57 protein-coding genes and 1 tRNA gene (1 of these 58 running past the window's edge) are annotated in these 56,708 nt (G+C 58.4%); 20 read left to right on the forward strand and 38 right to left on the reverse strand.

The genetic code is table 11. From position 1 onward, the window contains the following. Positions 1-142: 142 nt before the first annotated feature. Together GY33_RS0116575 and GY33_RS0116580 are read left to right on the forward strand one after the other, a co-directional pair. A tRNA-Ala gene (locus GY33_RS0116575) sits at positions 143-218 on the forward strand. Positions 219-363: 145 nt separating this feature from the next. Continuing rightward, positions 364-1,173 carry a tRNA1(Val) (adenine(37)-N6)-methyltransferase gene (locus GY33_RS0116580; protein ID WP_031388399.1) on the forward strand — a complete coding sequence of 270 codons (810 nt, stop codon included), beginning with the start codon at positions 364-366 and terminating at the stop codon, positions 1,171-1,173. A 30-nt stretch (positions 1,174-1,203) separates the two neighbouring features. Here GY33_RS0116580 and GY33_RS0116585 read toward each other — a convergent pair whose 3' ends face one another. Next, positions 1,204-1,881, reverse strand: a complete 678-nt coding sequence (locus tag GY33_RS0116585; protein WP_031388400.1) for a CBS and ACT domain-containing protein — start codon at positions 1,879-1,881, stop codon at positions 1,204-1,206. A gap of 375 nt (positions 1,882-2,256) precedes the next feature. On the opposite strand from GY33_RS0116585, the gene larC reads away from it, so the two are divergent. Next, positions 2,257-3,516 carry a nickel pincer cofactor biosynthesis protein LarC gene (larC, locus tag GY33_RS0116595; RefSeq protein WP_084185280.1) on the forward strand — a complete coding sequence of 420 codons (1,260 nt, stop codon included), beginning with the start codon at positions 2,257-2,259 and terminating at the stop codon, positions 3,514-3,516. A 2-nt stretch (positions 3,517-3,518) separates the two neighbouring features. Here larC and thyX read toward each other — a convergent pair whose 3' ends face one another. From thyX to GY33_RS0116625, 6 genes are all read right to left on the reverse strand, one after another. Beyond that, on the reverse strand, positions 3,519-4,268 hold the full coding sequence (gene thyX / locus GY33_RS0116600) for an FAD-dependent thymidylate synthase (protein ID WP_031388403.1): 750 nt from the start codon (positions 4,266-4,268) through the stop codon (positions 3,519-3,521). Positions 4,269-4,277: 9 nt separating this feature from the next. Next, the gene (gene ruvB / locus GY33_RS0116605; RefSeq protein WP_167333143.1) at positions 4,278-5,303 is read right to left on the reverse strand and encodes a Holliday junction branch migration DNA helicase RuvB; all 1,026 of its coding nucleotides are present in this window, start codon (positions 5,301-5,303) and stop codon (positions 4,278-4,280) included. A gap of 100 nt (positions 5,304-5,403) precedes the next feature. Beyond that, positions 5,404-6,009 (reverse strand): Holliday junction branch migration protein RuvA, encoded by a 606-nt coding sequence (ruvA, locus tag GY33_RS0116610; RefSeq protein WP_031388405.1) that lies wholly within the window; start codon positions 6,007-6,009, stop codon positions 5,404-5,406. Positions 6,010-6,144: 135 nt separating this feature from the next. Further along, the gene (ruvC, locus tag GY33_RS0116615) at positions 6,145-6,651 is read right to left on the reverse strand and encodes a crossover junction endodeoxyribonuclease RuvC (RefSeq protein ID WP_031388406.1); all 507 of its coding nucleotides are present in this window, start codon (positions 6,649-6,651) and stop codon (positions 6,145-6,147) included. Positions 6,652-6,705: 54 nt separating this feature from the next. Continuing rightward, positions 6,706-7,449: a YebC/PmpR family DNA-binding transcriptional regulator gene (locus tag GY33_RS0116620; RefSeq protein WP_031388407.1), complete on the reverse strand. Its 744-nt coding sequence runs from the start codon at positions 7,447-7,449 to the stop codon at positions 6,706-6,708. 127 nt (positions 7,450-7,576) lie between these two features. Continuing rightward, a complete protein-coding gene (locus tag GY33_RS0116625; RefSeq protein ID WP_031388408.1) occupies positions 7,577-8,164 on the reverse strand; it encodes an RlmE family RNA methyltransferase in 588 nt (195 codons plus the stop codon). Between the two features lie 63 nt (positions 8,165-8,227). Here GY33_RS0116625 and GY33_RS0116630 point away from each other — a divergent pair, with 63 nt between their 5' ends. Continuing rightward, positions 8,228-9,829, forward strand: coding sequence for a glycosyltransferase family protein (locus GY33_RS0116630; RefSeq protein WP_035272551.1), 1,602 nt, complete (start codon positions 8,228-8,230; stop codon positions 9,827-9,829). Here the strand turns inward: GY33_RS0116630 and GY33_RS0116635 are convergent. Continuing rightward, positions 9,824-10,876: a hemolysin family protein gene (locus GY33_RS0116635; protein ID WP_031388410.1), complete on the reverse strand. Its 1,053-nt coding sequence runs from the start codon at positions 10,874-10,876 to the stop codon at positions 9,824-9,826. The genes GY33_RS0116630 and GY33_RS0116635 overlap by 6 nt on opposite strands. A 177-nt stretch (positions 10,877-11,053) precedes the next feature. On the opposite strand from GY33_RS0116635, the gene GY33_RS0116640 reads away from it, so the two are divergent. Continuing rightward, the gene (locus GY33_RS0116640) at positions 11,054-11,650 is read left to right on the forward strand and encodes a D-glycero-alpha-D-manno-heptose-1,7-bisphosphate 7-phosphatase (protein WP_031388411.1); all 597 of its coding nucleotides are present in this window, start codon (positions 11,054-11,056) and stop codon (positions 11,648-11,650) included. Between the two features lie 19 nt (positions 11,651-11,669). On the opposite strand, the gene dapB is transcribed toward GY33_RS0116640, so the two are convergent. From dapB to galE, 3 genes are read right to left on the reverse strand one after another with little or no spacing between them, the layout of a single operon-like run. Further along, positions 11,670-12,464, reverse strand: coding sequence for a 4-hydroxy-tetrahydrodipicolinate reductase (gene dapB / locus GY33_RS0116645; protein ID WP_031388412.1), 795 nt, complete (start codon positions 12,462-12,464; stop codon positions 11,670-11,672). A gap of 32 nt (positions 12,465-12,496) precedes the next feature. After that, positions 12,497-12,979, reverse strand: a complete 483-nt coding sequence (locus GY33_RS0116650; RefSeq protein ID WP_035272552.1) for a GNAT family N-acetyltransferase — start codon at positions 12,977-12,979, stop codon at positions 12,497-12,499. Positions 12,980-13,031: 52 nt separating this feature from the next. Continuing rightward, positions 13,032-14,009: a UDP-glucose 4-epimerase GalE gene (galE, locus tag GY33_RS0116655; protein WP_031388414.1), complete on the reverse strand. Its 978-nt coding sequence runs from the start codon at positions 14,007-14,009 to the stop codon at positions 13,032-13,034. Between the two features lie 207 nt (positions 14,010-14,216). On the opposite strand from galE, the gene GY33_RS0116660 reads away from it, so the two are divergent. The 3 genes from GY33_RS0116660 to GY33_RS0116670 all read left to right on the forward strand — a co-directional run bounded on the left by GY33_RS0116660 (position 14,217) and on the right by GY33_RS0116670 (position 16,922). Beyond that, entirely contained in the window at positions 14,217-15,038 is an 822-nt protein-coding gene (locus GY33_RS0116660) for a tetratricopeptide repeat protein (RefSeq protein WP_051822766.1), read from the forward strand. Continuing rightward, on the forward strand, positions 15,035-15,964 hold the full coding sequence (locus GY33_RS20050) for a hypothetical protein (protein WP_031388416.1): 930 nt from the start codon (positions 15,035-15,037) through the stop codon (positions 15,962-15,964). The genes GY33_RS0116660 and GY33_RS20050 overlap by 4 nt, the downstream gene beginning before the upstream one ends. A gap of 106 nt (positions 15,965-16,070) precedes the next feature. Then, a complete protein-coding gene (locus GY33_RS0116670) occupies positions 16,071-16,922 on the forward strand; it encodes a glycosyltransferase family 2 protein (protein ID WP_031388417.1) in 852 nt (283 codons plus the stop codon). On the opposite strand, the gene GY33_RS0116675 is transcribed toward GY33_RS0116670, so the two are convergent. Continuing rightward, positions 16,879-17,259, reverse strand: a complete 381-nt coding sequence (locus GY33_RS0116675) for a molybdenum cofactor biosynthesis protein MoaE (protein WP_031388418.1) — start codon at positions 17,257-17,259, stop codon at positions 16,879-16,881. The genes GY33_RS0116670 and GY33_RS0116675 overlap by 44 nt on opposite strands. Positions 17,260-17,494: 235 nt before the next feature. Between GY33_RS0116675 and GY33_RS0116680 the strand changes: the two genes are divergently transcribed. The 5 genes from GY33_RS0116680 (at position 17,495) to GY33_RS0116700 (ending at position 22,794) form a co-directional block, all read left to right on the forward strand. Then, positions 17,495-20,113: a hypothetical protein gene (locus tag GY33_RS0116680; protein WP_031388419.1), complete on the forward strand. Its 2,619-nt coding sequence runs from the start codon at positions 17,495-17,497 to the stop codon at positions 20,111-20,113. A 189-nt stretch (positions 20,114-20,302) separates the two neighbouring features. Beyond that, entirely contained in the window at positions 20,303-21,028 is a 726-nt protein-coding gene (locus tag GY33_RS0116685; protein WP_031388420.1) for a pyridoxine 5'-phosphate synthase, read from the forward strand. A 47-nt stretch (positions 21,029-21,075) separates the two neighbouring features. Then, positions 21,076-21,459: a holo-[acyl-carrier-protein] synthase gene (locus GY33_RS0116690; protein WP_031388421.1), complete on the forward strand. Its 384-nt coding sequence runs from the start codon at positions 21,076-21,078 to the stop codon at positions 21,457-21,459. A 49-nt stretch (positions 21,460-21,508) separates the two neighbouring features. Beyond that, on the forward strand, positions 21,509-22,099 hold the full coding sequence (locus GY33_RS0116695) for a TrmH family RNA methyltransferase (protein ID WP_031388422.1): 591 nt from the start codon (positions 21,509-21,511) through the stop codon (positions 22,097-22,099). After that, positions 22,096-22,794 (forward strand): L-threonylcarbamoyladenylate synthase, encoded by a 699-nt coding sequence (locus tag GY33_RS0116700; protein WP_084185314.1) that lies wholly within the window; start codon positions 22,096-22,098, stop codon positions 22,792-22,794. Before GY33_RS0116695 ends, GY33_RS0116700 begins: the two co-directional genes overlap by 4 nt. Positions 22,795-23,149: 355 nt before the next feature. On the opposite strand, the gene GY33_RS0116705 is transcribed toward GY33_RS0116700, so the two are convergent. Together GY33_RS0116705 and GY33_RS20700 are read right to left on the reverse strand one after the other, a co-directional pair. After that, on the reverse strand, positions 23,150-24,070 hold the full coding sequence (locus GY33_RS0116705) for a glycosyltransferase family 9 protein (RefSeq protein ID WP_035272553.1): 921 nt from the start codon (positions 24,068-24,070) through the stop codon (positions 23,150-23,152). Next, positions 24,067-24,369 (reverse strand): hypothetical protein, encoded by a 303-nt coding sequence (locus tag GY33_RS20700; RefSeq protein WP_084185282.1) that lies wholly within the window; start codon positions 24,367-24,369, stop codon positions 24,067-24,069. Before GY33_RS20700 ends, GY33_RS0116705 begins: the two co-directional genes overlap by 4 nt. A gap of 60 nt (positions 24,370-24,429) precedes the next feature. Here GY33_RS20700 and GY33_RS20705 point away from each other — a divergent pair, with 60 nt between their 5' ends. Both GY33_RS20705 and GY33_RS0116715 read left to right on the forward strand, forming a co-directional pair. Beyond that, complete coding sequence (locus GY33_RS20705; RefSeq protein WP_084185284.1) at positions 24,430-24,705, forward strand: BrnT family toxin; 276 nt, start codon at positions 24,430-24,432, stop codon at positions 24,703-24,705. Further along, on the forward strand, positions 24,689-24,952 hold the full coding sequence (locus GY33_RS0116715) for a BrnA antitoxin family protein (protein WP_031388426.1): 264 nt from the start codon (positions 24,689-24,691) through the stop codon (positions 24,950-24,952). Before GY33_RS20705 ends, GY33_RS0116715 begins: the two co-directional genes overlap by 17 nt. Before the next feature lie 111 nt (positions 24,953-25,063). Here GY33_RS0116715 and GY33_RS0116720 read toward each other — a convergent pair whose 3' ends face one another. The 3 genes from GY33_RS0116720 to GY33_RS0116730 form a co-directional block, all read right to left on the reverse strand. Beyond that, complete coding sequence (locus tag GY33_RS0116720; protein WP_031388427.1) at positions 25,064-27,379, reverse strand: CehA/McbA family metallohydrolase; 2,316 nt, start codon at positions 27,377-27,379, stop codon at positions 25,064-25,066. Between the two features lie 113 nt (positions 27,380-27,492). Further along, positions 27,493-29,376, reverse strand: coding sequence for an aldehyde ferredoxin oxidoreductase family protein (locus tag GY33_RS0116725; RefSeq protein ID WP_035272555.1), 1,884 nt, complete (start codon positions 29,374-29,376; stop codon positions 27,493-27,495). Next, positions 29,373-29,834, reverse strand: coding sequence for a 4Fe-4S dicluster domain-containing protein (locus tag GY33_RS0116730; protein ID WP_235185552.1), 462 nt, complete (start codon positions 29,832-29,834; stop codon positions 29,373-29,375). The genes GY33_RS0116725 and GY33_RS0116730 overlap by 4 nt, the downstream gene beginning before the upstream one ends. A gap of 36 nt (positions 29,835-29,870) precedes the next feature. On the opposite strand from GY33_RS0116730, the gene GY33_RS21135 reads away from it, so the two are divergent. Next, positions 29,871-30,083, forward strand: coding sequence for a hypothetical protein (locus tag GY33_RS21135; RefSeq protein ID WP_152555229.1), 213 nt, complete (start codon positions 29,871-29,873; stop codon positions 30,081-30,083). Between the two features lie 38 nt (positions 30,084-30,121). Here GY33_RS21135 and GY33_RS0116740 read toward each other — a convergent pair whose 3' ends face one another. Genes GY33_RS0116740 through GY33_RS0116750 form a run of 3 tightly spaced genes read right to left on the reverse strand, consistent with a single transcriptional unit; the run spans position 30,122 to position 33,561 of the window. Continuing rightward, entirely contained in the window at positions 30,122-31,066 is a 945-nt protein-coding gene (locus tag GY33_RS0116740) for an ABC transporter substrate-binding protein (protein ID WP_031388430.1), read from the reverse strand. A gap of 38 nt (positions 31,067-31,104) precedes the next feature. Then, positions 31,105-32,760, reverse strand: a complete 1,656-nt coding sequence (gene betA, locus GY33_RS0116745; protein WP_031388431.1) for a choline dehydrogenase — start codon at positions 32,758-32,760, stop codon at positions 31,105-31,107. 33 nt (positions 32,761-32,793) lie between these two features. Next, positions 32,794-33,561, reverse strand: coding sequence for a FadR/GntR family transcriptional regulator (locus GY33_RS0116750; protein WP_051822768.1), 768 nt, complete (start codon positions 33,559-33,561; stop codon positions 32,794-32,796). A 287-nt stretch (positions 33,562-33,848) separates the two neighbouring features. Here GY33_RS0116750 and GY33_RS19400 point away from each other — a divergent pair, with 287 nt between their 5' ends. The 4 genes from GY33_RS19400 (at position 33,849) to GY33_RS0116770 (ending at position 37,048) form a co-directional block, all read left to right on the forward strand. Further along, entirely contained in the window at positions 33,849-34,367 is a 519-nt protein-coding gene (locus tag GY33_RS19400; protein ID WP_152555230.1) for a YeeE/YedE thiosulfate transporter family protein, read from the forward strand. Continuing rightward, on the forward strand, positions 34,364-34,891 hold the full coding sequence (locus GY33_RS0116760; RefSeq protein WP_031388433.1) for a YeeE/YedE thiosulfate transporter family protein: 528 nt from the start codon (positions 34,364-34,366) through the stop codon (positions 34,889-34,891). The genes GY33_RS19400 and GY33_RS0116760 overlap by 4 nt, the downstream gene beginning before the upstream one ends. A 112-nt stretch (positions 34,892-35,003) precedes the next feature. Continuing rightward, the gene (locus GY33_RS0116765) at positions 35,004-36,065 is read left to right on the forward strand and encodes an adenine nucleotide alpha hydrolase family protein (protein WP_031388434.1); all 1,062 of its coding nucleotides are present in this window, start codon (positions 35,004-35,006) and stop codon (positions 36,063-36,065) included. Positions 36,066-36,076: 11 nt separating this feature from the next. Next, the gene (locus tag GY33_RS0116770) at positions 36,077-37,048 is read left to right on the forward strand and encodes a calcium/sodium antiporter (RefSeq protein ID WP_031388435.1); all 972 of its coding nucleotides are present in this window, start codon (positions 36,077-36,079) and stop codon (positions 37,046-37,048) included. A gap of 333 nt (positions 37,049-37,381) precedes the next feature. Here the strand turns inward: GY33_RS0116770 and GY33_RS20055 are convergent, their stop codons facing one another. The 18 genes from GY33_RS20055 to GY33_RS0116865 form a co-directional block, all read right to left on the reverse strand. Beyond that, positions 37,382-39,247: a protein kinase domain-containing protein gene (locus tag GY33_RS20055; protein WP_051822769.1), complete on the reverse strand. Its 1,866-nt coding sequence runs from the start codon at positions 39,245-39,247 to the stop codon at positions 37,382-37,384. Between the two features lie 129 nt (positions 39,248-39,376). Then, positions 39,377-40,495 carry a CpaF family protein gene (locus GY33_RS0116780; RefSeq protein ID WP_031388437.1) on the reverse strand — a complete coding sequence of 373 codons (1,119 nt, stop codon included), beginning with the start codon at positions 40,493-40,495 and terminating at the stop codon, positions 39,377-39,379. Positions 40,496-40,537: 42 nt separating this feature from the next. Continuing rightward, on the reverse strand, positions 40,538-42,178 hold the full coding sequence (locus tag GY33_RS0116785; RefSeq protein ID WP_031388438.1) for a tetratricopeptide repeat protein: 1,641 nt from the start codon (positions 42,176-42,178) through the stop codon (positions 40,538-40,540). Beyond that, positions 42,169-43,950 (reverse strand): FHA domain-containing protein, encoded by a 1,782-nt coding sequence (locus GY33_RS20060; RefSeq protein WP_031388439.1) that lies wholly within the window; start codon positions 43,948-43,950, stop codon positions 42,169-42,171. Before GY33_RS20060 ends, GY33_RS0116785 begins: the two co-directional genes overlap by 10 nt. A 50-nt stretch (positions 43,951-44,000) precedes the next feature. After that, positions 44,001-45,026 carry an FHA domain-containing protein gene (locus tag GY33_RS20065; protein WP_051822770.1) on the reverse strand — a complete coding sequence of 342 codons (1,026 nt, stop codon included), beginning with the start codon at positions 45,024-45,026 and terminating at the stop codon, positions 44,001-44,003. Further along, entirely contained in the window at positions 45,023-46,531 is a 1,509-nt protein-coding gene (locus GY33_RS0116800) for an FHA domain-containing protein (protein WP_031388441.1), read from the reverse strand. Before GY33_RS0116800 ends, GY33_RS20065 begins: the two co-directional genes overlap by 4 nt. Further along, the gene (locus GY33_RS20710; protein ID WP_084185288.1) at positions 46,521-46,928 is read right to left on the reverse strand and encodes a DUF192 domain-containing protein; all 408 of its coding nucleotides are present in this window, start codon (positions 46,926-46,928) and stop codon (positions 46,521-46,523) included. Before GY33_RS20710 ends, GY33_RS0116800 begins: the two co-directional genes overlap by 11 nt. Before the next feature lie 3 nt (positions 46,929-46,931). Continuing rightward, a complete protein-coding gene (locus GY33_RS0116810) occupies positions 46,932-47,819 on the reverse strand; it encodes a type II secretion system F family protein (protein ID WP_051822771.1) in 888 nt (295 codons plus the stop codon). Between the two features lie 313 nt (positions 47,820-48,132). Next, positions 48,133-48,444, reverse strand: coding sequence for a septal ring lytic transglycosylase RlpA family protein (locus tag GY33_RS20715; RefSeq protein ID WP_161788497.1), 312 nt, complete (start codon positions 48,442-48,444; stop codon positions 48,133-48,135). Positions 48,445-48,609: 165 nt separating this feature from the next. Next, complete coding sequence (locus tag GY33_RS20070) at positions 48,610-49,479, reverse strand: type II secretion system F family protein (protein WP_051822773.1); 870 nt, start codon at positions 49,477-49,479, stop codon at positions 48,610-48,612. Between the two features lie 33 nt (positions 49,480-49,512). Further along, on the reverse strand, positions 49,513-51,681 hold the full coding sequence (locus tag GY33_RS20720) for an ATPase, T2SS/T4P/T4SS family (RefSeq protein WP_084185292.1): 2,169 nt from the start codon (positions 51,679-51,681) through the stop codon (positions 49,513-49,515). A gap of 33 nt (positions 51,682-51,714) precedes the next feature. Further along, positions 51,715-53,136, reverse strand: coding sequence for a pilus assembly protein N-terminal domain-containing protein (locus tag GY33_RS0116835; RefSeq protein ID WP_084185294.1), 1,422 nt, complete (start codon positions 53,134-53,136; stop codon positions 51,715-51,717). A gap of 75 nt (positions 53,137-53,211) precedes the next feature. After that, entirely contained in the window at positions 53,212-54,063 is an 852-nt protein-coding gene (gene cpaB, locus GY33_RS0116840) for a Flp pilus assembly protein CpaB (RefSeq protein WP_152555232.1), read from the reverse strand. Between the two features lie 202 nt (positions 54,064-54,265). Further along, positions 54,266-54,718: a hypothetical protein gene (locus GY33_RS0116845; protein WP_031388449.1), complete on the reverse strand. Its 453-nt coding sequence runs from the start codon at positions 54,716-54,718 to the stop codon at positions 54,266-54,268. Positions 54,719-54,755: 37 nt separating this feature from the next. Beyond that, complete coding sequence (locus tag GY33_RS0116850; RefSeq protein ID WP_031388450.1) at positions 54,756-55,670, reverse strand: TadE/TadG family type IV pilus assembly protein; 915 nt, start codon at positions 55,668-55,670, stop codon at positions 54,756-54,758. Beyond that, the gene (locus GY33_RS0116855; protein ID WP_152555233.1) at positions 55,660-56,076 is read right to left on the reverse strand and encodes a hypothetical protein; all 417 of its coding nucleotides are present in this window, start codon (positions 56,074-56,076) and stop codon (positions 55,660-55,662) included. The genes GY33_RS0116850 and GY33_RS0116855 overlap by 11 nt, the downstream gene beginning before the upstream one ends. Positions 56,077-56,155: 79 nt before the next feature. Then, positions 56,156-56,680 carry an A24 family peptidase gene (locus GY33_RS20075; protein ID WP_051822774.1) on the reverse strand — a complete coding sequence of 175 codons (525 nt, stop codon included), beginning with the start codon at positions 56,678-56,680 and terminating at the stop codon, positions 56,156-56,158. Positions 56,681-56,694: 14 nt separating this feature from the next. After that, positions 56,695-56,708, reverse strand: the 3' portion of a protein-coding gene (locus GY33_RS0116865) for a hypothetical protein (protein WP_031388453.1). The gene runs 190 nt beyond the window's last position; only the last 14 of its 204 coding nucleotides appear in the window; its start codon lies beyond the right edge, outside the window — the gene reads right to left on this strand; its stop codon occupies positions 56,695-56,697.

Here is a 56,708-nt window from a genome sequence, read left to right on the forward strand (position 1 = left end):
GCAACCCCGAAAGTTGAGTAAATTATAATGAAACAATGACATATCGAAACGCTAGAAGACAAGGGATTTGTCGCTAGCTGAGTTGAAGAAACTTGACCAATCTCAGGCCAATTGATAGGAGTTCACTCTTCTTTATCGGATAGGGGGCGTGGCTCAGTTGGGAGAGCGCTGCCTTCGCAAGGCAGAGGCCGGGGGTTCGAATCCCCCCGTCTCCACCAGAATTTCAAGGGGCAGAGGAGCTATCTTCTCTGCCCTTTTTTGATGCACGCCCACACAAGCTGTTCCTGACATTTCCGTGTTTCTTGAATACCGATCCGACAAAACCGCCCATTACGATTCCGTAGGCAAAGCAATCAAGGCTCCATGAGCTTCCAAGCCGACACCAATCCGCATCGCCGCTCCTTTCCACGAGGAATGGTCCAGCCGGAGCAAGGCTTTCGTTTTTCCATCGACGCCCTTTTGCTGGCCTGTTTCGCGGCTGGTCGCCAACATCGGAACGTCATTGATCTGGGGACCGGATGCGGCGTGATCAGCCTGGGCCTGCTTCTTATTGGCCAGAAAGATCGTTCCACCGGGGAGTCGTTTCATATCCTCGGGGTGGACAACAACCCGGAGATGGTCGCCTCGGCCCAAGCCAACACCGAAAAACTCGATTTTCCGGCCCACTTCACCCCGGTGTTGGGCAATGTCGCGGCCACGAACGAAATACCGGGATTCCGCCCAGGCGGCTTTGACGCGGCGCTCTGCAATCCTCCGTATCGGCCGACCGGCCATGGACGCATGCCCTCCAACCCGGCAAAGCTATCCGCGATGTTTGAAACCGAAACGCGCACCGAGGCTTTCCTTGAAGCGGCGTCACGGGCTTTGACGACCAAGGGGCGGCTCTACCTGGTCCACCTGCCGGAACACCTCCCACGGCTCTTCAACCATCTCGCGGATGCCAAGCTTGCGCCGAAACGTCTGCGTCTGGTCCATCCCCACCAAGACAAACCGGCTTCCTTGCTTTTGCTGGAAGCCAGAAAAGGAGGCAAGCCCGGTTTGACCGTCGAGCCCCCCTTGATTTTGTATCGGCGTGAATGCTCTCCCGCTGGAGACGTTGTCCATCAAACCACCGACGATGCGTTGGCGTTTTGCCCTTTCTTGCTCTGCAACAGCTCTCGTCCGGCTCAATAGCCGTCAGATGTTCCGTGATCTCGGCACCCTTTATTTTACTGGATGCAAATGCTCTCTCGCCCAGTACAGCAAGTCGAATTGCTTTTTCAATTTTTCCAATAAGGCGTCCAGGACGTTCTTTTCCAGATCTTGAATCCGAACATACACCTGCCGATAACCTTCTTCCTCCTGCTGGCCGTAGGAGGTCAGGATGCTGATGATCCGGGCTTGCTCGTGACGCAAAACTTCAAGCACTTCCTTGAGACTGCCCTCGGTGTTGGGAAGCTTGAAGGCCAGTAGAACGCCGCCGAAATGCGCACCGGTTATGGCGATCAGTACTTTGAAAATGTCACTCTCCGTGATGATCCCGGCAATCTTGCCCTGAGCGTCGACCACGGGCAGGCCGCCGACCCGCTTTTCCATCATGACCAGGGCCGCTCGTTCGATGGTGTCCTCCGGCAAGACGGTGAAGGGCTTTTTGGTCATGATATCTTTGACCTTGATCTCCGAAAGGAGATAGTAGAGCTCGTGGATGTCAAGGGTGGTGGCCTTGGATGGCGAGGCTTCCTTGATATCCCGGTCCGTGACGATGCCAAGCAATTTCTTGTCGGCATCCACCACGGGAAGGCGACGGATGCGCTTTTCCTTCATGATCTTGGAAACCTTCATCATGGAGACGTCCGGTTCCACGGAAATGACCTCCCTGGTCATCCAATCACTGATCAGCATTGATGGTTCCTCCTTGGAAGATGAGACATTGACAGCCGTTGAAAAACTCCAAATTGCTGCGTCGCAGCAAAAAATTCAAACTCTCACGCATCACAAATACGCTTCGACCTTGATTCGATTGCCAGGACGGCAAATCGAAAATGTGGCGAAGCCACAGCCCGTGAGGGCCGGACACAGGACGTGTCCGGTAGCTTTTTATGCTCCTTGTACTTGGGGTTTTTGAACGGACTGCCGACAAAAAAAACAACACTCAGTTATAGCCCGGATCGCCGGGTCGTCGTCGCGACGCGAACCGCTCGACGCGCCCGGCTCATGGCGAAAGACCGACATCAACCACATGAAACGACATATCAGTTCAGCCTGTGAAAGGAAACCATGAAAGCACTGTATTTGGACTGCCCCAGCGGGATCAGCGGCGATATGCTGCTCGCCGGCTTGATTGATCTTGGATTGGACATCGTTGCCCTGGAACGGCTTTTTCACCAGGCCGGAATGGATGTGGACCTGCGCACGGTGCAAGATGTTAGGTGCGGACTTGCCGGGAAACGATTGGAAGTACGGTCGAGTACCGCACAGCCTTTACGCCGTCTTCCGGAAATTCTGGAACTTTTGGACGGTTTGCCCCTGGTTCCGGATGTGGGCCGACGCACCAGGCGGGCCTTCGAGCGGCTGGCCGAGGTGGAAGCCAAGGTTCACGGCGTCGACCCGTCGGACATCCACTTTCATGAAGTCGGCGCCGTGGACACCGTGGTGGACGTGGTCGGGGCTTTCTGGGGGCTCCACGAGTTGGGAATAAACACCGTGCATGCCGGACCGCTGCCCTGGTTTCGAGGCCAGGTGCGCTGTGCCCACGGTCTCCTGCCTTTGCCCGCCCCGGCGGTGGTGGAACTGCTCCACGGCAAACCCGTTTTCAGCACGGACCACGCAGTGGAATTGATCACCCCCACCGGGGCCCTGCTCGTGGACCAATTGGCGGACGAATTTCGTCCCGGACCTCAGGGCACGTTGCTGCAATGCGGCATCGGGCTCGGCACCATGGACTTGCCCGCCCAGCCCAACGCTTTGCGCTGCCTGCTCTACTCCCCTTCCCTTTCAGGCAATGAGAAAGGATTGCCGAACGCGGGATTGGAGCGCACGGAAGAGATCGTCCAGTTCTCCACGAACATCGACCATCTGACCGGAGAGGAATTGGGGGGCTGTTTCGAGGCGTTGTTCCAGGCCGGGGCGCTGGATGTTCTGTTTCTTCCGGGAATGATGAAGAAAAACCGTCCGGGCGGTCAGCTTCAGGTGCTCTGCCGACCAGAACACGCAGCCGCCGTGCAGCAGGCCGTTTTTCGGCAGACACTAACCCTGGGCGTACGTCGCCAACGCATGGAACGAGTCGTCCTGCCCCGACGGGAGACCGTGGCCGAGACGTCCCTGGGCGAGTTGCCGATTAAACAAGCGGAAATAGAAGGCCGGCGATACGAACGTCCGGAATTCGAGGCTCTCCAGGAACTGGCCCAGCGGACGGGACGATCCGTGGCCCAGTTGCGCTACCTGCTGGAGCCGTGCAACGCCCCGGATCAGCAATGCGCGAAAAAAACTCTTGAAGTAAAAGACGGCCGGAATGAAGGCGACGAACGAGGGGAGTAAGATTATTTTCCGGATTGCGACGGCTTCGGCTGCAACGGATAGCGGCCGCAGGTAAAGCGCTCCCCTTCGGGACAGTACCCCAGGCCGACGCAACGTGCCCCGGCGTGCTGGAACACGACCGGCAACTGCTCTTGGCAAATAACCAGCATTTCCTTGGCCATGGCCCGAATTTCCCACTGAGCGCGCTCGCAGCAGCGCAGGGCGAAGAAGTGCAGCAGGCTGCGGCAGTTCATGGTCAGGATGATCTTGCTCTCCGCGGCCTGGGGCAGAACGAACCGGGCATCCTCGTTGGCCTTGGCCCCCTTGCGACCATGGGCCTGGAGCAGTTCCCGCAAGCGCCCGTAGGTCTGGGCGGTCCGGGCCATGAATTCCTCGAACAGTTCCCTGGCTTCCGGAATCTTGGCGATCTGGGGCGGCAGCACGTACTCAAACCCGCTCTCGTTCACGTAGCGCTGGCTTTGCTGGGAATAGGAGGCCAGCCGATGACGCACCAGTTGATGCGTCAAGGCCCGGGAAACCCCTTCCACGGCAAAGGTGAAGCTGACGTGCTCCACCGGGCTGTGATGGCCGGACTCCATCACGTCCGCGACGAAACGGGCCTGCTCCGCCGGGTCCACCTCCCCTCCCACCAGCCTCGGCCAGAGATCGCCCACGTATCCAGGGCTGTAACACTGCCGAAACGCGGCGTAGATCACGGACAAAGCGTCGGGAGTCATGGCCAGAAGGCGAACATTGAGTCGGGCTTGAGACATGAATTTCCTTTATTCAAAATCCAGCGTTCCCTGCTCCCGAGCGGCGAAGGCTTGAGGGACGCGTTCCTTGAGGTGGGCGAAGGCTTGGGCCGTGGCTACGCGGCCGCGGGCCGTGCGTTTGATGAACCCGCATTGGATCAGGTACGGCTCGTAGATGTCCTCGATGGTCCGAACCTCTTCGGAGCAGGCCACGGCCAGGGTCTTGACCCCCACCGGACCGCCCTGGAACTGCTTGATCAGAGCGCTGAGAATGCGCCGGTCCATCTGATCCAGGCCGTGGGCGTCCACGTCCATCCGGCCCAGGGCCTCCTGGGCCAGTCGAGCGTCGATTTGTATGCCGCCCTGCACCGAGGCGAAATCCCAAACCCGGCGCAACAGGCGGTTCGCGATCCGCGGCGTGCCTCGGGCGCGACGGCCGATCTCCAATGCGCCGTCGTCGGTGATCGTCGCGGACAGCAGGGCCGCGGCCCGCCGGATGATGGTCGCCAACTCCGCCTCGTTGTAAAAATTCAGCCGGGAAATCACGCCGAAGCGATCCCGCAGCGGAGAGGTCAGCAGGCCGAGGCGGGTCGTGGCCCCGACCAGGGTGAAGGGTTCCAGATCGATCTTCACGGTACGCGCGCCCGGCCCCTGACCGATGATCAGATCCAGCTTGAAATCCTCCATGGCCGGATAGAGAATCTCCTCCACGCTGGCCGGCATCCGGTGAATTTCATCGATGAACAGCAGATCCTGACGCCCCAGGTTGGTTACGATGGCGGCCAAGTCTCCACTGCGCTCCAGAACCGGACCGGATGTGGTCACGAGATTCACGCCCAGCTCGTTGGCCATGATCTGGGCCAGGGTGGTCTTACCCAGCCCTGGAGGACCGTAAAACAAGGTATGGTCCAAGGCTTGGCCGCGATCACGGGCCGCTTGCAGAAAAACCCGCAGATTGGCCCGCAGATCATCCTGACCAATAAAGTCATCCAGTCGCTTTGGACGGATGGTCTCTTCCACGGGCAATGTTTGGGACAACGCTTGAGCCTGGGTCATAGAGCTTCTTTGCGCGCCTGCCGCGCCTCTCCATAGTCGCCCCGAAACCATCGCAAACCGGTCCGGGAGCCGTCACCGTTGTGTCGGGTTGATCTCGAATTCATTTTTTGGACGCCATTCCCTTCAGCACAACCCGAATCACCTCGCCGGGAGCCAAGTCTGGTTCGTCCCGCAAGGCCGCGTCCACCAGCGGCGCGATCTCGGCCTCGGAGTACCCGAGGTTGACCAGCCCGGCCAAGATGTCGCCCCGGACCCAGGATGGGCCGGAGGCCGCTTCGGCTTGGCGCGGGGCCGCGGGCAGGATCTTCAGTTTGTCTTGCAGCTCCAAAAGGATGCGCTGGGCGGTTTTCTGGCCGATCCCCGGCACCTTGGCCAGAGAGTAGCCGTCCTGCTTGGCCACGGTTTCCCGCAAGGAGGACAGATCGAAGTGGGAAAGAATCGCCAGGGCGGTTTTCGGACCCAGCTTGGAAATGCTCAGCATGACCTCAAAGGCGGCCCGCTCTTCCCAGGTCGCGAAGCCGTACAGTTCCAAGGCGTCCTCACGGACCAGCGTATAGACGAAATAGGCGGCCTCGTCTCCGGGGGCGGGGAGATTCTGTATTTCCCGCACCGGCAAAACCAGGGCGTACCCCACCCCTCCGGAGGTGACCAAAATGCAGCCCTTGGGAGTTTTTTGCAGAATCCGGCCTTGCAGGTATCCGATCACGCGTACCTCGAACGGGTGAGAAGAGGGGAAGCTCGGCGAGGAAATCGCCAAAAAAGGCAGCAACCTTGTTTTTGTTCAACGACCAAGCGAGCATGCTCCGGATACCCGCCTTCGCTGGGATGACGGGTTTGGCGTTCAGCCATGATTCCGGCTCCCATCGGCCAGACGCAAAAAGCGTTGCTGGTTGACGTGACAGATAGCCACGGCCAGGGCGTCGCTGGCGTCCACGGCCCAGTCCGGTTTGGACACTCCTAAAAGCCGCGCCACCATGAAGGCCACCTGGGATTTTTCCGCCCGGCCCACGCCCACGATGCTCTTCTTGATCATGGTCGGCTCGTAGCTGAACACCGGAACCCGTCCCTGGGCGCAGGCGGCGATGGCCACGCCCCGTGCCTGACCGAGCTTCAGCGCGGAAGAGGGGTTGCGGGCCTGAAACACGTTTTCAATGGCGCTGTCGGCGGGCCGGTGCTGGGAAATGATTTCCACGAGTCGAAAAAAAATCTGGCCAAGTCGGACGTCCATTTCGGCATCCGTGGTGGTTCGGATGGTCCCGGCGTCGATCAGGGACAGGCGGCCGGAAACCTCGTTGATCAGCCCGTATCCGGTGATTCGCGAACCGGGGTCGATCCCCAGGACGATCAACCCTTTCTCCCTGACCCAGGTACGAGCATTGGCACGGGAGCCGCCCCCGGACGATTACTCATCCTGCATCAATTCTTCCGGAAAGTCGCAGTTGACGTACACGTTCTGGACGTCGTCATAGTCTTCCAGGGCATCCATCAACCGGACAATCTTGCGCCCTGTCTCCACGTCCACCGGAACCAGATTCTGGGGAACCATGGTCACTTCCTCGCTGAGCGGGGTCAGTCCGGCCGCGGCGAAAGCCTCCTGCACGGCCAGGAAATGCTCCTGAGACGTGCTGACCTCCCAGACGTCGCCCTCTTCGCGGATATCCTCCACCCCGGCTTCCAAGCCGATCTCCAGGAGTTGCTCGTCGGTATGGTCGGCCCGGTTGAAAGTGAATAGGCCCTTCTTGTCGAACATCCAGCCCACGCAGCCGGATTCGCCCAGGTTCCCGCCGTTCTTGGAAAAGATATGTCGAACGTCCGCCACGGTCCGGTTGCGGTTGTCCGTGGCCGCGTCCACGAGAATGGCCACCCCGCCCGGCCCGTAGCCCTCATAGGTAATCTCGTCCAGGGCCTCGCCGCCCAGTTCGCCGGTCCCTTTTTTCATGGCCGTGTCGATCTTGTCCTTGGGCAGATTCACGGCCTTGGCCGCGGCGATGGCCGTGCGCAACCGGGCGTTGATGTCCGGGTCTCCGCCGCCCTGCCTGGCCGCGAGCATGATTTCCTTGGTCACCTTGGTGAAGACCTTGCCCCGTTTTTTGTCCTGAACGGATTTACGGGCCTGGATGTTTTTCCACTTGCTGTGTCCTGCCATAGAGTATCCTTGATTACCGATTGAGTTGTGATGGTATTTCGAAAAATTTCTTGATCTGTCGGAAGGATGGACAAATTTTGAGCACGAAACGGCACCAAACCGACCGTAGTTTCGTTTCGCTGTCTACCTATTTCTTCCCGGTGGCGATGTAGAACATTTCCTTGCTTTCCGCCCGGGAACTTTTGGGTTTGAAGCCTTGCACCCGCGAAAAGACGGTCCGCATTTCATCCAACAATTGCTTGGCTTCCTGGGCTTCGAAGAACTTGACCACAAACGAGCCGCCCTTTATCAGGCAGGCTTTGCACAGTGCAAGGGCCTGGCTGGCTAGGTCCAGGGAGCGGGCCTGGTCCGCGAACTTGACGCCCGTGGTGCGGGGGGCCATGTCGCTGAGCACTACGTCGAACGGGGCTGTTTCCAGGATCAGGCGATAGCCGTCCCCGGACTCGTCGAAAACGTCGCCCTGCATGAACAGCGCTTGTTCGGGGAGCTCGATGGTCAACGGATTCAGATCCAGGGCCAGCAAACGGCCCGAGGGGCCGACTTTCCCGGCGGCGTACAGCGACCACGACCCCGGCGACGCGCCCAGATCCAGCACCTTGAGACCGGGACGCAGCAGCTTGAACCGCTTGTCCGCTTCCTTGAGCTTGTACACTGAACGGGCTGGATAGTTGTCCTGCTTGGCCCGTTGAAAATAATGATCCCGATACGTTTTCATCCTGCCCACCTCTGTTTCCGCCGGGCAGTTTACCTTAAACCCGCTCCGGAGCCAAGCGCCCCAATGACCGGCAAACCGACGGAAGCCCGAAAAATACGCCCTCAACGCGTTCAGGTTCTGGACCACTTCGGACGCCGCAAATCCCTTCCCGGAGATCCAAAACAGTATCGGATACTCTACGCTGGAGACGAGGCCGCGAACTCCGGCGTTCTCCTGCTGGGCATCGGGCCGGATCCGGACGTTGTCGTGGACCTGCTTCGAGATCAAGGCGACGTGGCCTACCTGGAGTGCCCGGAGCTGCAACGCCAAGTGCAACACCAGACGCCCTCCGGTCGCCGTGCCGCCCTACCCGCCCGGTGGCGGCCCCTCACCCCCCAAGACCTGGACGATCCGGACCTGATCGCCAGGACCATCCTGTTCTACGGGCCGGGCCTGACCCTTTTTCCGGATTTCTGGTCCCCGGTACTGGCCCGGATCGCCCTGCGACGCCTTCCGCCTCCAACCGCCCAGGACGAAAACGTTGTCTGGTTGCCCGTTTCCGAGCACAGGCTGTTGGCCCGCGAACTGACCCGAGCCTTCACCTCCCAGGGGTTGGTCGTGCGATCGGTTCCGGAATCCATGCCGCCTCGAGAAGTCCTGGAACGATTGCGGGAACAGCGACCGGACCTGTTCTTCAGCGTCAATTTCCAGGGCTTGGACCCTCTGGGCCAAAGCCACGAAATGCTTCGACAAGCCGGGGCTCAAATCTGCGTCTGGTGCGTGGACAACCCGTTTCACCTGTTAACCGGGTTACGCTCGACCTATTGGAAACAGTGCCGGTTGTTCGTCACGGACGACTGGTTCATTTCCCCTCTGACGGATCACGGCGCAACCCAGGTTTTTCATTTGCCCCTGGCCGCGGCCCAACATTTTCTGAATCCGGCCCCCCCTCCAGCCCCAAAGGGGGACTGGTCCGAACTTCGACAAAGGGTCGTGTTCGTCGGACGCTCGGCCTTTCCGGGAAAAGAGCGCTTTTTCGCCGGTTGCGCGGTTCCGGAAAATCTGGAGCCAAGGGCCGCGGCCTTCATGGCCCAGGGCGGGCGCCCTGACTTTTCCTGGTGGTGGGAACAATTGCGCTTCCCGCCCCTATGGCCCGGACAAGGGGCGCGCAAGGTGGGATTCGCCGCCGAAGAATTCAACCGCCGTCGCCGCACGGCTTATCTTCAGGCAGCGGGCCGGGATGGAAATCTGACCGTTTTCGGAGACACGGGCTGGAACGACCTGCTTGATAAAGGGAGCGACGTCCGTCCGGAAGTGGACTACTACGGCCCCCTGGCCCAAATCTATCGCCAAGCCAGCGTCACCCTGAACCTGACCAGCCTGCTCCTGCCCCACGGGCTGACCCAGCGCAATTTCGACGTCTGGGCCGCGGGAGGCTTCCTGCTCACGGATCACACCCCCGGCTTGGAGATCTTTGACCCGGAACTGACCCAGGAAGTTGCTTTCACAACTCCGGCGTCACTAAACGCTCTCATACAGAGGCTGGACAAGGACTCATCCCTTGTCAACGACCTCGGAAGCGCGTGGCGCGACCACATCCAGAAAAAACACCTCTATGCCCAACGGATCGTCACGGTGCTGGAAGCCGCCACAAGCCGCGAAGCTCGGGCGTTCCTTCCGTCATGACACTTTGGACGTCGCCTTTTTCGCCACCAGTTGGCTGCGTCGCTGCCGGGCCAGCTCGCGCATATCCACGACCTGGTCGGTCTCATCCACGATTTCGCTGCCCAGGATCTCCTCCAGCACGTCTTCCAGGGTCACCAGTCCAGCCAGGCCTCCGTATTCATCCAAAACGATGAACAGGTGCATCCGGGACTCCAGAAAGCGCACCAGCAGCTTGTCCAGGGTAATGGATTCCAAAACGAACTGAACCGGCTTCATCATCCTGCCCAGCACCAGATCGTCCTGGTCGTTGGCCAGGGCTTCCAGTAATTCACGCCGATACACGATTCCCACGATATCTTCCTGGTCCTCGTCCTCGTAGACCGGAATGCGACTGTGCGGCCACACTGTCTTCAACGTTCTGGCCTGGCCCACGCTCAGTTCGGCCGGAAAGGAGAAGATCACCGTGCGCGGAGTCATGATGTCCTTGACCATCTTGGTGTCCAGGGTCAGGATGTTGCGGATGGACATTTCCTCATAGGGCTTGATCGCGCCGGCCCTGCGGGTCAGACTGATCACGGCCCGCAGGTCGTCTTCCGTGGCGTCCGGGCCAACCTTTTTGCGCCCGATCAACAGAGTCACCCGGTCCATCAGCCAGATCACCGGGCTGAACAGCACCACCAGAAAACACAGGGGTTGGGCCAGGAAACCGGCAATTTGCCGATTGTACATCACGCCTATGGTTTTAGGCAGAATCTCGGCGAAGACCAGGATGATCATCGTGAAGACGGCGGAAAAATAGATCAGGCTCTCCGTGCCGAAGAGCGCGGCGGCGAAAGCCCCGGCAACAGCCGCCCCGGCCGTATTGGCCACGGTGTTCAGGGTCAGGATCGCGGCGATGGGCCGCTCGACATTATTCCGGAGGTCAAAGAGCAGCATGCCGCTCTTTTTTCCGCTCTTGCGCATCTGCTCCAGATGGCTCCAGGGAACGGAATAGAGCACGGCCTCGGACAACGAGCACAGCCCGGAAACCAAGGTCGCCAGACCGACCACCAACAGCAACTCGAACATCACGCCATCCTGACGGGAGCGGAGTGCAAAACACCGTTTTACGTCTCGCTCGTTGAAGATTGACGGTTGATCGTTGATGGGTGATCAACGAAACATCCGCATTCCAATAGGGCTTTGGCACACGTTCACGAATAACGCGCCAAGCCCGACGCACCGAAACCAAAGAACCGAAAATCCATGCACGAACAAATCCACAACATCCTTCTGGACCGCGACGGCACGGTCATCGAAGAGCGTCACTATCTGGCCGATCCGAACGGCGTCCAACTCATTCCCGGAGCCGGTCCGGTCCTGCGCGCCCTGATGGACTCCGGGCGACGCCTTTTTCTGGTCACCAACCAATCCGGCATCGGACGCGGCTATTTTTCCCTTGCCCAATATGAGGCCGTACAGGGGCGCTTGCTCCAACTGCTGGGCGAGGAGGGCGTGGAACTCGCGGCTACCGTGATGTGCCCCCACGCGCCGGACGACGGCTGCTCCTGCCGCAAGCCCCTGCCCGGCCTGTGGGAGGAGCTGCAGGCCGCGTACGGTCTCGACCCGGCCCGGAGCATCATGATCGGCGACAAGGTGGCGGACATTCGCTTCGCCCGTTCCTCGGGCCTGGCATTAGCGGCCCTGGTGCTCACGGGGCATGGTCGACAAACGGCCTTAAACCTGGGCCTGCCGAATCCGCTCGCAAAGGCCGTGGCCCTGCACCCGCTGACAACTCCCGACCATCCGGACATTCTGGCACCGGACTTGGGCGCCGTGGCGGATCTGCTTCTGAAAACCTGACGCTTCTTGATGCCAAGCCCTACAACGCCGTATCCAGCATGTCAGCTATGGAATAGAGCTTGCCGGGCTGTTGACCGGACAGCCACTTGGCGGCCCTGAGCGCGCCCTGGGCGAAGGTTTCCCGGGAATGGGCGCGGTGTGTGATTTCGATCCGCTCCCCGGGTCCCAGGAAATAGACCGTGTGATCCCCGACCACGTCCCCGCCGCGCAAGGTCTGCACGCCGATCTCCTCGGCCGGACGAGCACCGATGATGCCCTCCCGGCAGCACTGCTTGACCGTGTCGTACTCCCAGCCTTTGGCCTCGGCCAGACACTGGGCCAGCTTGACCGCGGTGCCGCTGGGCGCGTCCTTCTTGGCCTTGTGATGGATTTCCATCAGCTCCAGGTCATAGGCCGGACCCAGCAAGGCCACGAGCTGAGGCAGGACGCGCAGCAGCACGTTCACGCCCACGCTCATGTTCGGGGCCCAGAGCACCGGCGCTGCCTTGGCCGCCTCGCGCAGTTCCTCGGTCTGCTCCCGGGTCATGCCCGTGGTCCCGATCACGGCCCGATGCCCGGTCCTGGCCACGGTCTTGGCCGTGACCACCGAGGCTTCCGGCGCGGTAAAGTCGATGACCACCGCGTCGCCAAGCCCGTCCAGCACCTGCTCCAGGCTGTCCCCATGCACGCAACCGTGCGCCTCCAATCCCTGCTCATGTCCCGGACGTTCCACCACGCCGGCCAGAGTCAGTTCCGAATCCTCCCGCGCCAACCGCGCCAACGTCGCGCCCATCCTGCCGTTGGCTCCCATAATCACAACGGAACATGCACCCATGGTCGTCTCCTGTTTGTCTGTTTCGATAATGCTCAGCCTGGGTTGCGCAATCGCATATGAATCAGCGCTACCCGGCTATCACTCTTATCACTCCGCTCCTCCACGGCATAGGGCTGAAACCCCAGCCGAGGATACAGCAGTAGTCCGGCTACGTTGCGGTTGAAGCACGACACCGTCACCTCGGCTGCCCTGTATTTCGTGAAAGCAAGGTCGATCATTCGCTCAACGAGGTACCGACCCACGCCTTTTCCTCGCGCCGTCGGGGAGACGATGACATTGCCGATGGAACAGCATCCTTGCGTTTCCCAGCGATAAAAATTGGCGAACGCGACGACGTTCTCATCATCCTCCACCACCGTGGAGTCCGAGCGTCGCCGGACGGCCTCCAGCAGTTGAGGCGGCGTCAGCGGATACGTGGCCTTGGGATACGCGAAGAACAGCTCATCCTCGTTGCGCGGAAACGCGCAAATAGCGTGAAAGTCGCTTTCGGCCACGGGGCGGTGATTCAGGATCATGGTGTGACGACATTCCCAAAGGAGGACGGTTCCAGGCCCGAACGGCGTGCAATCATCGTCGTCCGGCGTGCCAGTCCCAGGCCGTTTGAACGATGTCCCGCAATTGAGGAAGGCTCGGTTCCCACCCCAGAACGGCCCGGGCCTTGTCCGCAACGGCCACCAGGGCCGGAGGGTCTCCGGCCCGCCGGGGGGCGTCCAGGGTCGGTACATCTCGTCCGCCCACTTCCCGGACCATGTCCACGACCTGACGCACGCTGTGCCCCGAGCCGGTTCCCAGATTGAACGCCTCGCTGCGATCCTCGTCCAGCAGAAATCGCAATGCGGCCACATGGGCCCGGGCCAGGTCGGCGACATGGATATAATCCCGGATCGCCGTCCCGTCCGGGGTCGGATAATCCCGGCCAAAAACGGACAACGGCCCGCGCTTGCCCAGGGCCGCGAGCACCGCCAGCGGGATCAGATGGGTCTCCGGATCGTGCTCCTCGCCCAGTTCCCCGTCCGGATCGGCCCCTGCAGCGTTGAAGTAGCGCAGGGCCACGTGACGCAGACCATAGGCCGCGTCGAAGTCCCGGAGCATTTGTTCGATCATCAGCTTGCTCCAGCCATAGGGGTTGACCGGATGCTGGGGATGGGCTTCGGGGATGGGAATCTTCAGCGGCTCGCCGTAGGTGGCGCAGGTACTGGAAAAGACGATCCGCCGACAGCCGTGCCGGAGCATGCCCTCCAGCAAGCTGAGCGACCCGGCGACGTTGTTGCGGTAATATTTTTGGGGATCGGCCACGGACTCGCCCACATAGGCATAGGCCGCGAAGTGGATCACCGCCTTGGGGGCATGGGCCGCGAACAATGCATCCAGCGCGGCCCGGTCCAGGATGTCCCCCTTGACCAGCTCTCCCCAGCGTACGGCCCACTCATGGCCGTAAACCAAGTTGTCCAAAGTCACCGGTCGAAACCCGGCCACTGCCAGAGCCTTGCAGGTCTGGCTGCCGATATACCCGGCTCCGCCGGTCACCAAAATGGTGTCGCTCATCTTATTTCTCCATATTTGAGTATCGTATGGATGTTTTCCAATCGAAATCGCCATGGTTCCCGACAAGTTCCTCGACTCTAGTGGCCATCAGGATCAAATTGCCCCTACTTCCCTTCTCTGGTCACTTGCGTCCCCCGCTGTTGCCAACTACAAAAAGATGCTCGTGCGAGGCGGCACGTCACCACTTTTTTCTTATTTCCTTCACCAATGCAACACCATCCGACCCCACCCACCGAATTTCTTGCTCAAAGCGTCCGCATCAAGGGCGTTTTTTCGACCACCTCCCGCATAACCGTGGGTTTTGGGCACACCAAAAAGAAAATCAGTCAAAACGTTCTCGTCTTTGCCGTTGAGGAAGAAGACGGCACGATTTCCATCCAAGCCCTGAACGCCCATTTCGTTCCCACGGGAACGGCCAAGGTGATCACTCGGGAGAATCTGCTCAAAAATTACCTACCCGAGCCGGACGTCTACCTTTCCAAGGTCTTCCCCTTGATGCGCGCCGTGGAAAAGTCCGTGGCCCGCGGCGAACGGCATCTGCGCAACAACGAAACCTTCAGCGCGGAAATGGAGTTCAAGACCGCCCTGCGCATCGACGAGGAAAACATCCGGGCCACGTTTGGACTCGGCCTGTCCTATCTGGCCCGAGGCGACACCCAGCGAGGGGCCATCGTCTTTCGTCGTCTGGTTCGCCTGGACGCGGCCTTTGAGCCGCGGCACAAGCACATGTTCAACCAGTTCGGTATCTCCCTGCGTAAGAACCAAATGTATCCCCAGGCTTTGAAGTACTACGTCAAAGCGAGCATCATCAGCGGCGAGGATGAAAACCTGATCTTCAATATGGCTCGCACGTTTCTTGAAAAAGATCGCCCGACCTTGGCCTTGAAATTCGTCGACAAGGCCCTGGCCATGAATCCCCACTTGGTCGAAGCCCGGAAATTCAAGACGTTTCTGGAAAAACGCCTCGGCTCATCCTCTTCAAAAGCTTCAAACGCCTCCCAACCTACAAAAACCTACAATTTTCTATGACGCAGACACCCGCGACGAAACCAAATCCCATTTTCTTCGGCCAGTACCTGCTCCAGGCAGGGATCATCACCGAGGCCCAACTCCAAGAAGCCCTGGCCTTGCAGGAACGGCACAACCAATTGCTTGGCGAGCTGGCCCTTTCCCGAGGTTACCTGAGTGAAGATCAGATCCGGGAAACGACCAGGGAGCAAAAGCTCTTGGACTTGCCCTTCGGCGTGATCGCTCTGCGAAAAAATTTCCTGACCCCGCAACAACTGGACGATCTCCTTTTTTCTCAGATCGTGGCCACCACCCTTATCGGTGAGGCATTAGTCGAACTGGGCCATCTGCCTGCTTCCGACCTGGGGCGATTGCTGAAAGAGTATAACTTCCACGAGGAAAGCCGCCAACGCGGAATCGAGGCGCGGTTGCGTTCACTGCCCCAATCTTCGCTGGTCGTCGCCGGGATCGAGGCCCTGCACCGAACTTTTCTGCGCTTCGCCCACTCTCCCACGACTATCGCGGTCCTTGACGGGCCGCCTTTAACCGATCTCTCCTGGTCATTTCTGGTCTGGCTGGAAACCATCGACGGAACCCGGGTCGCCATGGCCACCAGCCTCAGCGAACGTAACGCCCTGAAAATCGCCGCGAAACTAGCGGTCTCCGAAGCGGATGTTCATTGTGATCTGCGCTGTCAGGGTCGAAACAGACTCTTTTTCACCATCGTCAAACGCTACTTCGTTCATCTGTTGAAAAAACAAGGCATCCAGATAGCCCAAGCCGGGATGCGTAAGGGCGACGTCGCCGCTTCCCCACACTTGTCCTCGACCCTCCCCCCGGAAAACCGACAGGACGTCAGAGTCCAACTGGTCTCTCCCGTAGGCCACATCGAAGCACGATTCCTCCTCTCCGACAGGAAGCAACCGGTTGCCGACGCAGAGACCTGAGATCAACCGCCGAACTCCATGCGCTGCCCTCACATCCGGCCTTCGGGTCAAAACTTGACTGACCAAGACCCAGCTCCCTGCCCGCGCTGAGTCCGGTGAAGGCATCATGCTGGTTTCCATTGTCATTCCGGTCTTCAACCGCCCGGAACAAGTGCTCCGGGCGGCGCGTTCCGTACTGGCCCAGCACGACCGTCATGGCCCCTGGACGACATTGGAAGTATTGGTGGTGGATGACGGAAGCACGGACGCGACCCCATCGGTATTAGACGAAATCCGGGATACGAGAATGCAGGTTCTACGCCACGAACGAAATCAGGGCGTTTCCTCGGCCCGCAACACGGGGCTGGCCGCGGCCCAGGGCGAATACCTGGCGCTGCTGGATTCGGATGACTGGTGGTTGCCGGAAAAACTAACGACCCACCTTGCCTACCATGAAGCCGGAGGGTGGCGTATTTCCCAGACCGACGAAATCTGGATTCGCCGAGGACATCGGGTCAATCCCAGGGCCAAACATGCCAAGCCCGAAGGCTGGTTTTTTGAAGACGCCCTGAAGCTGTGCCTGGTCAGTCCGTCCTGCGTGCTGTTCGACCGACGGTTCTGGGAAGAGGTTGGGTCTTTTGACCCGACCCTCCCGGCCTGCGAGGATTACGATCTCTGGCTACGAACCCTGATCCGCCACCCCGTGGGCTTCTGCCCGGAAAGGCTGGTGCACAAGACTGGCGGCCACCCGGACCAACTTTCCAGAAAAATCATTGGTCTGGACCTCTACCGGATCCAGGCCCTGGTCAAGCTGCTGCAAACCCAAGTCCTGTCTTCGTCCCAACGCACGGCCACGATCCGGGAACTCCATGCAAAGGCAAGGGTCTACATCAGCGGTTGTCTCAAGCACGACAAGCCCGAAGAAGCCGAACGGATCAAGCAGTGGCTGGGCCCGTTGCAGGGATCTCCCGCTTGGTGACGCCCTCGGCCTTGATCCGCTCTAAAAGCTCTGAAAGAACAGGTTTAACATGTTCGCGAACATCCCCGGCCACAATGATGAACAGCAGGTCGTCTCCGGGCTGGAACAAGCCGGACCTGGCCTCAACCACGATTCGAAAAATGCCGGGTTTGGCGGAATATTCCCGGACCAACTGCTGAATTTTTTCCTGATCCGGCGTCACCTCCAAAGCCGTGACCTGTTGCTTGTCCTTTCTGGACCAGCTACGAACAGTGCCGTTATGCACAAGCACCATACCCACGTTGTCCACGAAGCCGGGCTCCTGTTTCAATTGCCCGATGGTCTTGCTGATATCCATGCTCCATCCTTATGGTTTTCGTTGACGACAAAGGCTCCGTCCTTCTGTTTTGCCTTCAAAATGGCGGTATCAGGTTTTGGCTCTGAAATCGAAATCGGTATCGAAATCGAGAAAAACAAGCGCACCATTGACTGACGGAGAGACCGATTTCGAGTTCGATCCCGAGCATGCCCAGGCTGCTTATGTCATCTGAACATATAGCCGAATCAGAACCGCCGAATCTCACGAGGAAGTCATGTATCTGCTTTCCGATATCTTGAAAAGTCTGCCCAAAGTAACCAATCCTCGTCTAGTGCTGTCCGGGTTCGGCGTCTGGGTGCTCTGGCGGAACAAGGCCGGCAGCACCACTCACCAAACCTTGACGCGCTTCGGCGGAATCAAGATCAGCATCGGCTCCAATCAAAGCCTGTGGTACTTTCAAAACGCCCAGGTTTTTCCAGCCCTGGCGCGGATGCTGCTCTGGACCCAGGTCCACCCCGAACCGGTTCTGAGCCAGGTATTGCCGGCCAAACTGATCTTGGGAGAATCAAACAGCGAACTCTCATTAAGCATCTCTAACCAACTCGCGCAGCAAAAGCTCACTCCAGGGGAGTCCTTCGACGTCTGGGTCCATCCGGACGTCATCAGTCACGTGTCCGCCTTCCCTGGTCTGGGAGTCGAACAGCGCCCACCAATGTTCGGAATGACGTCCATCAACTGGCACGCCATTACGGTAGACCCCGGGTTTTCCCTGGACGCGGATCTTGGGTGGTTTTTTTTCATCAGGCCCATGCAGGACAAGGAAAACGAAAACTACGTTCTGCGTTGGAAAAATTTTTACATGCGCCTGAAGACCATTCTGGATCGTTTGGGCCTCCGCTACATCTATCAAGACAACTTGCTCTTTTTCAAAATTGACGGGCTGAACCAACTCTCTTCCTGGATTCGGGAAATCCTGGCGACCATCGGGCATATCAAATCCGACGAACCGGACGCCTACTGGCCTTGCCTGTACTGCGCCGTCCTATCTCAAGGCCTGAACTTCAACGACGAACTGCCGACCAAAATTCCAATCGTTTGGGACCGCCTCGCCCCGGACACCCCTCACCTTCCCCTCAGCACGGGACTTTTGCTGCGCGACGAATTCGCGATCACGTTCTTGGATGCGGCGGGCGACCTGCCTCTGGATTCTCTTTGCCAGATCGGGCTGTCCGACGGCGAAGCCCCTGATCGACGCAGGGTGGATTTCCCTGCATCCGCTTGTCTGTCCGCCGGAAAGAAAACACCCTGCTTTTATTGCGGCATGAAGTCCCACGAGTCACCAAACTGCCCCAGTCGGCAGCTCTTCAACACAGAACCGGGAGTCTGGGACAAAGTCGGGGGCATGGACATCAAGGAGCTAACCAAGGCCGCCAAGAAACTGGATAAAAGCGTCGGCAACGGGAACCTTGCCGCCATGCCGGAACTGCTGCTGGCCGAGGGACCGGAGCATACTTTTCTCAAAGCAGTTTTTGAAATCAATTGCCCAGCTCAGCACCGGATGATGCGCATGGTTTGGCGGAGTCGCGGCAAAGAGTTGCCGGACGGACTGCGACAACTCTCACCGCCTGAGGGTGAGTACGTCTGGTCGGCCTTGGAAAACACCCGCTCACGTAACTATCCCCAGGCCGAACGCATGATGCAGCAAGCCATCCTGCGAACGTCGAAAAGCTACCAACCTCATGTCCTACTGGGGTTCATCGCCTTGGAGACGGGCAATCCACGCCAGGCCGAGGGACATTGGAAAAATGCCCAAAATCTGTGCTATACGCCGCTGCAACAAAGCTATTTGCTGTTTATCAAAGCCCGTTTGCTTGAGATCCAGGGAACCTACGACCAAGCCCATGAAGCATACTCAGACTCCCTTCGCTATTCTTCCAAGTGGCTGGAACCCCGCTACCGTCAAGCGGTTTGCCTCACGAAAAAAGGTTTCCTGGATCAAGCCTGGACGATTTTCGCCGACCTGATCATCCGGGAGCCGCACATTTTCAACCGCATCCTCTTCGACCACGAGCTTGAACGCGGGCGCTCCTTCTTGCTTTCAGCCCTGGCCGGCCCATGGACGGCGACCATACAAAAAGCCGAAAAGGAACAGGATGCGCTCAAGCAACTTCGATCGAAGCTGGAGACGTGGCTCGAGCCGGACAACCAGTTTCGAAAGGACACCGAGGAACGTGCCGCGATCCTCCAGAAAAACAGCCAAGTGGAAAACTATGTGTCCTTCACCAAACTATCCGAAGTCACCGAAAAATTGCAGAGAGAGACTGACCGGGAGATCAAGGAAGCCGTCGCCTCCTTAAAAAAGGAAGCTCAGAACAATATTGAACGGGCTCGCGCCATTTTTGATGAAATCGCCTATTTCCCTTTTCCAAAGCTGATCAGCAAAATCAACCGCGATTATAACCAGGCAGGCCGCATTCTTCAGCGCATTGCCAAGTCGGACCTGAGCAGCGGGAGTTCCTTTCGGCAAGCCACGATGGAAATGAAAGAGGCTGGCGACATCCTGGACAGGATGGGCAAGCGCATGAGAAATTTGGTCATCTTCAGAGAGGGAGCACTCTTTTTCTTGTTTTTGAGTAAAACGTTCCTTTGGCTGGCCATGTTCGGATTTCTGGCTTCAATTATCGCGGTTCCGGTCTTGTTGTACGCGATCCAGGAATCCGGCTCTATTTGGGCCACGGAATGGATGACGACCCAACGATGGCAAGTCCAGCGCACCGTAAGCATGCTCATGATCCTCATCAGCGGAGTCATCGCCGCGCTCTGGACCACCGCACGATATGCGAAGACGAAACAGAAATATTTGGCAAAGGCAAAACAGAAGCGAAGACAATAACCGCCTTACCGCGACCTTCCCTCGCGAGGACGAGGCGACGCTCGAATAAAAGCGTCCATTTGACGGACACTTTACCAACCATGTCCTTTTGGACTAAAGCGCAATACCCCTGGCATATCGACAACCGTTGGACACGGCGCTTTTTCCTTGCCTCATGTCCAAAAAGCACCCGAAAGGAGACCACGCCCCATGCCCGTTCTCGTCGTCAACGTCGACCATGTCGCCACCCTGCGCCAAGCCCGGATGGGCCGGGAGCCCGACCCGGTCACTGCCGCCCATCTGGCCGAACTGGGCGGAGCTCACGGGATTATCGTCCATCTGCGCGAGGACCGTCGGCACATCCAGGACAGGGACCTGGCCCTGCTCAAGCAAACCGTCCAAACCAATCTGCACCTGGAAATGGCCGCTACGAACGAAATGCACGCCATTGCCCTGGCCACCGTCCCGCACATGGTCTGCCTGGTCCCGGAAAAACGGGAAGAGTTGACCACCGAAGGCGGATTGAACCTCATCGGCCGGGGGCAGGATCTCCGGGACTACCTAGCGGACATCCACGCCGCCGGAATCGCCTCCAGCCTGTTCATCGACGCGGATCCGGAACAGATCCAGGCCGCCAAGGCTATCGGCTCGGAATACATTGAAATCCATACCGGCCATTACGCGGACGCGTCGAGCCGAGAGGAACGCAAGACCGAGCTGAAGAAAATCCTTCACGGCATCCAACTCGCACGGGACTTCGGGCTGAAGGTCAACCTCGGTCACGGCCTGAACTACACGAACATCCTGCCCTTTGCCCAAACCCCCGGCATCGAGGAATACTCCATCGGCCACAGCATCATGGCCCGAGCCATTCACGTCGGTCTGGGCCAAGCGGTCCGAGAAATGGCGGATATCATCCGGACATTTTCTTCCTGACAAGCCGCAAGCATGCCATCTTTCCAAAACAGGCCGCGGAGAATTCCATGCCCATAGTCGGCCTGGGTCTGGACGTGGTGGAACTGGACCGGATTCAGCGGATATGGGAACGCTTCGGTGAGACCTTCGCCCGGCGCGTGCTCACGGAAGCCGAGCAGGCCCGGCTCCATGTCGGATCGCCGGTCCCTTATCTGGCCTCCCGGTTCGCGGCCAAGGAAGCTGCGGTCAAGGCCCTGGGCACCGGATTCCGTCACGGCATCACGTTCCAGCAGATCGAAATCTCCTCACGCTCTTCCGGCCAACCGGAGCTGCGATTCTTCGGCGCGGCCCAAGACGTCGCCGCCAGGCTCGGGGCGCATCGCGTCCACCTCAGCCTGACTCACGGACGGGACACCGCCGCGGCGGTGGTCATTCTGGAGCATGATCCTTAGCCATGTAACCAGCCAGCTTTTTTTTTGGAAATTAACCGCAACCACAACCATGAGAACCTCCATCACCGAACAACGCATCCACAGGATTCGGGAAGTCCTTGCCAAACGCCAGAAAGACCTGACCCTGATCCTGAACAACATCCACGACCCGCACAACGTCTCCGCCATTCTGCGCAGTTGCGACGCCTTCGGGGTTCACGGCGTGCAGTTGTACTATACCCGCGAATCCTTTCCACTGGTGGGCAAGCGCTCTTCTGCTTCGGCCAAGAAATGGGTGGACCGGGTTCGCCACCACGACGCCGCGGCCATGATCAGCGGGCTTCGCGCCCAGGGCTTTCAGATCATCGGCACCAGCCTGACCGCGGACGCCAAACCACTCCCGGAATGGGACTTCACCGGCCCCACGGCCGTCCTTCTGGGCAACGAACACCGAGGTCAGGACCCGGCCCTGGACGCCTTGATCCCGGATAACCTTTTCATCCCCATGCAGGGCATGATCCAGAGCCTGAACGTCTCCGTGGCCGCGGCCGTGATCCTCTACGAGGCTTGGCGGCAACGCCAAGCCCGGGGCTGCTACGACCGGCCCAGTTTTGATTCCGAGGAAATGGAGGAGTTGGTTTGCTCCTGGATGACCCGATGAACTCGATAATAAACGGACAACACCTACAGCAGGAACTCGTCCTGGCGGCAAAAGCCATCACCAGAGGAGAGTTGGTCGTCTATCCCACGGAAACCCTTTACGCCTTGGGCGCGGATATCCAGTCGCCGGACGCCGTCCAACGAGTCTTCCAGGCCAAGGGACGCCCTCAAGGCAAACCCCTGCCCGTGCTTATCGGCGCACCAAGCCAGTTAGCCATGGTCACGGACCATCGCGATGCACTTCTTGACCGACTGATCATTGATTTCTGGCCTGGTCCCTTGAGTATTCTTGTTCCGGCCCGGGCAGGGCTGTCGCCGCTCTTGCAGGACCAGCACGGTTTCATCGCTGTGCGCTGGACCTCCCACCCCACGGCCCAGGCCCTGGCACTCCAAAGCTCCACCCCACTGACGGCCACCAGCGCCAACACCAGCGGCCAACCCGCTGCCTCCCGCCCGGAACGCCTGGACCCGAAACTGACGGCAACCCTCATCACTGAAACATCTTCCTCGACATCGCCATCAAACGACGAAGCGGTGAATCACAACAAGAACATGATCCTTCGGCAACCGCCCTATCCGGGCGGAGGAGCGCCTTCCACTGTGGTCCGCATTATGCCGGACGGACACTTAAAAATTTTCCGCTTGGGAGCAATCGGGTTGAAACAGCTTGAGCAGGCCGGCTGGAATGTCGGTTGAATTTTTTGAACCTGAATTCGCCACAAACCGAGCCTCGCGCTTTCAGGGTATAATTTTTTGTACGTCTTGAGCCATAATTCCCAATCCGCGAACAGAGTCCGTAGGGACGAAGGGACGAAGCGTTGGTCCGGGAGAAGGAGGGTACGACAGGGTTTTGGGCTCTACGAGGTTGTTTGCTTAACCCAAAAATGCCGACAAAATGAGTTTGGCATCCTGTTTGCTACAACCTAGATACCTTCCTCCTTTTGCAAAAACCGGTTTTGTTTATGGGCAGCCCACCCAAAAGCAAAACCGGTTTTTTTGTGCTCATCGCCACCTTCAGAAGGCCGCCCCCCATCCAGAGCTACTCAGCTACTCACCGAGCCAGGAGAGCGGCCACTTCCCGACGAACCGTAACCTGAGAAATCTCCCGCAGACACCGAGGATCGGCGCAGGCTATCCGTCCGGTTCGCGTACATGGGCGACAGGCCAAATCCAGACCGATGATCCGCAGTCCCACGGGGCCCCACTGCGCCTCCAAGGCCGGTCCAAACAAGGCCAGACCCGGCACGCCCAGCATGCCCGCCAAATGCATAGGTCCGCTGTCGTTGCCCACCACCAGACGCGCGCTCAAGAGCAGCTCCCGCAAGACTTCCAATGATTCCGGACAAATGACCGGACACTCCGCGATTTCCATCCCCCGGTCCCGCTCCGCCGGACCGAGCACGAACCGAACGCTTCGGCCCTGCCCCTGGAGCCACCGGGCCAGTTCAAAAAATTGTACAAGCGGCCACTGCTTGGCCGGGTGTCCAGCTCCGGGAAAGAGTAAAATCTCGCGATCCTCTGCCCTCTCTTGTCCGCTTTTCCACGATCCGAATAATTCTCGCCAAACATCCGGCCAACCAGGTTTCCAGGCGATACCCAGCTCGCGCAAGCCCTGGGCATACGCTTCACAAGGCGACAAGGTCGAACCGCTTCCGAACCCGGAAAGGCCGCGCAGCACATGCAGCCGGGAATGCGCCGGAACCGGGGGAGGGCTATCCAGCACGAACCAGAAAACCCGCGCATCCCCCAACTCCGCCGGCCACTGCTCGCGAAGAAACAACGCATCCAGGCCGCGTCGCATCTCAGGAGAGCACGGCTCCACGCCCAAAGGCCGCAACCAGGGCACGCGATCGCCCGCGCCCGCCCAAAACACGCTCCTGTCCGCGAAGTGCCCACAAAGGGCGAGCATGGAGGGCCAGGCCATCAGAAAATCCCCCAGTGCACCGCGATGAACCAGAAGAATGGAACTCACAGCTTCTTCATTTTTTGGAACATGTTCAGAAGCCCCGGGTCCGCGTGGCAAAACCCGCAGAGGGCCTCGGAGAGGGAAATATACTGGTTGTGGCGCAGCAAGGCATGCAATCTTCTGGAATCACCGTACAGCGGTTCCAGGGATTCCACAAAAGGGGCAACGGGCACGAAACGCCGCTCACACAGGCGACACGTGCCCAGGCAGTTGACCATGGCGGCCGCATCAAGCAGAAACTCCGGATCCTCGTCGAGGATTATCCGCAAGGCGTCCAGGTCGGGGGGAAGAATGAGACTCAGCATGTCTTGATGGGAAAAAGATAAGATTGACGATATGCATGCCATATGCATAAAATGCCAGTCATGGCTGTCGAATACGACCCGGCCAAAGCCCGGTCCAACCTTCACAAGCACGGAATTCGCTTTGCCGACGCTGAACAGGCGCTTCGGGATCCGTTTGCTTTGACCGTTGAAGACCCGGACGCGGAAGGAGAGCAACGGTTTGTTACCCTGGGAATGGATTCTCTCGGGAGGATTCTCGTCGTCGTTCACACCCCTCGCGAACGTCATACCCGCCTCATTTCAGCGCGCAAGGCCAGCCGAGGCGAAAGGAAGCAGTATCATGCGCAAGGAATATGATTTCAGCAAGGCCAAACGCGGCCCGGTCGTTCCATCACCTGGGAAGACCAGAATCACCATCATGCTCGACGACGACGTTATCGAGCATTATCGAAAACAGGCAGAGGACTCCGGGACCGGCTACCAGACTTTGATCAACGCCGCATTGCGGCAAGCCGTTTCCGCAAGCCCAAAGGAGCTGGACGACTTTCCATTGACGGTGTCCTCGCTCAGGAAAGTGCTCCGTGAAGAGCTGCATGCCGCCTGATTTTCCGTCGCGAAGCGTACTTCGAAACAGCACCACGCAAAAAACGCGGTATTTCAGCCAGTTCGGCTGAAATACCGCGTTTTCATTACGCAGGGCAAGAAGGTTGTCCAGCTACAGGGCATTCACCCAAATCGGGTTGCTCATGGCCCAATTCCCTTGACCATCTTCAATGATCAAAGCGTACCACGTATTCTTTTTCGGCGTGAGAGGCACGGAGACATATTGTTCGTCAACACCGTCATAGTTTTTCTGGAAGGCAAACCCCTCGATTTCACCGTCATCGTTGAACCTGGACCCTTCGGTCACGACTGTAACTTTATCAACGCCATGAACGGAAACCGTCTTGAAGCCCAAATCAAACCCACTGGCGGGAACATGAATGGTTTGGCCGAAGGCATGCTCGGGGTAAACCAGCGGACCGAAGGAAACATAGGAGTTGCCCTGTTTCAGGGCCTGGTAATACTTCTCCAAAGTGAAGTCGCCGTCGACCCGGGCGATAGTCCTGGCATTGCCGGACCGGTACCGCCAGACGTCATGGACGTCGCTTCCACCGGCAAGATAGTATTTTTCCTGGTTATTCCAAAACTCCCAGGTCCGTTGCAGGGCCTTGTGATTATCCTTGGTGGAGATGGCGCCGTTGATTTCGATTAAATCGAAATCCGCGTCCCAGCCGCCGGGGACCATGTCGCGTTCCGCGCTGTGAAAATACCCGTACGTGATGTAGGGATGCGCGACTATCACCAAGGCGTCCAGCTCTCTGGCCCTGGCAAAAATCTCTCCAGCCGTGATGCCGGGATCAATGGACACGTCCCGCCCATCCAAGGGAATAGGCAGAACATTGATGTGTCCCCAGTTCGGAGAAACCTCGATCCCGGAGATGAAGGGAACCGACCTGGACCGGGCCATTTCAGCGATTTGTTCATTGTTGGCAATGGAGTCGTGATCGCTGACAAAGACGATGTCCAATCCGCCGGCAAGTTGAGAGCGAACAAGATAATTGGGGGGCGTCACCCCGTCCAGAATATCCGAATGGTGGTGCAGGTCCGCCGCATACCAGCCTGAACCGGACAGGTCGATCAACTGTTCGACGGCTTGAACCAGTTCGTGACGCCCTTCGGACACAACGGACAGATTGATCATTTCCTCTCTGGCCGTGAAACCGGCGCCATTGGAAACAGACAGGGTGTACTCGCCCTGAGCCAACTGGAAGCCGGCCAAGCCGGGATTATCCAGCTCCGTGAAAAAAGTCCTGGCTCCAACGTACTCCACGAGAATTTCCGGACCCTCAACCACTTCGATCCGGGCGTCGACGGGTTGTTGCGTCTTCTTGTCCACGACGGAAAGGACAACCTCGCCACCCTTGTTGATGTCATTGAAATCGAGGAGGGTGTTCTCTCCGGGGGAGACGGTAATCCGCTGCTTGGCGGTCAACGAATACCCCTTGGCCACGGCATGGACGGCATATTCCCCCTCTTCCAAAGCGATTTCATAGGCGCCGTTTTCCCCGACGGTCCAGGCGAAGAGCATGTCCCGGGCCTCCGGCGTGGCCTTTTCGAATATTACGACGGGTTCGGCGACGGCATTTCCCTCAGTGGTTTGCACAACCCCGGAAACCGTCCCAAAAGGCTTTTCATTCAGCGCAAGGTTATGACGCATCACCTTCGCGGTACCGCCGATATCTTCGAATTGAATCCAGGCCGCCAGATCCACTGTATCCCCGGGAGCCAACGTCTGCTTCCTGTAGAGATCCCGCCATCCGGTTCCCCAGGCAAAATCCGTGAACCCGGGGTAATGCACGGCCATGGCGAAGTGTTCGTCATACCCGAGAACATAGTCCCCAAACCACTCTTCGGCCACCTGGTCGTAGCCTCTTTCCACCGTGCCCCAAGGGCCGAACATGTATCCGCTAAGCGTACACAAGGAGTATCCCGCCAGAAGATCTTCGTAAGTTTTCTCTCCGCGATTCGTCATCCGCGTGGAAACATCCAGGATATTGCTTCCGGATGTAACCGTATACGTCGTGATCAGTTCAATGTTCGCGTCGTAGTCCCTGGTGATCTGGATGACGACCCGGTCAGGGCTCTGCTCCACGATACGCGTCCGCTGGGATTCACTGGGCCAGGCGGACCAGCCGTGGGGCAGGAAATCGATCAACGCGGTTCGATTGTCGGTCCATTCTCCGTCCACGAATAGAGCGGAGTCCACGATGGAGCCATGCGGAACGCCCCATGGCGGGGTTGTTCCAACGGCAAAGGCGATTTTGTAGAATTCGTTGGAAACAGTGATGTCTTCATCAGCCAGGGCAATGCCGTTGACGATGTCCGTCGGCCCTTTGCGCACCTGAACCCCTGGCTCGGCGGCCTGCAGATTCAGGGAAAAAACAACACTCAACAAAAACGACCAGAAAACGATTTTTACATATTTCACTTAGACCTCTCTTGTTACGGTGTAGCTACTCAGCACATTTTCACGACAAGACATGGAGCGTTCCGGCTTGTCTCGNNAATCGAGACAAGCCGGAACGCAGGTGAGTAGTTACGTTACGGTTTCAGAACCCCGGACGCCGTCATCACGAATCGACGATCCGTCACGACACCGGTCCGCTCCAAACATTCCTCAGTTGGACGACCCTGCGCGTCCCAGCCCCTGATCCGGTAGTAGTCCGTCAGCAATGTTTGCATATCCTGTTCGGTAATCCGGTGTCCCTTGTGCGGGCCGCTGGGCAGAGGCTCCTCCACGAAGCGCCGGGGCAGGCGCTCTTGGGACACGTCCAGGCCTTCGCGCAGATTGAAGAGGCGGGTGGTGTTCCAGATCCGGCGACCAAGTTCGTCGAAAAAGCCCGGCTCCACCTCGCGGCCCGTGGCCGCGTTCAGCAGGTCGGCGTAGGTTTGAGGCGCAACGCCCATGGCCCCGAAGTCGCATTTCACCAGACAGTCCGTGCCCGCCAGATAGTCCTGCAAGGCCGCCACCAGTTCGGCCTTGCCCTCCAGGTCCAAGGCCCGGACCGGCTTGCCCCGCCATTCCATGCCCGTGGCCTCGTAGCCCACGGGGAATCCGCGCTGATGGCAGGCCCCCCGGTCCGCGGTCATATAGGCCAGGCCCATGCCCGGGGCACCGCGCGGTCCCCAGGCGGGCATTTCCAGGCCCTTGACGTGCTGGGCCAGGCTTTCCGCCTCCGGCCCCAGGACCTCGGCCGCGACCTTGACGCCCTGAGCCAGAAGACGCCCCAGTTCGCCCTGCCGGTTGGCGATCATCCGGATCAACCGTTCCACCGCCGCGACACTGCCGAAATCCAGGTCGGCCATATCCTCTAAAGAGGATTTTGCCAGCAGCCCCTTGGCCTTGGCCTCCATGGCAAAACTCACGCAAGCGCCCGTGGAGATGGAGTCGAGCCCTAGCAGATCGCACAGCTTGGTCAGGTGGGCCACGGCCCGGGGGTCGCCGATGCCAAGATTGGTCCCGAGCATGGCCGCGGACTCGTACTCCACGATGTCCGTGACCATCTGGGCATGGGCTCCGGTCCGAACCGCACCCATCTGAGTGCAGGCAATGGGGCACCCGAAACAAGCCGCCCGGCTCAACCACAAGGCCCGGGACTGGCCGCCTTCACCCAGTTTCTTGGCCAAGGGCGAGGTTCCGTCACTGAAGTTGTTCGCCGGGATCAGCCCGGCCTCATTGGCAAACTCCACCGAGGCCGCGGTGCCGGAACTCATCAGGGCACGACATTCGGCGCTGTCTTGGATCTCCTGGTTCGCACGGTCCAAAGCCTGCTCGAACGCGGCCTGGTCATGAACCCGGACCAGCCGATCGCCATTGAGGGCCACGGCTTTCAGATTTTTGGCCCCCATCACTGCGCCCGCCCCGCCCCGTCCGGCCTGACGATTGAATTCGCAACAGATCAGGGCATACGGGACGTGTTCTTCTCCAGCCGGTCCGATGGACGCGATCTTGAAGCCATCGTCGTCCAGGATATCCTTGACCCGTTGGGTGGTTTCCAGGGTGTCCAGCCCCCAAAGCTCTCCCGCGGGACGCAATCGAGGGCCGTCCCGGTCCACGACCAGAATTACGAGTTCCGGCGCTTGGCCCGTGATGATCAGCCCGTCGTATCCGACGTACTTGATTTCCGAGCCGAACATTCCCCCGAAATAGGAGTCCAGGAACAGGTTGGTCAGCGGGGACTTGGTCGCGACGCAGGCCCGCATGGCCGGGGCCGGGGTTCCGGTAAGCGGGCCGGGCAGGAAGAGCAGTACGTTGTCCGGCCCCAAAGGATCGGCCCGCTCCGGAATCAGATCCAGAAGCAGCTTGGCCGCGAACCCTTTGCCGCCCAGATAGTTCTCCTGGAGCCAGTCCGGAAGAAGCACATCCTGAAACGTACCCGTGGTCAGATCCGCGTGGAGCATCACGCCCCAGGTTGCGCTGCTCATGATTGCCCCTCCTCGCCGCTTGCCGGGATTCTCGCCGATTCGAACACTTCCAGAGCCCCCGTGGGGCAAGCCCGGACGCAACCAGGGTTGCCGTCGCACAGGTCGCACTTGAAGGCCTTGCCGCTTTTCGCGTCCAGATGGATCATGCCCAATGGGCAATATCGGCCGCACAGCCCGCAGGAAATGCACGTCTCCCGGTCAATGACCACGACCCCGGTTTCTTCATCACGGGATATCGCCTTCACCGGACAGGCCCGCAGGCACATCGGATTCGCGCACTGCTCGCAGACCACCGGAATGTGGGCCATGTTCTCCCATTTGCGCCGAATGGCCAACATGGATCTCCGCGGATTGTACCCGCCGAACACGTGCAGGGAACAGGCGGCCTGACAGAGTTGGCATCCGGTGCAGGCATCGAAGTGGGTGCGAATGAATATGGGGGGAGTTTTTTTTTGCATGGGAGATCCTGGGTTCAGGGGTTCAACGATTCATGAATGCAAGGGATTGATGGCTGGAATACCCTCCCAGCCATGAACCGTGAACCTTTATATCTTCTCATTCTACTTCGTTTCCATCCGGATTTTTTTCCAAATGCAGAAACAGCCAGTTTTCAATCCGGAAACGAGCAATTTTTTCTTTTGGCAATAAACTCAAGCAATTACGATAAAGCGTATATCAATACGCTGACGAATAATTGTGAAGAGTGACGCAGCCAAAAGAAAAAAAGGCCGTTTCCGGATGAAAACTACTTCGCCATCACCGCTTCGATCACCGGCAGGGCGGGCTGACCGTCGGCCGTGGTCACGCCGTCCATCCAGCCGCGATAGATTTCCGGGTTGGCGCGTAGCCAAGCCAGACCTGCTTCCAGGGGCTCTACTGAAGAGTCTTCGTGGAGCATGTTCATGGCCTCGTTGACCATCGCGATGGGCACCAGGTAGTTGCTCAGGAACGTGGCCACGTTGGGCTGCTCCTGGTCGAAGCCGGTGCGGATGTTGATGTACACTGTGGCCGTGCCGTCGTTCTCGCCGAAGGTGGTTTCATCGCTGCCCGTAAGATAAGACATGTCGATGATCTTATTCATCCAGTGCGGGGACCAGCCCAGAAAAACGATCCACTCCTGGTTGCGTGCAAAGTTCCGGACCTGGGTCAACATGGCCGTCTCGCTGGAGGGAATCAGCTCGAAATTTCCCAGGTTGAACATGTTTTCATTGATCATCAGATCAATGACCTCGTTGCCGTCGTTGCCTTCCTCGATGCCGTAGATCTTGTACTCCAACTTTTCCCCGAACTTGGCGATGTCCGAAAAATCGCGCAACCCAGCCTCATAGGCATAGGTGGGCACGGCCAGGGTGTACTTGGCGTTCTCCATGATCACGGAGAACGACTCCACCTTGCCGCTCTCGAAATGAGGCTCGGCAATGCTCTGCATGGTGGGCATCCAATTGCCCAGAAAAATGTCCGCTTGGTCCGAGGCCATGGCCTGATAGGCGATGGGCACGGACAGCAGCATGCTGGAGGCGTCATAGCCGAGTTCATTCAAAAAAAACTGGGCCACCTCGGTTTTCACCGTGACGCACGTCCAGGGCACGTACACGAACCGAACTTCCTTGGAAGCGAGGGCGTTTCCGGCAAAGCCGATCATCATGACCATGGCGAAGGCCATCGCCAACTTACCTAATTTCTTGTCCATCGATCCTCTCCTTTGGTTGGATGGTTGAAAAATTCCAATTATTTCTTGACCGCGGACCCGTGCCGATAAAAGTCCACACTGGACGGCGGCAAGGGCGTGTTGCCCAGAATCGCGTCCGCGGCCTTTTCCGCGATCATCAGCACCGGAGCGCAGATGTTGCCGTTGGTGATTTCCGGCATCACCGAGGCGTCCACCACGCGCAGGTTTTTCAGCCCGTGAACCTTCAAGTCCTTGTCCACCACGGCCATGTCGTCGTAGCCCATCTTGCAGGTGCAACTGGGATGGTAGGCGCTCTCCCCTTCCCGGGCCACGAAATCCAGAACCTCCTCTTCCGTGGCAATATGCTCCCCGGGGGAAAGCTCCTTGGCCTTGAACTCGCTGAAGGCCGGCTGATTGAATATCCCGCGGGCGCATTCGATGGCCTCGACCCATTCCTTGCGGTCCTTTTCCGTGGACAGATAGTTGAACCGGATGCGCGGCGCGGTGGCCGGGTCATTGGACATCAGCCGGACCGAGCCCTTGGCGTCGCTGTACATCGGGCCGACGTGGAGCTGGTACCCATGGCCCTCGCTGGGCGCGGTGCCGTCGTAGCGGATGGCGATGGGCAGGAAATGGAACTGCAAGTTTGGATAATCGACCTCGTTGTTGCTCCGGACAAAGCCCCCGGCCTCGAAATGGTTGCTGGCCCCGATGCCCGTGCGCCGGAACAGCCATTCCAGGCCGATCTTGGGCATGTTCCAGGGCTTGAGTGCCGGATAGAGGCTGACCGGTCGCTTGGACGCGCACTGTATGTAGACCTCCAGGTGATCCTGCAGATTCTCGCCCACGCCCGGCAGGTCCGCGACCACGGAAACACCCTTGGACAAGAGGTGCTCCGAATTGCCGACCCCCGAAAGCTGAAGCAGTTGCGGCGAGTTGATCGCCCCCCCGCAGCAGATGATCTCTCCGGCGTAGACTTTATGCAGCTTGTCGCCCTTGCGGTATTCCACGCCCACGGCGGTGCGCCCGTCAAAAAGGATCCGGGTGGTCAGGGCCTTGCAGACCAGTTTCAGGTTGGAACGGTGCAGGGCCGGATGCAGATATCCGCGGGCCGTGCTCCAGCGATTGCCGCGATAGGTGGTGCTTTCGAATTTGCCGAACCCTTCCTGTTGAAAACCGTTCACGTCCGAGGTGATGGGATACCCGGCCTGCTGGACCGCGGCGAAAAAAGCGTCGAACAGTGGGTTCTCGCATTTCGGGGTGGTCAGGTACTGCCCGCCGGTCCTGCCCTGATAGGCGTCCGCGCCTTTCAGCCGGTATTCCATCTTTTGAAAGTATGGCAGGCAGTGGGCGTAGTCCCAGTTCTCCAGGCCCTTGATCGCTCCCCATTTTTCGTAGTCCATGGCGTTGCCGCGAATGTGGATCATCCCGTTGATCGAACTGGAGCCGCCCAGGACCTTGCCACGGGGCTGGGCGATCCGGCGGTTGTGCATGTGCTGTTCCGGCTCGGACTCGTAGGCCCAGTTGTAAAATGTGTTGGTCAGGTTGAAGGACAAAGCCGAAGGCATGTGGATCCGGAAATCCATCTTGTGGTCCCAGCGACCAGCCTCCAAAACCAGTACGCGACGGTCCGGGTCCGCGCTCAGCCGGTTGGCCAGGATGCTCCCGGCGGTCCCGGCACCAACGATGATCACGTCATATGTTTTCTTGGACATATCTTGTTTCTCCTTGGGGTTTGAATTCACATTTCATTGGTTTGCAGCGTTTTTTTGGAACGCCTCAACCTTCCTGCGCAAAATCATGTAATGAAAGCTGATGTAGGATTTAGCCTTGATGGGTTCGTGGCGAGCGATCTCCCGGGCCGTATGTCGCCAGTTGTCCACGATGCACTGCCGGTATTCCGCATCCTCGTACAGGGCGTTGTCCATGGAACTGAAACCGATCTGAAGAGCCTGCATGATCCACTCAAAAATCGGGTTTTCGGCCATTTTGGCGAACAACAGGTTGAGCTCCCGGTCCAGTTCGGCCAGAAGTTCCATGTTCGCCTCGTCCGCGACGGCGGCCAGGGCTTCGGCCTTGTCCTGCAGGAGTTGCTTCCGCTCCACGCTGCCGCGGGCAATGGCCAGGTCCGTAATCACGTAGTCCATGCTTTCCCGAAATTCGATCAGATGCATGGGATCGGTCTGGTTCTGCTTCAGGAACAGGGCAAAGGACTCGCTGATGCTGACAACTTCGATGTTCTTGACGTAGGCTCCGCCCTTGGCCCCCTTGTGGATCTCAATCAACCCCTTGTGCTTGAGCACCTGCAACGCTTCACGAATCACGCCACGGCCGGTCTTGAACAGGACTTGTAGTTCACGTTCGCTGGGTAATCGCTCACCGGGCTTGACCTTGCCGCCAAGCACCGCGGCTTGAATTTGCAGAGCAATGTCCTCACCAGCACGTCCGGCTTTGACAGGAGCCGAGCAGACTCCCTCCAGCCCTTCGGCTTTACCGGCACAAAATGGACGGTCCATTAAGCTGTCCTCCTGGCAAAATTTCTTAATGCTATAAATCAAAATTGAACAAAATCAGGAATAAAACCCGAAAAGGCATCACCGAATGGCCAGACCAATCTACATGCCTTGGCATGAATGTCAACCCGAAAAGGTGCTGTAAGACTTCGCTTGTTCACCTGCTCACAAGTGGCTGGGCCGTAACGGGGCTGGACCTGATCTAGGAATGTGGTATGACCATCGCAAAAGCATTCGGCTTTTGCGAAACGCCAAGCCGTGAACTTGGCGAACATCAAGGAGGCAGCATCATGATCAAACGTGACGGCGGATGGAGCCCATACCTGGCCGGGGGGCTCAGCGGCCTGGTCGGGGTGATGTCGGTCTGGCTGACTGGACAGTTTTTCGGTGCGTCCACGTCCTTCGTGCGCACTGCGGGGATGATCGAACAGTGGTTCAGCCCGGAACGGGTCGCCCAACTGGAGTACTTTGCCCGGGTGGTTCCCCGCATCGACTGGCAATGGATGTTCCTGGCGGGAATCGTGTTGGGGTCCCTGGTCTCGGCCTGGACCTCCGGCTCGTTCCGCTGGCAGTCCGTCCCGGACATGTGGCGGGAACGCTTCGGCCACACCCCGGTCAAGCGGGCCGTCGTCGCCTTTTCCGGCGGCATTGTGGCCATGTTCGGGGCCCGACTGGCCGACGGCTGACCCAGCGGTCATGGGTTGAGCGGTTCGCTTCAACTGGCTGTCAGCGGTTTTGTGGCTCTGGTCTGTTTTTTTGTCGGCGGGTTGATCATGGCCCGTATTGTCTATGGAGGTGGGAAATCATGAGCATCCTGATCTATGGACTGATCACCGGCTTCCTCTTCGGATTCCTGCTTCAGAAAGGGCGGGTGCTGCGCTACGACAAGCAACTCGGCGCACTCCGGTTGATGGACATGACCATCATCAAGTTCATGCTTTCCAGCGTGATCGTAGGCATGGTCGGCGTGTACCTGCTTCAGGATATGGGAGTGGCCAAACTCTCCGTGAAACCCCTGATGCTCGGGCCGATCATCGTCGGAGGCCTGCTTTTCGGTCTGGGTTGGGGCCTGTTGGGGTATTGCCCGGGCACCTCCATGGGGGCCCTGGGCGAGGGGCGCTGGGACGCGCTGTGGGGCATCCTGGGGATGATCGTCGGCGGAGGGCTCTTTGCCGAAGCCTATCCCTGGCTGCGGTCCACGGTGTACACTTGGGGCGACTACGGACGCCTGACCTTGCCGGAAATGCTCGGCGTCAGCCATTGGCTGATCATTCCGGTATTCATTGTCGGCGCGATCCTGCTTTTTCGATGGTTTGAACGCAAGGGGCTTTAGCCCTTCCCCTTCCGGGCGCAAATTCACTTTTGCGCCTGGAAGGGAAAAGGGATAGGTTCGGCTTCCAACACAACGATTCCCTTCAACGTTCGCTTTACCATTCCCAACACGCATGACCCAATCCTACCACGCCCTGGCCCTCTACTCCGGGGGGCTGGACAGCATCCTGGCCATGAAAACCGTGCTCGACCAGGGACTGCGGGTCCTTGGCCTGCATTTCTGTTCCCCGTTTTTCGGCCACCCGGACAAAATCGGACACTGGCAACGCATCTATAACCTAGAAATCCGGCCCGTGGACGTGCATCAGGAGTTCATCGACATCTTGCGCCAAGGCCCGCGCTTCGGCTACGGCAAGGTGCTCAACCCCTGCGTGGACTGCAAGATCACCATGCTCTCCCATGCCAAATCCCTGCTGGACCAGTACGGCGCCCGGTTCCTGATCAGCGGCGAAGTCCTTGGCCAGCGCCCCATGTCCCAACGCCGGGACACCTTGAACCTGATCAGCAAGCAGGCCGACGTCCGCGACCTGTTGCTGCGCCCACTCTGCGCCGGCCACCTTCCGTCCACGCCCATGGAAGAGGAAGGCCTGGTGGACCGCTCCCGGCTGCACTCCATTTCCGGCCGGGGCCGCAAGGACCAACTCCGTCTGGCCGAAACCTACGGCCTGACCGAAATCCCCACCCCGGCCGGCGGCTGCCTGCTGGCGGAACAGGAATCCGCCAAACGGTTCTGGCCCGTCCTGACCCGCATCCCCGAGCCGTCCCCACGCGACTTCGCCCTGGCCAACATGTCCCGGCAGTACTGGAACGACGGGCTTTGGATGATGGTCGGCCGCAACAAGGCGAATAACGATGCCCTGGCGCGCATGGCCCAGGCCGAGGATCTGCTGTTCAAGACCGCGGACGTCCAGGGTCCCCTGGCCCTGGGCCGTCGCAAGCCGGGCATAATCTGGACCGAGGAGGATATCCGCCGGGCCGCGACCTTCGTGGCCGGCTTCACCGCGAAAAAGCGCCCCCCCGGACAGACTCCTCTGGTCCGCGTCGCCAGTTCCGGCCAGTCCCGCACCCTGGAATGCCCCGCCGAATCACCGTCCGAAACTGGTTGGACGGAGTTCACCTGGGACCGGACAAAGCAAGAAAAACAAGACTGGATCAACGCCAACTCCCCGTCCTGAAACCACCACCTATGGACACGCTCATCAACCTTGGCCTGATCGTGGTCAGTGCCGCGCTGCTCTGGAAAGGGGCGGAGCTGATCGTGGACAACGCCGCGACCATTGCCCGGCGCTGGGGCATCTCCGAGCTGGTCATCGGCCTGACCATCGTCGCCGCCGGAACCTCGGCGCCGGAATTCCTGGTCACCATGACCGCCGCGTATCAAGGGTTGCCGGCCATTGCCCTTTCCAACGTCCTGGGGTCCAATATCTTCAACCTGGGCATGATTCTCGGGCTGGTGGCCATGATCCGTCCCATCCCCACCCACCCTACTCTCCTCTACAGAGACGGAGGTCTGTTACTGGGTCTGACCATGATGTTCATGGCTCTGATTTACCTGGATTTTCTGGGAAGATGGTCGGGCATGATTCTGCTGGGCGGCCTTGTCGGCTACACCGCGCTGCTCTTCACCCGCGCACCGAAGGAGATCGCCCGGATCACCATGGACCCCGGAGATCCCAAAAAGAGCGGAGAGGACGGTCAGGCGAAAGAAAAAATCGCCTGGCGAACCTACCTGTTGCTTTTGCTTGGTTTCATCGGCGTAGCCCTGGGCGGCAGGATCATGGTCCAGGCGGCTACGGAACTGGCCCTGGTCCTCGGGGTGAGTCAGTGGGCCATCGGCGTGACCATCGTCGCCGCCGGAACCTCCCTGCCGGAACTGGCCACCTGCCTGGCCGCCTCGCTCAAGGGCCGCAACGACATGATTCTGGGCAACCTGCTGGGCAGCGACATTTTCAACTTCGCCGGAGTCCTGGGCCTGACCATGCTCCTGCGCCCCCTTCACGCTCCAGAGAGCGCCCTGTTTTCCATGATCCTGCTCAACGCCATGATGCTCCTGGTCCTGCTCTTCATCCGCACCAACTGGGGCATCTCCAGAACCGAAGGCGCCCTGCTGATCTGCATGGCGCTCATGCGCTGGGGCGTGGATATTTCAGGTGCATGAGCAATATTTCCCTTGTACCGTGGATAAACTGAATTCTGATGGAATTCGTTGATGCGCTTGCAAGTTCGAATCGAACCGCACGGACCTGCCCTGCAAGATTGAATCAGCACCCGCTCCTCAGTATGATCAACACGCCACTCCTTGACGCGGTCATCGGTCAGGGGCACGATGAAAAGGAACCAGTTAATCGAGGCAGAAGCGCCGTCCTCCAGATATGCCTCAATCTCGAAGTGGGCAGAGAAAACTCGGCCCCAGACAAGAAGGCAAGTGGCATCTCGCAAACGACTTCAATAATAATGTTGCGAAATAACGCATACTCCTTTTTCCTTTTTTCTATTGGGTCAGACGTTCAAGGTTCAACCTAGCGATTTCATGGTCCGGATCAGCAGCCACGGCTCGGCGTAGATGGGCGATGGCCTGCTCCATGTCTCCGGCTCTGGCCCGGGTACCGGCCAAATTGACGAAAACGTCGGCAACAAAGGGCGGGGTCAAGCCCAAGGTCGTGAGGAATGCGTCTTCTGCTTGCCTGTGGTCGCCCTGCTTCAAGAGCAGGACTCCACGGTTGTAGTGCGCCAGAACCAGGGATGGGTCAATTTCAACCGCCTTGTTGTAGGCCTCCAAGGCCTCGTCGTTACGCTCCAGGCGCGTCAGGGCTCTTCCAACATGCAGAAAGGCTTCCGCCGAATCCGGAATGTGAACGAGCACTTCTCCCAAGTTGGACAAAGCCTGCTCAGGATCATCATTGCTCAAGGCGAATTCGGCCTGTTTGATCATTATCGAGGCACGGACGTCGCGCCACCGTGGGTTATTCCAAGGAACGCCGTCTTCGGCCTCCGTGACCATCCTCCATGCCTCGTCAACATCACCTTGCTCCAGCATGCTCACCACCTCGCCCAGACGATGATCTTCGATCTCCAGTTCGCCCCCCAGCACTTCAGAAGTCGAAATCGATGCCCTGGGAACGATCTCCACATCCTTGGACTGACGTCCCGAAACCAGAACCAACACCAAAACCAGCAACAGGAGCCCACCACCCAGACCGGCGAGAGTTTTCCACCCTCCAGGAACTGATTGCGGAAAGGACACCGCCTCTTTGGCTTTGGATGGCTCTCTTTGCATGGATGCCTTGGATGGAACAATCACCGTGGCGCTTAAGTCCGAATCATGCCCACTACCTTGGCCAGGTTGTTCACCGGTCGATACGTAGTGCCGGACGGCCTTGACTTCCTCCTGCATTTGCTGCGTCTCGTTTTCGATTTCCGGCCCGAACAATGTTCTCATTAAGTCGCGCACCGAATACGAACCGGGAAACATGGTCAATTCCCGCAAATGCGTTTCAAGGGCAATATTTAAAGCCATGGCATTAGGATATCGATCCTCTGGGTTCGGCGCGAGACATTTCATGCACAAGGCTTCAAGCTCGCTGGAAACAAGACTGGAGATACTTGACGGCGGTTCCACCCGCGGATCAAGAACCTTGCGCAGCATCGAAGCCTCGGATTCGCCACCAAACAAGCGTTTTCCCGTCAGAAACTCCCAGAACACGACGCCCAGGGAATAGATGTCCGCACGGTGATCAATGGCATCACCTCGGGCCTGCTCCGGAGACATGTAGGCCAACTTGCCCTTCAGGACTCCGGTCTGAGTATGTTGGGACTTGGTCAGAGCCTTGGCGATCCCAAAATCCACGAGTTTCACGTCTCCATCGTAGGAAATCAAAATATTCTGAGGACTAACGTCTCTGTGGACAATGTTCAGCGGTTGGTTGAACTCGCCTTTTCGCTCATGGGCATGGTGCAACGCGGCGGCGGCCCCGGCGATGATGCGCAGCAAGTATTCCAGGGAAAGCGAAAGTTTTTTTTCCTGAGACTTGTTGCGAATTTCAGCCAGGTTTTTGCCGAACACATACTCCATGGCGATGAAATAATTCGACGCCCCGGAACGCTGATCAGGATGGCTACCCAGGTCATAGACGTGAACGATGTTCGAATGGTTCAAGCGACTGGCCAACCGGGCCTCATCCAAAAACATGGTCCGAAAGTCGTCATTGGAGGCTAAGTGCGGAAGAAGTCGTTTAATAACGACCTGTTTCTCAAAGCCCTCCTCACCGATCTTCCAGGCCCGAAAAATTTCAGCCATTCCGCCGATGCCGATGCGTCTGGTCAGATAGTAGTCTTTAAATTGTTCGATATGGACCATGCAGTTTTTCATTCCTTTCAGGAGGTCAATACGTTGAAAAAATATCAAGCGATTCGTCCCGACCGGCCTTTTTCCAGGAAGGACGAAGCCTGCAAGGCCTATATCGCTTTCCAATCGTCAACGGCTTTATTACGTCATGCCAAGCTTGGAAGGATTCGTGAACAAGTCCGGGGGAAGCTCCACGTCGCACAGCTCCAGTTCCTTCAAAAAGGTCGGCGTGTTGCCGGTGGTTCGCAAGGAACCGTCCACTTGCCCGGTTTCCGGATCTTTGCCCCGCAGATCGAACAAAAAGAGTGGATTGGTTAGATAACGCCCGTCATTGTCCAGGGAGAGAACTTCAGTGAGTTCGGTCAGTCGTCGCGATCCGTCGGGAAACCTCGCGATCTGGACGATGAGTTCAATGGCCGAGGCCACCTGGCCGCGAATCGCAGCCAGGGTCATGCTCACGCCGGACATCAAGGCCAGAGTTTCCAGCCGACTCAAGGCGTCCCGGCTGGAGTTGGCGTGCACGGTGGTCATGCTCCCGGAGTGGCCGGTGTTCATTGCCTGGAGCATGTCCAGGGCCTCGCCGCCCCGGCACTCGCCGACGATGATCCGGTCCGGTCGCATGCGCAGGGAGCAGACCACCAAATCGCGGATGGTCACCTCGGCCCGTCCCTGCTTGTCGGCCTTTTGGGTTTCCATGGGCAGGACGTGTTCCTGTTGCAATTGCAGCTCGCTGGAATCCTCTAGTACGAGGATACGTTCGTTCTCGGGAATAAAGGCGGATACAATGTTCAAAAGGGTGGTCTTCCCGCTGCCCGTGCCCCCGGAGACCACGATATTCTTGCGAGCTTGGACGCAGGCATTCAGAAAAAGCGCGGTTTCTTCAGTCAGGCTGCCGCGCTGGACCAGATCTTCTATGCCCAGCATGTGCTTGGAGAAACGTCGAATGGCCATGTATGGCCCCCGGCGGGCGATGGGGGGGATCATGGCGTGGACCCGGGAACCGTCAGGAAGACGGGCGTCCATGTATGGGCGGGAGGGATCAATGCTTCGCCCCACGAACTGGCCGACGTTGCGGATAGCCGCCATCAAGCTTTCCGGGCTGGTAAAGCGCCGATCCGTCCTGATCAGCTTGCCCCGCTGCTCAATGTAGATTTCCTCGGGGCCGTTGATCATCACCTCCGTGATGTCGTCATCCAGCAAAAAATCCTTCACCGGACCCATGAACTGCAGCACGGTTTGGGAAAAAACGTTTTGGGTCATGTTTCATGGCTCCGGGCTGACATTTGCGACATCATTCATGGATCAGTTGCGGTTCATCCATTCCCGGACCTGCCGGGCACGAGCCCCTTCCGGCTGAAGTCGCAGATACTCCGTGAAGGCCGCCTTGGCGCAGGCCGTGTCCGCGAGTTGCTCGGCGCAGAGTACGCCGAGGTGAAAATGGGCGCTGGCCAATTGTTGATCGGCTTCAATGGCCGTTCGAAAGGCCCGGGCCGCCTCCTGGTGCTGGCCTTTGGCCCGAAAAACCTGGCCTTTCAGATTCCAGGCCGGTGCATCTCGCGGATATTGCTCTACCAGCCGACGCACCAGGACCAGGGCTTGGTCATGATCGGCCTCCTGCAACCGGATTACCGCAAGATTGTAGAGAGCCACGTCGTCATGGGCATTGATGCCCAACACCTGTTGAAAGCGCTCCGCGGCCAGAACCCGCGTCCTGGGATCGTCCATTTCCAGTCGCCCAAGACCGATCAAGGCCGCCGTATTTCGAGGGTCAATACTTAAGGCTCGCCGCAAGGCGGTTTCCGCTCCCGCGCCGTCGCCGCGAACATGGGCCAACCAAGCCCGGATCAACCAGATTGCCGGAATGTCCGGGTTCAATGCCTCGACCCGGCTAAGCAGCGGCTCAACCTCGCTGGCCACGGGGCCATGCCAGAGAGCCAGGGCCAACAGGCCGTACGTCTGTTCCGCGCTCATTTGCGCCGCGGTCGACAAGGCCGCGCGAGAGTCGGACATTTTCTCGTTCACCAGCAGGGCCAGCCCCAAGGCCCTGCTGGCTTGGGCAGAACCTTCCAGGACGCGGGCCGCCTGCTCGGCCTCCCGAGCAAGTCGCTCAACATCCTTCTCGCGAGCCGCGCGACGTTGTTGGTTGAACGTGATGATGCGTAGGCTTTGTTGTTCCGCGTTCAACGCCAACCATCGCGGTTCGGAGGGTTCGCGCAACAACCCTTGGGCGATGGCGTTTCCAGCCAGTTCAGAGCGATATGGACAAAACGACCAGAGCATGGCCGGAATGTCAGATTCAGAAACACTCGCGGGGGGAGCGAGAACCGAAGTCGGGCCGGGTGTGGAGGGAGGCTCCGTAGCCGCGGCCTGGAACCTGACGGTTCGCAAAACCTCGTCCAGAAAGCCGGCCTCCTCGGCCCCTCCGGGAAGAATGGTCACCGTATACATCCATTTCTTAACGGGGATGAGGATGCGTTTTCCGCTTTGTTCCCTCAGCGTGAACGTATAGCTCAGCCCCTGCTCCCCGGCCAGGGAGGTCTCCTGGAACACGGAAAATACCTCAGCGCCGCGGCTGTCGGCCATCTGGCCCTGATCCACGGAAACCAGGGCTCTGCCAAGGGCCTGAATGTCAATGGCCTGCATCAACGGTCGGACCTCGAACTCTACCCTCGCGCTCCGGCCCGAGTCCAATACGTATCTCCGTCCAGACTCTTCCAGAAGTTCCTTCAGAGAAAAGACGGCCGGATAGGTGAACGACAAGGGCGGATCATCCGAGCTGAAAACGAGCCGTTCCGGGACTGTCACCAACTCTGGCGTTGCTATCGGACTGGGCTCGGGAATCGGAAGCTTCGGTTCCCGGGTCGTCTCGCAGGCGGTGAGCAGAATCACGAGAGCCACCAGCCCAAACCAGAGGATCGGACGTCGTAAAGCGTTCAGCGACATTGCGCCTCCTTGGTCTTGATGCGTTGGTGCAGCTCGTCCGAGGCTGGCACCCAATCCAGGGCCTCCCGCCACCGTTCACAAGCTTGTCGCAGGTCCCCCAGGCTCTCCAGAACCAGCCCTTCGTCGAACTTTTTGCGTGCCTCGCCGACCAGCGTCCGCTGGACGTCGCTGACAAGCTCCGAGGCGTTCGTGTTCCACGGGTCGACCCGCAATGCCGCTTGCAGCGCATCATAGGCTTGGCGAGGGGCGCTGGCTACTTGGCGCGAGGCAGCCTCAACCATGGGAGTGGATCGTCCCCGCAATTCTTCCTTGACCTGACGGATCAAAACCTCCGCCTCGGCTGGATAGCGGGTCCGTCGACCGGAGTCGATGGACGGCAATTGCTCCCACGCCCGGACCGCATCCACCAACTTCCCTTGCTGCCGCAGGGCCTGGCCGCGTTCAAAGGCGCTTTTGGCGTCGGACTCCAGCTTCTGGGCCGCAGCCTGGGCCTGTTGTCTGCGGCGCTGTTCATCTCTCTGGGCTGCTTCGGCTTTGCCCAGAATATCCTTTGATTCTTCGTGATCACCATCAAGTTCCAGCAGTTGTCGGGCCTCCCGGATGGCCCGGGCATGGTCGTTGGCCCCCAAAGCCCGGCGCGCCTCCACCAGCAAAGCTTCAATCTTTTGCTCCAGAGCCATTTGTTCCTGGGCCTTACGCTGCTGTTCCGCCAAATGGGCGTCAAGGCGTTCCCGTGCCTGAGAAAGCAACGACATGCCTTCCTCATGATCTGGAACGGCAATAACCACCCGCTGCAGAAAATCAACGGCTTCTTGGAGCATCTCGGACTCGAGGGCTTGCTTGCCCCTGACCAGATTCATGGCCGCCAGACGTTGCACTTGATCCATTTCCGTGGTTCTGGCTTCCTGTTCCGCCTCCACGGCAATCCGCTGGGGCGCTTCCGAAGAGTCGTCCAAAAAAAACCATCCCACGCCAATCAGCAGGATTATAGCTATCACGCCTAAGGCAATGGCCTTGCCCCGCCCTCTGCGCTTTGCCTTGACGATCGGTCGTGCCCCGATCTTTTGGCTCAATGGGGGAATGTTTTTGACGGAAACCGGGACTGCGTCTGATTGCAATTCGAGAACCGTCCCGCCCAGGGTAACGATGTCACCGGGATGTAGCCGGTGCTCCTGAACCCGGACCTCGTTGACAAACGTCCCCACTGTGCTGCCCAGATCTCGAACCGAGACCTCTGCCGCGCCGACTTCAAACTCCGCATGTCGGCGAGACACCATGGGATCGGTCAATTGCGCCCCGCAATCGTCCGCTCGACCGACAACCAGGATTCCGGGGACAAGGGAAAACTCCAGGCCGACGTCCTGCCCTCTGGTCACCGCCAGTTTCATTTTCGGAGCCGTGCTCGGCGCGGCCATGATCATCGTGGCGTCATCCGGCGGCCGGGCCGTGTCGGCCCCCATGACCATGGTCCTGTCGTCATCTCCCGGCAGGGCGGAGAGAGTCAGAGTGAACGGTCTGATCTGGGCGGACTGGCCCGGACGAAGCTCGACCTGGTCCACTTGAACGTCGTCCACGAAAATCTTGTTGGCCGAGCCGAGGTCCTCAAGCTTCACGCTCTGATCCGAGACGATCATCTTGGCGTGGTTTCTGGATACCTGGCGGTCGTCCAGAATCACTTCGTTGCCGTCGAGACGCCCGAGCGAATACACTCCGGGCGTGAGCACCTTGGTCTCGACATGCGTATCGTCCTTGGTGATGGTCAGTTGCAGCACTGTTGCGCTCCTTGAAATATGCGCCGGAAAAGTTCTTTCATGCCCAACTCCTATCGCTGCATTTGCAGCCTAGCCTGCTCCATGTTGCGCATGGCGTTCTGATGCAACGGATGTTCCGGGTCGGGAATCAGATGTAAAACAAAGTTCCAGTTGCGAATAGCTTCATCGTAGTTCAAAAACTGATAATTCCTCAGGCCCAACCGATACGCTTCATCCGCGCGAGCGAGAAGTTCCTCCTGGGTGGTTTCAAGCTTGATCCTGGTCACCTCGTTGACCGGGTCCAAAGCCAGCGCGTGAGACCACTGCTTAACAGCGTCTGGAAGCCGTCCCGAATCATAGTAGATCTGTCCGGCTTCGGCGTAGCGAGCGGCGAGGGCTCTGTTTTCATCAGAGACTTCAGTCCGGGAGTCGGAAGGCAAAGCTAGTGGCGCGGGTGCGTCCAGTTGCGGAGGAGCATCGGAAAAAGCCGGGACGTCCAGGGGTTGTTCGTCGGGAAACGGCGTAGGCAAGGCCGATCCCGGATCAGGTCGCGCGGACGGCTCGGGCTCAGACTTGTTACCGGCCCAGAATGAAATCAGCACTATCAAGGTCAGGGCGATTCCCGCCGCGATGAGGATTGCCCGAAGCCTTGATGCGCCACGTCCTTGCGCTGAACCGGCCGAGCCTCCTTTCGTTGCCCGACTTCGATTCACATGGATATTTCTCTTCAATACCGTCTTGTCGTCGCTTTCCGCAGGAGGCGCTTCAGCCAAATGAAAGGTCAGGGTGACGCTGCCCAGGGTGAGCCGGTCTTCATGGTGCAATACGGACCGGGCTGTTTTGGAGTCGTTCACGTACACGCCGTTGGCCGACCCAGTATCTTCAATGATCCATTGTCCATCCAGAAGACGGATGCGGGCATGAGAGCGTGAAACGCCCACCTCGTCCAGAACGAAGCCGCAGTCCCTGGAACGGCCGATGCGGACATCGTCCAAACCCAGTACTTCAATGGAGCTCCTGCCGTCGGAAAACACGATCTGGAGAAACGGGCGCCCCACAGCCGCGACAATGGTTCGATCCTCGGCAACAGAACTCATGCTTTGCTCTCCTTGATCGATCGGCTCAAGACAATCAGCACTCTTTCGAATTCCTCCTTTCCCTGAACCATCTCGACCGCCACGCTCCCCTGCAATGGGTCACCGCTGGATAGCGTAATGGTGGCCGAGGCCATTTTTTCCGGAGCGCCCACTGCTTGATGAATCAGCTTCATCACTCCGGAAAGAACGGCCTGATCCGGGAACGCCTCAAAAAAATGCTTGCCCCGGACATCCGGGGCGACGCCCATCAACTCGCAAAACCCGGAATTGACCATCAACACAATATTGTCCGCATCCGCGGCCATGACCGCATCAGCAACGATGTTCGGCAAATGGTCGACCAGCGGACCTAACGGGGACGAAGCGACGATAGGACGCATCCGCCCCGAGGAGGACCGTGGAGTCGAAGTGGACGGTTCTTTGGCTAGGGTGGATATTTTGATCAGGGCCCGGTTGATGCTTCCGGCCAGTCTGTTCAAGCTTCCGAGGCCCAGTTTTTCGGGGACGTTGCTTCCGTCTCCTTTGAGCGCGGTTTCCAGGTCGTCGCGCAAGGTAATCAAAGGCCGCGAGGTAACGTACCCGATAGCCGAAGCTACCGCCGCGGCGACCAGCAGCAGAACGATCAGACTAATGAGGGCATTGCGTTTAACGCCTTCCTCCAGGCTGGTGATGGTGTGCAGGGAAAAAATGATCCTGGCAGTGCCGATCTTCACGAATCTTCCGGACTGGACATCATAGATGCGGATTGGTTCCGAAAGGTCGTAAACACCGTCCTGGACTTCGACCATGGTCCTCTCCTCGGCCAGGATGGCACTGCGTGAGGCCGGGTCGGTCGGAGTCTGCAAAAACCGACTCACCGGTGCGAGAATTCGTCCAGCCCGATCATAAACATAGGCCTCAACGACGCCTTCATGTTGGGAGATGCGCTCCACATCCAGCAGCATTTCATCCCCAATCCGCAACGCTTCCTGGCTCAGCGCGGCCAAAGCCGTAACCAGGGCTCCTGCCTTGCGCAAGGCTTCCTGGGAGGCCATTTTGCGTTGTTCGGAAATCAACGGCCAAGCGACCAGGGCATGGCTGATCAGGGCCGCAACGAGCATGATCAGCATGATCTTGGAGGACCAACCCAATCCGCGAAGACGATGTGTAACGGCATCGACCTTGCCCACGGCGTGCATCTGGGTTTTGTCCGAAGATGAGGTGTCCGCTTCCTGGCTGCTCAGGCGCAGTTCGGACTTTCCGGCACGCACCACGTCACCGGAGTTCAGGTTGGCTTGATCCACCAAACGCCCGTTGAGCAAGGTTCCGTTGGCGCTGCCCAAATCCTTGAGCACCACTTCACCGCGGGAGACGAGGATGGAGCAATGCCTGCGAGAAACTTCGTCGTCTTCCAGACAAAGATGGCAATCCCCGCCGCGACCGACAATCGTTTCCTTGCGCGTCAACTCAAAGGTTTCCCCACGCTTTGGCCCGCTGAGGATTTCCAGAACGAATCTAAGCCGCATGCTTCTCCACCTTGTTCAGGAAAAAATGCAATCGATCTCCGACGCGCACCCGGCCTTCAAGCATGCCTGTCGGCAATTCCAGGACGCTTCGCGCGGAAAAGAGAAAGGGACTGAGCCGCCAGGGAAGAAAGCCGGAGCGCATGGAAAGGACGTGATGGCGACTATCGATGAAGACGACGTCAATGGGAAAGCGCATAAAAAACGTATGGATTTGCTTGCACGGTTCGATCCACAAGCCGTGACCGGACTCCAACCCTCGTCGTCCCAGCAGCCCTTTGACCCGGGCCGCCAACCGATCGGCTTTTTCCAGTCGTGAGGCGAGCTGGGTGCCGTTGGCGGTGTTGAAGCACGAATACGTCGACGTCGATAGCCGCGAGAAAAACACGGACCACCCCATTTGCTACATCAAGGTACCCGTAACGAATCGAACAATCAACGGCCCGAAAAAGACAATGAAGATCGCCGGCATGATGCACAAAACCAAGGGAAACAGGAGCTTTTGGGAGGCGATGGCCCCCAGGCGTTCCGCCTTTTGAAACCGTTCCGTGCGCATCTTGTCGCTCTGCGCCCGCAACACCTTGCCGATGGAAACACCAAGCTTATCCGCCTGGACCAGAATGGAAACAAAAGAACTCAACTCCCGGACATCGCACCGAAAGGCCATGTTCCGGAATGCGTCGCTCCGTGTCGCCCCAAGGCGCATCTCGTTGATCACCAGCCCCAGCTCATGAACCAGGGGCCCGGGTCTGGACTTGCGAACCACCTTGTTCACCGCGGCCACGAAATCCAGCCCCGCTTCAACGGACAGGGCCAGCATGTCCACGACGTCGGGCAGGGCACGGACGATCTCGTGCGCCCGCTTTTTTTTTCTATCCCCGAGCCAGCGGTCCGGATAGAAAAAACCGAGCAGCGGAACCACAATGAACACCCACCAAGCTGCACCGGAAAAGTAGATGAGCAGAGCCAGAAAAAACAGGATGGCCAGAAAAAATTTGTAGGCCAATAGCTCCTCCACGGTAATTTCATCCAGCATGCCCGCCGCCTGGATCTCCCGCTGCCGTTTTCTGCGCCATTCCAGAATTTTTATATCCTGGGTGAACTGAGTCAGATAGAGAATAAAAGGGCGGCTGACCCGCAATAACGGAGATTTCGTCTCCCTCTGTCCGGTTTTCACGCCCAGGGACTCCAGCAGTTCAGCTTCTCCCTCTCGGGAGAAAAACTGCCGGACGAAGAGAAATCCGGCGGCCGCGACAAGGGCGATGATGGTAATTAAGATGAAAGTGGACACGGATGCATCCTCATGTGAGGGTCAAGGTACGATCTGCCGGAGCAAAGGCAGAACTTGTTGAGCATTGATAGGTAGAATTTTCAAGTGTTTGGTCAGGGATTCTCAGCGATGATTTTTTCGGCCAGGGCCACGAAACCGTCGCGGATGCCCGGCACGACGAGGAAGAACGCGAGCACCAGAGCGATGGTCACCACAGCCATGAGCAGCATAACCTCCACACTGACCTGACCGGATGTCTGGCCAGAAGTCTGGCCGGGAGTCTGGCCAGGAGGAGTTTTCTCTCTGGACGTTCGGCGGAGAAACCACATTCCTTCTACTCCAGCCAAATGTAGTTGATCGCGAAACGCCTCTGCCCCGCGAGACCGAGCTGTTCAGCGGCGGCCTTGCTGATGGCCAGATCCAGGCCACGATCCAGATGGCTTCGGTCGTTGATCACAATCACGACCGAATTTCCGTTAGCCGGATTGACCACCTCGACCCTCTCGCCAAAGGGAATGGTCGTATGGGAGCCGCTCAGCAGTCGCATGTCGAACTGTTCTCCACTGGTGGTTCTTCGCCCGTGATACAGTTCACCGTACCAGACGGCCTCTCCGGTTACCCATTGTCCGCGGGGCACTTCACGCATCACCACCGTACTCTGCGGGGGCGGGGGCGGGGTAACGCAGGACGCGACAAGGAAAAGCACTCCAATCAGGAATAGAATTCGATAACTCAACGCATGCATAACTTCCTCCCGTAATCAATTGTATCCGTCGTAGCCGGTCATCGCGACCTTGGTGTGCCACCTCATCTACACGTCAATAGTGATTATCTTGCGGATCAACAGCCCTCCCGCAAGCAGCATCAAACACATGAACAGCAGCAGCAGCCACCCCAGCAGTGTGGTGAACAGCGGCTCCATATATTCCGGATTGACCAGATTCATCAGGTAAGCCATCACGAACGGCATGCTGATCAGGATCACTCCTTGGGTCTTGCCTTGAGCTGTCAGGGTGCGAATCTTATCCTTGACCTTTTCCCGCTCCGTAATCGTGTACACGATGGTGTCGAATGTTTCGGATAGATTGCCGCCGGTTTCCCGAAGAATCAGCACTGCGTTGACCACGATGGCCAGGTCCAAGCTAGGCAACCGGTCCGACATGGCGCTGAGGGCGTCGTCCAGGGTCTTGCCCATGCGATGTTCCTTGAGGGCCAGGCCGAACTCCTGGCTTACCGGCTGGGGCATTTCCTTGGTCACGATGTCCAGGGCCTGCGGCAGGGACATCCCGACGCGCAGGGCGTTGGAGGCCATGACCAGGGCGTCCACGAGCTGTTCATCGAAACGACGTACGTAGCGTGTGTAGATATAGTCCACCCCGTTGCGCAGCAGACGCCAACAGATGGCAGCTACGGCCAGGGCCAAAAGCATTGTACCGTACCATTGGATTCCCCAGGTCGCCCAGGTGGCCAAAGCCAAACCAAATGATGGAAACGCCAGGACAATCAGGCGACACTTGGTAATTGGCACGTTCCAAAACATTTTTTCGAACGTGGCATGAACATAGTCGGCATCGGCCTGGAAGCGGCGCGAAAACCATTCCCACCCAGAGTACTGGGCCGCGCAGTACATTCCGACGCCCATCAAAAGACCGGCCAGAACGCCGAACAACAAGGCTGTCACTGCTCGTCTCCTCGGATAATGTTAGCTCCGACTCTACTCATAGGATTCCAGAAAAATCTCCCTGGGGAAGGTGAATCCTTTGGCCTCCAGGGTGTTCATGAATCGGGGAATGAAGCCGCTGGCCACGAAATGCCCGACCACGCGGCCTTGCTCGTCCAGACCGGTTTGCCGGTACTCAAAAATATCCTGCAAGGTGATCACGTCCCCTTCCATACCCGTCAGTTCAGTGATGTGGGTAATTTTTCGAGATCCGTCCGGAAAGCGGCTCTGCTGGACGATGATGTTGATGGCCGCGGTGACCTGTTCGCGAATCGCCCGTGAGGGCAGTTCGAAACCGGCGAACATGACCAGCGTCTCCAGGCGATTCAAGGCGTCTCGTGGGGAATTGGCGTGGATGGTGGTCATGGATCCGTCATGTCCGGTGTTCATGGCCTGGAGCATGTCCAGGGCCTCGGCGCTGCGGCATTCCCCGACAACGATTCGATCCGGACGCATGCGCAAGGAGTTGCGGACCAGGTCGCGAATGGTGATCTCCCCGGTCCCTTCCAGGCTGGGCGGACGGGACTCCAGACGGCAGACGTGCTCCTGCTTGAGTTGGAGTTCCGCGGAGTCTTCGATGGTCACGATGCGCTCGTCGTGAGGGATGAACGAGGACATCAGGTTCAGCAGCGTGGTCTTCCCGCTTCCAGTGCCACCGGAGATCAGGATGTTCAGCTTGGCCCGGACGCAAAAATTGAACAGATCGGCAATGGCCTGATTGATGGACCCGAATCTGACTAGGTCCTCCACTTGCAGGGACTTGCTGGGAAACTTCCGGATGGTCAACAGCGGGCCGTCCACGGCCAGGGGCGGAATCACGGCGTTGACCCGGGAACCGTCCTTCAACCGGGCGTCCACCATGGGCGACATCTCATCGATCCGCCGACCAAGCGGGGCCACAATCCTCTCGATGGTCCCGCGCAGATGCTTGCCCGTCATGAACCGCAGGCCCGATAGCTGGATCTTGCCTTTGCGCTCCACGAAAATCTGATCGTGCCCGTTGCACATGACCTCGGTGACGCTTTCGTCGGCCAACAGGCTTTCCAACGGGCCGAGCCCCAAGGCCTCGCTGAGGATTTCCATCACCAGACGAGTGCGGACGTCGCGGTCCGCGATACGTTCCCCCTCCTCGTCCATCAGGCGGTCGACGACTTTGCGCACGTCGGTCTGGAACTGCTCGGCCAACCTCGCGTCATGCACGGCCTCCAGTTCCAGACGCTTCAGATCCATTTCCTCCACAAGGCGCTCATGGATCCTCAGTTTGACGGCATCCAGCCTGTCCCCATCAGCCTGTTGCGAAGTGTGCGAAGCACTTGGCCGAATGGCTTGGTCCGTTGGAATACCGGTCGGCGAGGATGACGGCGCGACCACGGGCATGACGAACTCCCGGATCGCTCGGGAACGCTGAGGGCGAGGCGTGGACACTTCATTGGTCCAAACAGTCCCGGCCAATTCATCCACGGCTCGGCTGAACGGGTTGCGCGGTTGCCCCAGCAGCATCGGCTGACGATTGGTGAGGCTCTTGGCCAATGCTTCAGGTTCATTGGGCAAAATGCCCTGAATCGGTCGGCCGAGACGCGCCTGGATCATCTCCGGAGGATAGTCTCCACGTGGATCATATCGGTTCAGGACCAGGGAGATCATTTGCTGGGGAAACGCGTGATGCTGGAGAGTCTCCAAGCCCTTCCCTGTATGGGCCACGGAAAGGACGTCAGGGGTGAAGAGCATGAAAATCCGAGTGGCGCAGTCCAGGCAGGCCAGATTGGCCGGATGAAAGCCGGTGCTCAGATCCGCGACCACTGCATCAAATCCCTTGGCCAGAAGGTCAAAGCAACGTCCGATCACCGGCCCGGTGAGCAAGGCGGCTTCTTCAGGCCGCCGATACGCAGGCATGAAATGCAGCCCGGACGAGTGGCAGTCCGGAAGACCGCGGAGCATGTTCGGCAGCAGGGAGTCCAGCAAGCCCGCCAGGTCGGCCATGGTCCGCTTGGGATGCTCGATGTTCAGGGCCAAGCCGCCGTCGCCGCAATAATCCAGGTCCATGTCCACCAACAGCACGCGCCCACGGGTCTCCCGCAACAACGCCAATGCGAAATTGTGCGCGAAAAGGGATTTGCCCACGCCCCCCTTGGCGCTGGTCACCATATAAATCCACCCGGCCATGCCCGCTCCTCTAAGTTTTGAGCCGTCCCCGCCCTACCGCTTGTCCGGCTCGTATTCCATGAAACGCTCTTCCACGATGCCCATGATTTCCCGATTCGCCTCCACGGCCCCTCCGGAGAGGGTCATTGGTGTGACGAACATCACGAACTGGGACTGCTGACGGCGGAAGGACTCGGACTTGTACAGTTGGACAATGGCCCCGCTGGCGCCTTCGGGAAGCGAGTCGAACAGCTTGGCGTCCCGCTGGCTGACAAGCCCTCCGATGACGATGCTGTCCCCCGAATTGCACCATTGAACCGTGGAAATGTTCGAGGTCACGAAGTTTATCCCTCCGCCGGGCGACGTCCCCGCCGGAGCGCTGATCTCGATGTTCATGCTCATGGTGATTCGTTCACCCTGGACAATGGGCGTGATGTTGGCCATCACGCCGTACTTCTTGTAGCTCATTGTCACGGCTCCCGTCCCTTGCGCCGTTGGAATGGCGAACTCTCCGCCGGAGTGAAAATTCACAGGATCACCGGACCGGACACTCATGCTGGCCGTCTCCAAAACCCTGGCTTCCCCGGTTTCCTTGGCCACGCTCAACTTGGGAAACAGGCTGGAAATGGTTCCGGTCAACGCCCCGGTAAAGCTGCCGCTGCCACCACTCAGGTCCTGCGCACCGGAGATAGATGACGTTCCCATGGGCGACCAATTGACACCCCACCCCCTGATGGCGGATTCGCTGACTTCCATGAACTGAACCACAAGCTGGACCATGTCGTCGAATCCCGGAGCAAAGGCGGAATCCCGCTGTTCCAGAAGATTCATCACATGCGGATAGTACAACCTGGCCATCTGCTCGTACCGATTCGAAGCGGCTTCACTGAACACCACCCCTTCCAGAACGATGTTCTGGCCCACGGGCACGACCTTGATGTTGTCGTCGCCCAGTCGTTCGTGAATACTCCGAGCCACGATCTCCAGGGAGCGAGGAGAAACCACGGCCAGGTTCATGACTTGCGGAGATTCACCGACGACCATCAGGATTCGCTCCATCTCCCGGGGCGTCGTCACCTCTCCCTCGATGAGCAACTTCCCGCTGACAACCCGCATGATCAGGCCGTCCACTGGGCCAAGTATTTCCTCAACCTGTTTCTTGAAGGCTTCAAGATCCTTGACCAGGACATTGATGGTCAATTCTTCCTTCAATTGCCCCTGGGCATCGTAAATCAGCAAATTGGTCGAGCCCGGGCGCTTGCCGTTGATCAACAGTTCGACCCTTCCTCCGGCTCGCTCGGCCTTATAGTCGGCCACGGAGGGATCTCCAATGGCCAGTCTGGATATTGAATAATTCAAAGTATATGTTGTGTAGTCGCCTTCAAGAACGTTAATTTGCATTGCCGCGGACGTCCCAGCCACCATCGCCGACCACGCGCAACACAATACGCAAATAAAAAAAAATCGTTTTAGCATGCTACACCTCCAAGCCCGTTATTATCGAAAAAAAGGAAATCCCTTTGAGACGCATGCAGAGCAACTCCGTCATGATCAAAAACCGAAGCCTTCACGCTCTCCGCGGATTTCCCGCCATCTGGGTGGAGTCACGTAAACCTTGTCTTTCAATCCCAGCAGTTCCTTAAGCCCCGTTGATCCCAAAGTCACGGCCACCCGTTCCTCGAACATGGAGCGCAGGGTCAGATAGAGATATCCGGTCTCCTGGGCCAGGACGAGGCCTTGAGCCTGATCCGGCAAAAGCGCCAGGGTGACGGTCGGACGATCCTTGCGCATCAGCCGTTGCTCACGGATCTGACGTTGCTCGATGAGTGAGCGCTCGATGGACTTGGCCGCATCGGTCTCCACGCCGAGATGTTGCTCCACTGCGAGGACCAGGACACTCTGGTACAGCGTGAAGGTCTGCATGTCGCTCTTGTCCCGACCGCCGAACTCAAAAGACCCCAGAACGTCGACGAAATCTCCGGGCTTGATCAGTCCGGCCACCCCGCTCTCATCCGTGACCCCGATGGTCACGGCGCGCAAGCCCTTGGGGATTTTGACGGCCAGGCCCGTTTCAATGCCGTAAGCCACCAGTTTCGTACCCAACAGCTGCTCCCCTTGCAGCATGGGCACGATGGTCACTTGGTCCACGGCGTCCTCATAGGCGCTCAAGGCTCCAGGCTGCACGTAGCGTCTCGGGATCTGCTCCACAGTGAGCATGGTCCGGTCGAGCCGGGTCAGTCTGGGGACGTTGCGGTTGACCACCAGCACGGGAAGCGGTTCGGCAAGGAATCCCAGTTCACGTTCTTTTTGGTGAATGTACTGAAACGTAAGCAAAACGGCCAGAAGGGCCAATGCGGCCGGAATGATGATTCCCATTTTTCCGGAAAAAACTGATTTTGCCACCTTGATCTGCTCCTGAGTGAGAATGTCGGAATGGCTTGTCACCGCCCTTCAAAAACCAAGGATGATAGTAGCCAAATGTTAAGATTTACATACCAAAGCCAACTTTGAACTGTCCACCAAACAGATTTTTCCGGCAGAAAACGTGACGGGTTTGCGTCGCTGGATCAGGTGTCCATGATGCAGGCTGAGATTCAGCCCGCAATCACTGCCTCAACACCTCCAGGATTCTGACCTCCCTCCTACCTCTACTCCCCCGCGGACAAGGATCCTTCCCTCTGTATTCCCTGACAAAGGCGCTCTCGCCGAATCCTTGATAAGCACCGCCATACACGAACAATGACCGCTTGATGTCAAACCCGTCCTGGACCCTGGATGCTCCGAGGTACTCCAAAGCCCACTGCATGCCCGGCAACGTCTCGACCCGGCCATCCTCAGCGACCTCGATTCTGTCAAAAGAGTCGTTCTGGTTGTGAACCTGCTCCCTGGCGGTTTTATGCACGGCAGCCATGAGATAGATTGATTTTTCACCAAGAAAAAAAAGCTGCGCGGTCATGAGAATCAAAAAAACCAGGACCACCATGGCGAAAATCGTCTCCACGGCAGCCTGACCGGAGTTCGTCTGGGGGAGATCGGAAAAGTCCGTCCTGATTCTCATGGATGCCTCACTAATTTCATGCCCAGGGGGCAATCATTCAATGCCGAAACTGGCCGTACCCCAACCTTTCCAGGGGAACAAACCGGGCAAAATATTCGGGCTTGCCATCCTCAATAGTGCCGCCTGTGGGAATCAATCCGGCAAAAGCGTTGATTGTCGGTATCTCAACATCATACCCAAAAGCCGGCAGATTCACGAACACCGGGCGCGCCTGCCTGCGCACATGGACGACCATGTATGTAAGTGACCCGTCCACCTTTTTCATGTATGGTTTGTCCAGAATATCATTGTACGGGAAGGGGACACCCATGGCTTGGAGCTTAAAAGCAGGCTCGCACCTCCACTTTTTGGAAAACCATGCTGAAGTGGGCGGCGGCTCCCTCGGCTCATCCAGGTACATGCTGAACAGACGCACGGGCGGCGTATGCACCAATTCAGTGAGCGGCCTCGGGTGATTGATCATCACGATTTCAAAGTGATCCCCATACCGGTCATTGTACCAGTCCAGGGTATTATACGCGGCAGCTTCTGCATACTCGGGAAAAAATTTGTTGGCCTTGCGCATCAATTCCCGGACAATAGTCATCCAGTCTTTGAAATACCGCACCAGATTCCTGACCTGGGCCTCGTCGGCATAGGGCATTATTTGAAGCCACTTGAGAAGGTCACGCTGCAATAGCCTGTACTCCTCGTTAAGATCAGCAAGTTCGTTCATGCCCGCTGCCTGGACGTTGGCCGCGGACAGGGCGACCATGTCCGCAACGTTCTGGGTCAGTATCCGGTCATGAACAAGCTGCCCCACGTCCACCATGAAGGCCAGAAAACAGATCAGGACCATCATGGACAGGGCAAGGAAAACGGTCGTCTGTCCAGACTGTCCGCGACGAAAGCGGTGGCCCTGGCCGCAGTCAAAACCCGCCCTGGATTCAAGTATCTTCGGGTCAGAGCACATTGTCTCCATCCATGGGGTCTTCTTCGCCGAGTTTCGTGGTCGCTTCCAGTTCCATAACGCCGCCAGGACCGTAAATTCGCAACACGGGGAACAGTTCCTGGACCAAAATTTTAACCTTGACGCCTCCGCCGACACGCTGAATATCCGCCTGGCCCACCCTGTTGATGATCAACTCGGAATTTTGCCGCGCACCATCTCTCCAACCATCGCCGAATCCGTTGGAATAGGCTAGATAACCCCGAGCGCCGGTGTACGAGGCGAATTTTGTCAGATAGCCCTGCGTTCCAAGAAAGGTGATGGACATGTAAGACAACGTGACGATCATGATTACAATGATCATCAGGGCGAACTCGACGACGGCCTGCCCGCTTTGCCGACCGCGAGATGTCCCAAAATCCTCTCTCACGCCCTCCGACTTTTGTGGAAGACATGAAAAAAAGGCTTGGAACTGGGGGTGTTCAAGAATCGAAGGCATAATCTTCAATTTAAAAAAGATTTCCATTCCACCATTTAACGACCAGGGCTCCCGCGGCGAGACACAGGGCGAACGGGATCCCCTGTTCCTCGCTAGTCCGCGACATGTCCGTCCGGTGTAGAGGAGAAACCAATCCCCAAAAGAACAACCCCGTTCGCTTCAATGTCTGCGATAAGCGCCCTTGATAGAGTCGAATCAAAATGGTGGCGATTGCCGCGAACAAAAAAGCGACCAAAATCGTTTGCAAAACAAACCAGGGCCCGGCGATCGAGCCCACTGCCGCTGAAAGCTTTACATCCCCGGCCCCAAGCACGCCCACCGCAAAAGGGACAAACAGGAGGACCCCTCCAAGAAGAAGCCCTCCCATCCCTCCGAGAAAACCATGCAAGCCGTACATAAGCGTGGAGCCAGCAATACCGAACACCATGGCCGGGATGGTGACAATGTTATACACTTTCCCACGCAAGGCGTCGGTAAAAACACAGACGGCCAAAACCACTCCCAGAAAAAAACCGGGAAAAAGCAATTCCAACATACCGACCGTTCAAGCTAGTCCAATGTTC

The sequence above is a fragment of the Desulfonatronum thiodismutans genome (assembly GCF_000717475.1).
Taxonomy (GTDB): domain Bacteria; phylum Desulfobacterota; class Desulfovibrionia; order Desulfovibrionales; family Desulfonatronaceae; genus Desulfonatronum; species Desulfonatronum thiodismutans.

Coding starts and splice junctions, on each gene's coding strand:
- GY33_RS0116580 (WP_031388399.1), top strand. CDS start 364: ATGAGCTTCCAAGCCGACACCAATCCGCATCGCCGCTCCTTTCCACGA.
- GY33_RS0116585 (WP_031388400.1), bottom strand. CDS start 1,881: ATGCTGATCAGTGATTGGATGACCAGGGAGGTCATTTCCGTGGAACCG.
- larC (WP_084185280.1), top strand. CDS start 2,257: ATGAAAGCACTGTATTTGGACTGCCCCAGCGGGATCAGCGGCGATATG.
- thyX (WP_031388403.1), bottom strand. CDS start 4,268: ATGTCTCAAGCCCGACTCAATGTTCGCCTTCTGGCCATGACTCCCGAC.
- ruvB (WP_167333143.1), bottom strand. CDS start 5,303: ATGACCCAGGCTCAAGCGTTGTCCCAAACATTGCCCGTGGAAGAGACC.
- GY33_RS0116620 (WP_031388407.1), bottom strand. CDS start 7,449: ATGGCAGGACACAGCAAGTGGAAAAACATCCAGGCCCGTAAATCCGTT.
- GY33_RS0116625 (WP_031388408.1), bottom strand. CDS start 8,164: ATGAAAACGTATCGGGATCATTATTTTCAACGGGCCAAGCAGGACAAC.
- GY33_RS0116630 (WP_035272551.1), top strand. CDS start 8,228: ATGACCGGCAAACCGACGGAAGCCCGAAAAATACGCCCTCAACGCGTT.
- GY33_RS0116635 (WP_031388410.1), bottom strand. CDS start 10,876: ATGTTCGAGTTGCTGTTGGTGGTCGGTCTGGCGACCTTGGTTTCCGGG.
- GY33_RS0116640 (WP_031388411.1), top strand. CDS start 11,054: ATGCACGAACAAATCCACAACATCCTTCTGGACCGCGACGGCACGGTC.
- dapB (WP_031388412.1), bottom strand. CDS start 12,464: ATGGGTGCATGTTCCGTTGTGATTATGGGAGCCAACGGCAGGATGGGC.
- GY33_RS0116650 (WP_035272552.1), bottom strand. CDS start 12,979: ATGATCCTGAATCACCGCCCCGTGGCCGAAAGCGACTTTCACGCTATT.
- galE (WP_031388414.1), bottom strand. CDS start 14,009: ATGAGCGACACCATTTTGGTGACCGGCGGAGCCGGGTATATCGGCAGC.
- GY33_RS0116660 (WP_051822766.1), top strand. CDS start 14,217: ATGCAACACCATCCGACCCCACCCACCGAATTTCTTGCTCAAAGCGTC.
- GY33_RS20050 (WP_031388416.1), top strand. CDS start 15,035: ATGACGCAGACACCCGCGACGAAACCAAATCCCATTTTCTTCGGCCAG.
- GY33_RS0116670 (WP_031388417.1), top strand. CDS start 16,071: ATGCTGGTTTCCATTGTCATTCCGGTCTTCAACCGCCCGGAACAAGTG.
- GY33_RS0116675 (WP_031388418.1), bottom strand. CDS start 17,259: ATGGATATCAGCAAGACCATCGGGCAATTGAAACAGGAGCCCGGCTTC.
- GY33_RS0116680 (WP_031388419.1), top strand. CDS start 17,495: ATGTATCTGCTTTCCGATATCTTGAAAAGTCTGCCCAAAGTAACCAAT.
- GY33_RS0116685 (WP_031388420.1), top strand. CDS start 20,303: ATGCCCGTTCTCGTCGTCAACGTCGACCATGTCGCCACCCTGCGCCAA.
- GY33_RS0116690 (WP_031388421.1), top strand. CDS start 21,076: ATGCCCATAGTCGGCCTGGGTCTGGACGTGGTGGAACTGGACCGGATT.
- GY33_RS0116695 (WP_031388422.1), top strand. CDS start 21,509: ATGAGAACCTCCATCACCGAACAACGCATCCACAGGATTCGGGAAGTC.
- GY33_RS0116700 (WP_084185314.1), top strand. CDS start 22,096: ATGAACTCGATAATAAACGGACAACACCTACAGCAGGAACTCGTCCTG.
- GY33_RS20700 (WP_084185282.1), bottom strand. CDS start 24,369: ATGCTGAGTCTCATTCTTCCCCCCGACCTGGACGCCTTGCGGATAATC.
- GY33_RS20705 (WP_084185284.1), top strand. CDS start 24,430: ATGGCTGTCGAATACGACCCGGCCAAAGCCCGGTCCAACCTTCACAAG.
- GY33_RS0116715 (WP_031388426.1), top strand. CDS start 24,689: ATGCGCAAGGAATATGATTTCAGCAAGGCCAAACGCGGCCCGGTCGTT.
- GY33_RS0116725 (WP_035272555.1), bottom strand. CDS start 29,376: ATGAGCAGCGCAACCTGGGGCGTGATGCTCCACGCGGATCTGACCACG.
- GY33_RS0116730 (WP_235185552.1), bottom strand. CDS start 29,834: ATGCAAAAAAAAACTCCCCCCATATTCATTCGCACCCACTTCGATGCC.
- GY33_RS21135 (WP_152555229.1), top strand. CDS start 29,871: ATGCAAGGGATTGATGGCTGGAATACCCTCCCAGCCATGAACCGTGAA.
- GY33_RS0116740 (WP_031388430.1), bottom strand. CDS start 31,066: ATGGACAAGAAATTAGGTAAGTTGGCGATGGCCTTCGCCATGGTCATG.
- betA (WP_031388431.1), bottom strand. CDS start 32,760: ATGTCCAAGAAAACATATGACGTGATCATCGTTGGTGCCGGGACCGCC.
- GY33_RS0116750 (WP_051822768.1), bottom strand. CDS start 33,561: ATGGACCGTCCATTTTGTGCCGGTAAAGCCGAAGGGCTGGAGGGAGTC.
- GY33_RS0116760 (WP_031388433.1), top strand. CDS start 34,364: ATGAGCATCCTGATCTATGGACTGATCACCGGCTTCCTCTTCGGATTC.
- GY33_RS0116765 (WP_031388434.1), top strand. CDS start 35,004: ATGACCCAATCCTACCACGCCCTGGCCCTCTACTCCGGGGGGCTGGAC.
- GY33_RS0116770 (WP_031388435.1), top strand. CDS start 36,077: ATGGACACGCTCATCAACCTTGGCCTGATCGTGGTCAGTGCCGCGCTG.
- GY33_RS20055 (WP_051822769.1), bottom strand. CDS start 39,247: ATGGTCCATATCGAACAATTTAAAGACTACTATCTGACCAGACGCATC.
- GY33_RS0116780 (WP_031388437.1), bottom strand. CDS start 40,495: ATGACCCAAAACGTTTTTTCCCAAACCGTGCTGCAGTTCATGGGTCCG.
- GY33_RS0116785 (WP_031388438.1), bottom strand. CDS start 42,178: ATGTCGCTGAACGCTTTACGACGTCCGATCCTCTGGTTTGGGCTGGTG.
- GY33_RS20065 (WP_051822770.1), bottom strand. CDS start 45,026: ATGAGTTCTGTTGCCGAGGATCGAACCATTGTCGCGGCTGTGGGGCGC.
- GY33_RS0116800 (WP_031388441.1), bottom strand. CDS start 46,531: ATGCGGCTTAGATTCGTTCTGGAAATCCTCAGCGGGCCAAAGCGTGGG.
- GY33_RS20710 (WP_084185288.1), bottom strand. CDS start 46,928: ATGGGGTGGTCCGTGTTTTTCTCGCGGCTATCGACGTCGACGTATTCG.
- GY33_RS20715 (WP_161788497.1), bottom strand. CDS start 48,444: ATGCGTGAAGTGCCCCGCGGACAATGGGTAACCGGAGAGGCCGTCTGG.
- GY33_RS20720 (WP_084185292.1), bottom strand. CDS start 51,681: ATGGCCGGGTGGATTTATATGGTGACCAGCGCCAAGGGGGGCGTGGGC.
- GY33_RS0116835 (WP_084185294.1), bottom strand. CDS start 53,136: ATGCTAAAACGATTTTTTTTTATTTGCGTATTGTGTTGCGCGTGGTCG.
- GY33_RS0116845 (WP_031388449.1), bottom strand. CDS start 54,718: ATGAGAATCAGGACGGACTTTTCCGATCTCCCCCAGACGAACTCCGGT.
- GY33_RS0116850 (WP_031388450.1), bottom strand. CDS start 55,670: ATGTGCTCTGACCCGAAGATACTTGAATCCAGGGCGGGTTTTGACTGC.
- GY33_RS20075 (WP_051822774.1), bottom strand. CDS start 56,680: ATGTTGGAATTGCTTTTTCCCGGTTTTTTTCTGGGAGTGGTTTTGGCC.